The 57,671-nt window shown below is 29.7% G+C and carries 55 protein-coding genes, 1 riboswitch and 1 other annotated feature (2 of these 57 only partly in view); of the genes, 11 read left to right on the forward strand and 44 right to left on the reverse strand.

The window, feature by feature from the left end; all coding sequences use genetic code 11:
* The 3 genes from PTZ02_RS11735 to PTZ02_RS11745 all read right to left on the reverse strand — a co-directional run.
* Positions 1-67, reverse strand: partial view of an ATP-binding protein gene (locus tag PTZ02_RS11735; protein ID WP_274227965.1) — the 5' portion only. It extends 1,052 nt beyond the left edge of the window; only the first 67 of its 1,119 coding nucleotides appear in the window; the start codon lies at positions 65-67; the stop codon falls past the left edge of the window.
* Between the two features lie 121 nt (positions 68-188).
* Positions 189-959 carry a hypothetical protein gene (locus PTZ02_RS11740; protein WP_274227966.1) on the reverse strand — a complete coding sequence of 257 codons (771 nt, stop codon included), beginning with the start codon at positions 957-959 and terminating at the stop codon, positions 189-191.
* Between the two features lie 166 nt (positions 960-1,125).
* Positions 1,126-1,920: a GTP pyrophosphokinase gene (locus tag PTZ02_RS11745; protein ID WP_274227967.1), complete on the reverse strand. Its 795-nt coding sequence runs from the start codon at positions 1,918-1,920 to the stop codon at positions 1,126-1,128.
* A gap of 116 nt (positions 1,921-2,036) precedes the next feature.
* On the opposite strand from PTZ02_RS11745, the gene PTZ02_RS11750 reads away from it, so the two are divergent.
* Together PTZ02_RS11750 and PTZ02_RS11755 are read left to right on the forward strand one after the other, a co-directional pair.
* Positions 2,037-2,831 carry a DUF2225 domain-containing protein gene (locus tag PTZ02_RS11750; protein WP_274227968.1) on the forward strand — a complete coding sequence of 265 codons (795 nt, stop codon included), beginning with the start codon at positions 2,037-2,039 and terminating at the stop codon, positions 2,829-2,831.
* Between the two features lie 24 nt (positions 2,832-2,855).
* On the forward strand, positions 2,856-3,836 hold the full coding sequence (locus tag PTZ02_RS11755) for a methyl-accepting chemotaxis protein (protein WP_274227969.1): 981 nt from the start codon (positions 2,856-2,858) through the stop codon (positions 3,834-3,836).
* A 94-nt stretch (positions 3,837-3,930) separates the two neighbouring features.
* Here the strand turns inward: PTZ02_RS11755 and PTZ02_RS11760 are convergent, their stop codons facing one another.
* The 10 genes from PTZ02_RS11760 to PTZ02_RS11805 all read right to left on the reverse strand — a co-directional run bounded on the left by PTZ02_RS11760 (position 3,931) and on the right by PTZ02_RS11805 (position 13,567).
* Positions 3,931-4,212 carry an ArsR/SmtB family transcription factor gene (locus tag PTZ02_RS11760; protein WP_202769407.1) on the reverse strand — a complete coding sequence of 94 codons (282 nt, stop codon included), beginning with the start codon at positions 4,210-4,212 and terminating at the stop codon, positions 3,931-3,933.
* A 103-nt stretch (positions 4,213-4,315) separates the two neighbouring features.
* Positions 4,316-5,002, reverse strand: coding sequence for a metallophosphoesterase (locus PTZ02_RS11765; RefSeq protein ID WP_274227971.1), 687 nt, complete (start codon positions 5,000-5,002; stop codon positions 4,316-4,318).
* 26 nt (positions 5,003-5,028) lie between these two features.
* Positions 5,029-5,292 (reverse strand): EscU/YscU/HrcU family type III secretion system export apparatus switch protein, encoded by a 264-nt coding sequence (locus tag PTZ02_RS11770; protein ID WP_238882177.1) that lies wholly within the window; start codon positions 5,290-5,292, stop codon positions 5,029-5,031.
* Between the two features lie 7 nt (positions 5,293-5,299).
* The gene (locus PTZ02_RS11775; protein ID WP_274227972.1) at positions 5,300-7,135 is read right to left on the reverse strand and encodes a hypothetical protein; all 1,836 of its coding nucleotides are present in this window, start codon (positions 7,133-7,135) and stop codon (positions 5,300-5,302) included.
* A 136-nt stretch (positions 7,136-7,271) separates the two neighbouring features.
* On the reverse strand, positions 7,272-8,492 hold the full coding sequence (gene tyrS / locus PTZ02_RS11780) for a tyrosine--tRNA ligase (RefSeq protein ID WP_274227973.1): 1,221 nt from the start codon (positions 8,490-8,492) through the stop codon (positions 7,272-7,274).
* Positions 8,493-8,716: 224 nt separating this feature from the next.
* Positions 8,717-9,139: a hypothetical protein gene (locus PTZ02_RS11785; protein WP_274227974.1), complete on the reverse strand. Its 423-nt coding sequence runs from the start codon at positions 9,137-9,139 to the stop codon at positions 8,717-8,719.
* Between the two features lie 51 nt (positions 9,140-9,190).
* Positions 9,191-10,345, reverse strand: a complete 1,155-nt coding sequence (locus PTZ02_RS11790) for an AlbA family DNA-binding domain-containing protein (RefSeq protein ID WP_274227975.1) — start codon at positions 10,343-10,345, stop codon at positions 9,191-9,193.
* 138 nt (positions 10,346-10,483) lie between these two features.
* Positions 10,484-10,975 carry a YajQ family cyclic di-GMP-binding protein gene (locus PTZ02_RS11795; RefSeq protein WP_274227976.1) on the reverse strand — a complete coding sequence of 164 codons (492 nt, stop codon included), beginning with the start codon at positions 10,973-10,975 and terminating at the stop codon, positions 10,484-10,486.
* Between the two features lie 72 nt (positions 10,976-11,047).
* Positions 11,048-12,166, reverse strand: coding sequence for a Ger(x)C family spore germination protein (locus PTZ02_RS11800; protein ID WP_274227977.1), 1,119 nt, complete (start codon positions 12,164-12,166; stop codon positions 11,048-11,050).
* Between the two features lie 3 nt (positions 12,167-12,169).
* The gene (locus tag PTZ02_RS11805; protein WP_274227978.1) at positions 12,170-13,567 is read right to left on the reverse strand and encodes a spore germination protein; all 1,398 of its coding nucleotides are present in this window, start codon (positions 13,565-13,567) and stop codon (positions 12,170-12,172) included.
* 99 nt (positions 13,568-13,666) lie between these two features.
* Between PTZ02_RS11805 and PTZ02_RS11810 the strand changes: the two genes are divergently transcribed.
* From PTZ02_RS11810 to trpS, 4 genes are all read left to right on the forward strand, one after another.
* Entirely contained in the window at positions 13,667-14,737 is a 1,071-nt protein-coding gene (locus PTZ02_RS11810; protein ID WP_274227979.1) for an endospore germination permease, read from the forward strand.
* Between the two features lie 166 nt (positions 14,738-14,903).
* Positions 14,904-15,068 carry a zinc-ribbon domain-containing protein gene (locus tag PTZ02_RS11815; RefSeq protein ID WP_274227980.1) on the forward strand — a complete coding sequence of 55 codons (165 nt, stop codon included), beginning with the start codon at positions 14,904-14,906 and terminating at the stop codon, positions 15,066-15,068.
* A 214-nt stretch (positions 15,069-15,282) separates the two neighbouring features.
* Positions 15,283-15,438: a DUF5670 family protein gene (locus PTZ02_RS11820; RefSeq protein ID WP_274227981.1), complete on the forward strand. Its 156-nt coding sequence runs from the start codon at positions 15,283-15,285 to the stop codon at positions 15,436-15,438.
* A gap of 60 nt (positions 15,439-15,498) precedes the next feature.
* Positions 15,499-15,728 (forward strand) — a binding site (T-box leader).
* Positions 15,729-15,772: 44 nt separating this feature from the next.
* Positions 15,773-16,771 carry a tryptophan--tRNA ligase gene (gene trpS, locus PTZ02_RS11825; RefSeq protein ID WP_274227982.1) on the forward strand — a complete coding sequence of 333 codons (999 nt, stop codon included), beginning with the start codon at positions 15,773-15,775 and terminating at the stop codon, positions 16,769-16,771.
* Positions 16,772-16,802: 31 nt separating this feature from the next.
* On the opposite strand, the gene galU is transcribed toward trpS, so the two are convergent.
* Complete coding sequence (gene galU / locus PTZ02_RS11830) at positions 16,803-17,675, reverse strand: UTP--glucose-1-phosphate uridylyltransferase GalU (RefSeq protein ID WP_274227983.1); 873 nt, start codon at positions 17,673-17,675, stop codon at positions 16,803-16,805.
* Positions 17,676-17,858: 183 nt separating this feature from the next.
* On the opposite strand from galU, the gene PTZ02_RS11835 reads away from it, so the two are divergent.
* Positions 17,859-19,316, forward strand: coding sequence for a cell wall-binding repeat-containing protein (locus PTZ02_RS11835; RefSeq protein ID WP_274227984.1), 1,458 nt, complete (start codon positions 17,859-17,861; stop codon positions 19,314-19,316).
* Between the two features lie 83 nt (positions 19,317-19,399).
* Here PTZ02_RS11835 and PTZ02_RS11840 read toward each other — a convergent pair whose 3' ends face one another.
* From PTZ02_RS11840 to PTZ02_RS11875, 8 genes are all read right to left on the reverse strand, one after another.
* Positions 19,400-20,482: a glycosyltransferase family 4 protein gene (locus PTZ02_RS11840; RefSeq protein ID WP_274227985.1), complete on the reverse strand. Its 1,083-nt coding sequence runs from the start codon at positions 20,480-20,482 to the stop codon at positions 19,400-19,402.
* A 28-nt stretch (positions 20,483-20,510) separates the two neighbouring features.
* A complete protein-coding gene (gene murJ, locus PTZ02_RS11845) occupies positions 20,511-22,040 on the reverse strand; it encodes a murein biosynthesis integral membrane protein MurJ (protein WP_274227986.1) in 1,530 nt (509 codons plus the stop codon).
* Positions 22,041-22,201: 161 nt separating this feature from the next.
* The gene (locus tag PTZ02_RS11850) at positions 22,202-23,284 is read right to left on the reverse strand and encodes a Gfo/Idh/MocA family protein (RefSeq protein ID WP_274227987.1); all 1,083 of its coding nucleotides are present in this window, start codon (positions 23,282-23,284) and stop codon (positions 22,202-22,204) included.
* Positions 23,285-23,304: 20 nt separating this feature from the next.
* A complete protein-coding gene (locus PTZ02_RS11855; protein ID WP_274227988.1) occupies positions 23,305-23,910 on the reverse strand; it encodes a sugar transferase in 606 nt (201 codons plus the stop codon).
* Between the two features lie 19 nt (positions 23,911-23,929).
* Positions 23,930-25,150: a glycosyltransferase family 4 protein gene (locus tag PTZ02_RS11860; protein WP_274227989.1), complete on the reverse strand. Its 1,221-nt coding sequence runs from the start codon at positions 25,148-25,150 to the stop codon at positions 23,930-23,932.
* Between the two features lie 17 nt (positions 25,151-25,167).
* Positions 25,168-26,220, reverse strand: coding sequence for a non-hydrolyzing UDP-N-acetylglucosamine 2-epimerase (gene wecB / locus PTZ02_RS11865; protein WP_274227990.1), 1,053 nt, complete (start codon positions 26,218-26,220; stop codon positions 25,168-25,170).
* 21 nt (positions 26,221-26,241) lie between these two features.
* Complete coding sequence (locus PTZ02_RS11870) at positions 26,242-27,210, reverse strand: O-antigen ligase family protein (protein ID WP_274227991.1); 969 nt, start codon at positions 27,208-27,210, stop codon at positions 26,242-26,244.
* Between the two features lie 568 nt (positions 27,211-27,778).
* Positions 27,779-29,635: a polysaccharide biosynthesis protein gene (locus PTZ02_RS11875; RefSeq protein ID WP_274227992.1), complete on the reverse strand. Its 1,857-nt coding sequence runs from the start codon at positions 29,633-29,635 to the stop codon at positions 27,779-27,781.
* 207 nt (positions 29,636-29,842) lie between these two features.
* Here PTZ02_RS11875 and PTZ02_RS11880 point away from each other — a divergent pair, with 207 nt between their 5' ends.
* Positions 29,843-30,823 (forward strand): LCP family protein, encoded by a 981-nt coding sequence (locus PTZ02_RS11880; RefSeq protein WP_274227993.1) that lies wholly within the window; start codon positions 29,843-29,845, stop codon positions 30,821-30,823.
* Between the two features lie 26 nt (positions 30,824-30,849).
* On the opposite strand, the gene yidA is transcribed toward PTZ02_RS11880, so the two are convergent.
* The 14 genes from yidA to PTZ02_RS11950 all read right to left on the reverse strand — a co-directional run bounded on the left by yidA (position 30,850) and on the right by PTZ02_RS11950 (position 44,839).
* A complete protein-coding gene (gene yidA, locus PTZ02_RS11885) occupies positions 30,850-31,656 on the reverse strand; it encodes a sugar-phosphatase (RefSeq protein WP_274227994.1) in 807 nt (268 codons plus the stop codon).
* 105 nt (positions 31,657-31,761) lie between these two features.
* A complete protein-coding gene (locus tag PTZ02_RS11890; RefSeq protein WP_274227995.1) occupies positions 31,762-33,393 on the reverse strand; it encodes a cell wall-binding repeat-containing protein in 1,632 nt (543 codons plus the stop codon).
* Between the two features lie 176 nt (positions 33,394-33,569).
* Positions 33,570-34,340, reverse strand: a complete 771-nt coding sequence (locus PTZ02_RS11895) for an ABC transporter ATP-binding protein (RefSeq protein WP_274227996.1) — start codon at positions 34,338-34,340, stop codon at positions 33,570-33,572.
* 2 nt (positions 34,341-34,342) lie between these two features.
* Positions 34,343-35,341, reverse strand: coding sequence for a FecCD family ABC transporter permease (locus tag PTZ02_RS11900; RefSeq protein ID WP_274227997.1), 999 nt, complete (start codon positions 35,339-35,341; stop codon positions 34,343-34,345).
* Positions 35,342-35,353: 12 nt separating this feature from the next.
* Complete coding sequence (locus PTZ02_RS11905; RefSeq protein WP_274227998.1) at positions 35,354-36,262, reverse strand: ABC transporter substrate-binding protein; 909 nt, start codon at positions 36,260-36,262, stop codon at positions 35,354-35,356.
* Between the two features lie 11 nt (positions 36,263-36,273).
* Positions 36,274-37,227 carry an adenosylcobinamide-phosphate synthase CbiB gene (gene cbiB / locus PTZ02_RS11910; protein WP_274227999.1) on the reverse strand — a complete coding sequence of 318 codons (954 nt, stop codon included), beginning with the start codon at positions 37,225-37,227 and terminating at the stop codon, positions 36,274-36,276.
* A gap of 2 nt (positions 37,228-37,229) precedes the next feature.
* The gene (locus tag PTZ02_RS11915) at positions 37,230-38,714 is read right to left on the reverse strand and encodes a cobyric acid synthase (protein ID WP_274228000.1); all 1,485 of its coding nucleotides are present in this window, start codon (positions 38,712-38,714) and stop codon (positions 37,230-37,232) included.
* Positions 38,715-38,728: 14 nt separating this feature from the next.
* Entirely contained in the window at positions 38,729-39,319 is a 591-nt protein-coding gene (gene cobC / locus PTZ02_RS11920) for an alpha-ribazole phosphatase (RefSeq protein WP_274228001.1), read from the reverse strand.
* Between the two features lie 8 nt (positions 39,320-39,327).
* Positions 39,328-40,068, reverse strand: coding sequence for an adenosylcobinamide-GDP ribazoletransferase (gene cobS / locus PTZ02_RS11925; protein ID WP_274228002.1), 741 nt, complete (start codon positions 40,066-40,068; stop codon positions 39,328-39,330).
* Between the two features lie 2 nt (positions 40,069-40,070).
* Positions 40,071-40,631: a bifunctional adenosylcobinamide kinase/adenosylcobinamide-phosphate guanylyltransferase gene (gene cobU, locus PTZ02_RS11930; protein ID WP_274228003.1), complete on the reverse strand. Its 561-nt coding sequence runs from the start codon at positions 40,629-40,631 to the stop codon at positions 40,071-40,073.
* Positions 40,628-41,668: a nicotinate-nucleotide--dimethylbenzimidazole phosphoribosyltransferase gene (gene cobT, locus PTZ02_RS11935; RefSeq protein ID WP_274228004.1), complete on the reverse strand. Its 1,041-nt coding sequence runs from the start codon at positions 41,666-41,668 to the stop codon at positions 40,628-40,630. The genes cobU and cobT overlap by 4 nt, the downstream gene beginning before the upstream one ends.
* Positions 41,669-41,823: 155 nt before the next feature.
* Positions 41,824-41,992: riboswitch (cobalamin riboswitch) on the reverse strand.
* Between the two features lie 98 nt (positions 41,993-42,090).
* Positions 42,091-43,164, reverse strand: coding sequence for a pyridoxal phosphate-dependent aminotransferase (locus tag PTZ02_RS11940; RefSeq protein WP_274228005.1), 1,074 nt, complete (start codon positions 43,162-43,164; stop codon positions 42,091-42,093).
* Between the two features lies 1 nt (position 43,165).
* Entirely contained in the window at positions 43,166-43,993 is an 828-nt protein-coding gene (locus tag PTZ02_RS11945) for a Cof-type HAD-IIB family hydrolase (protein WP_274228006.1), read from the reverse strand.
* Positions 43,994-44,023: 30 nt separating this feature from the next.
* Complete coding sequence (locus PTZ02_RS11950) at positions 44,024-44,839, reverse strand: Cof-type HAD-IIB family hydrolase (protein WP_274228007.1); 816 nt, start codon at positions 44,837-44,839, stop codon at positions 44,024-44,026.
* 282 nt (positions 44,840-45,121) lie between these two features.
* On the opposite strand from PTZ02_RS11950, the gene PTZ02_RS11955 reads away from it, so the two are divergent.
* Positions 45,122-46,714, forward strand: coding sequence for a peptide chain release factor 3 (locus tag PTZ02_RS11955; protein ID WP_274228008.1), 1,593 nt, complete (start codon positions 45,122-45,124; stop codon positions 46,712-46,714).
* A gap of 45 nt (positions 46,715-46,759) precedes the next feature.
* Here the strand turns inward: PTZ02_RS11955 and PTZ02_RS11960 are convergent, their stop codons facing one another.
* Both PTZ02_RS11960 and PTZ02_RS11965 read right to left on the reverse strand, forming a co-directional pair.
* Positions 46,760-47,518 carry a hypothetical protein gene (locus PTZ02_RS11960; RefSeq protein ID WP_274228009.1) on the reverse strand — a complete coding sequence of 253 codons (759 nt, stop codon included), beginning with the start codon at positions 47,516-47,518 and terminating at the stop codon, positions 46,760-46,762.
* A complete protein-coding gene (locus PTZ02_RS11965; protein WP_274228010.1) occupies positions 47,512-48,057 on the reverse strand; it encodes a sigma-70 family RNA polymerase sigma factor in 546 nt (181 codons plus the stop codon). The genes PTZ02_RS11960 and PTZ02_RS11965 overlap by 7 nt, the downstream gene beginning before the upstream one ends.
* A 467-nt stretch (positions 48,058-48,524) precedes the next feature.
* Here PTZ02_RS11965 and PTZ02_RS11970 point away from each other — a divergent pair, with 467 nt between their 5' ends.
* Positions 48,525-50,264 (forward strand): ABC transporter ATP-binding protein, encoded by a 1,740-nt coding sequence (locus PTZ02_RS11970; RefSeq protein WP_274228011.1) that lies wholly within the window; start codon positions 48,525-48,527, stop codon positions 50,262-50,264.
* Positions 50,261-52,048 (forward strand): ABC transporter ATP-binding protein, encoded by a 1,788-nt coding sequence (locus PTZ02_RS11975; protein WP_274228012.1) that lies wholly within the window; start codon positions 50,261-50,263, stop codon positions 52,046-52,048. Before PTZ02_RS11970 ends, PTZ02_RS11975 begins: the two co-directional genes overlap by 4 nt.
* A gap of 42 nt (positions 52,049-52,090) precedes the next feature.
* Here PTZ02_RS11975 and PTZ02_RS11980 read toward each other — a convergent pair whose 3' ends face one another.
* The 6 genes from PTZ02_RS11980 to PTZ02_RS12005 form a co-directional block, all read right to left on the reverse strand.
* Entirely contained in the window at positions 52,091-52,879 is a 789-nt protein-coding gene (locus tag PTZ02_RS11980) for a site-2 protease family protein (RefSeq protein ID WP_274228013.1), read from the reverse strand.
* A gap of 218 nt (positions 52,880-53,097) precedes the next feature.
* Positions 53,098-53,409: a PTS fructose transporter subunit IIB gene (locus PTZ02_RS11985; RefSeq protein WP_202765615.1), complete on the reverse strand. Its 312-nt coding sequence runs from the start codon at positions 53,407-53,409 to the stop codon at positions 53,098-53,100.
* A gap of 51 nt (positions 53,410-53,460) precedes the next feature.
* Positions 53,461-54,507 (reverse strand): PTS fructose transporter subunit IIC, encoded by a 1,047-nt coding sequence (locus PTZ02_RS11990; protein ID WP_274228014.1) that lies wholly within the window; start codon positions 54,505-54,507, stop codon positions 53,461-53,463.
* Between the two features lie 55 nt (positions 54,508-54,562).
* Positions 54,563-55,018, reverse strand: coding sequence for a PTS sugar transporter subunit IIA (locus tag PTZ02_RS11995; protein WP_274228015.1), 456 nt, complete (start codon positions 55,016-55,018; stop codon positions 54,563-54,565).
* Positions 55,019-55,249: 231 nt separating this feature from the next.
* Positions 55,250-57,223 (reverse strand): BglG family transcription antiterminator, encoded by a 1,974-nt coding sequence (locus PTZ02_RS12000; protein ID WP_274228016.1) that lies wholly within the window; start codon positions 57,221-57,223, stop codon positions 55,250-55,252.
* Positions 57,224-57,321: 98 nt separating this feature from the next.
* Positions 57,322-57,671, reverse strand: the 3' portion of a protein-coding gene (locus PTZ02_RS12005; protein ID WP_274228017.1) for a glycoside hydrolase family 38 C-terminal domain-containing protein. 5,470 nt of this gene lie beyond the right edge of the window; 350 of the gene's 5,820 nt are visible here — the last part of the coding sequence; its start codon lies off the right edge, out of view; the stop codon is at positions 57,322-57,324.

Below are 57,671 nucleotides of genomic sequence, written 5' to 3' on the forward strand. Positions count from 1 at the left end.
TTAACAAAGGTACGTCTCCAGCTTCAATAACTAATTCAACTGTACTTAATGCATCTTTAAAATTCACTTCTCTCTTCCTCTCCATAACTATAGGTTTTTTATAGGAAACTTAATTTATCCATACATAAATAAATTATTAGTTGAACTTAAAACCCTATAGTTATTCAACATGATATTCAAACTTAATTCTAAACTGATAACTTATAATCTACCAAAAGCATTTTTGCTTTTTTACTTCCATAGTTATTGATAAAATTAATCTTATCCATTTCAATAATTTCTAGATTTAGAAAATCAATTAAATACTTTTCATCAATTACTTCATCTTTAAGCTTTTTAGTTAACACCTCTATAACTAAATCTATTTCAATGTCGTTATACACATACTTAACTACATTTATATTATCTTCTATAAAGCATTTAAGTTCCTCGTAGGTATAACTTATGTAATTTATTGCCTCTTCACTTATTTTTATTGCCTTTCTCCTGCATTCTAAGCTAGGATTATCCACAAACCTAATGGCTCCCCAGTATGTATCAAGTGCCTTTAGTATAACTTTCTCTGATGGATTTTTTATATATTTAATTGCATCATAATCTTTTTCTACCGAAATCAATTGAATTTCTTCTGAAGGATCTTTTACAAATTGAATTGCCCATCCCTTAGTTTTAACTGCTTCTTTAATAACCACCTCAGAAGGATTCTTTATTAACTTTAATGAATTCCATAAACTCTTTACCCCTAATATTTGTACTTCTTCAGCTGAATCCTCAATATATTCAATACTCAGTGGGTTATTCCTCACTGCTTTTAACTGAACTGCCACTGATGGATTCTTTATATATCTAATTGCTGTACCATTTTTCCCGACAGCTAATAATTGAAGTTCTTCAGATGGATTTTCAATTTCTCTTATATATATTGGATTATCTTTTATTTTAATTTCATAACTGTTCATATTAAATTTCCTTTCATAAATTCACTTTAATACTTTATTTGTATTCCTTATTACTTAATATTAATTATTAAGAATATTATATATAATAAAGGCTTCTCAATCTATAGGGTTTTAAGTTAAGTTTCCTATAAAAATCCCTATATAATCATGAGTTGCCTTTATATATCTAACCTTCTTTATACTTATCAATATCTCTATGTATAGAAAATAATAAACTATTTAATTCCCATACCTCACCATCTTCAATAAGTTTATTTAATGAAATCTGATACCTACTAGCATCGGCAATTCTTCCTAAACTGGTTAATGTAAGTATACTACTCATTATGCTTGATATTATATCTGATTTTACTTCAAAAAGTTTTTGTGCATCCTTTATTTCATCCTTTATAAATAGCATTTCCTCATCTAACCTAAAAGCTGCATCAGCTGCACTCTTCAATTTTTCACTTATTTCTATTGGTTTTTGATGCTTATATTTATAATTAAGTGAATGTTCAATTGTAGCCCAAAAGTTCATTGCTAATGTTCTTATCTGAAGTTCAATTAATAATTCCTTTTGTCCATCAATCATATTTACTGGATACTTAATTATCATATGATAGCTTCTATATCCCGAAGGCTTAACATTTTTGACATAATCTTTTTCATATAATATCTGCATATCTGTTCTTTTTCTAAGAAGCTTTACAACTGTGTCAATATCATCAACAAATTGACACATTATTCTTATTCCACCTATATCCTCAAGCTCATATTCTAATCTATTTAAAGGTATACCAAATTTATTTGCTTTTTCTAACATTGAGGATACTTCTTTTACTCTACCAGTTATAAACTCAATTGGTGAATATTCATTTTTTCTTCTATATTCTTTTCTAATACTTTTTAGTTTAACCTTAATTTCTTCGACTGCCTGTTCATAAGGCATCAAGAATTTTTTCCAATCACTTATTGCCATATTATATCACCTATTCTCAAATTCTACATTTATTATATCAAAATATTCCTCTTATGATAATTAAATTTTGAACGATAATATAATATATGTTAATATATACTTAGAGGTGTATTGCGATGAATGATATTTTTTCTGGATTAGAAAACCTAGGTTTTGATGACCTAAAGAATTTAAAAGTTTATGATGAAGCAAAAAAACAAGAATCAGTACAAAATAAGGTAAAACAAGTTTCACAAGAAGATTTTTTATTTGACAAGCAAGTTTCTTGTCCAGTATGTGGTACCTCTTTCAAAACCCCTACTTATAAAGTGAATGGGCCTAGAAAAAAGGGACAAGATACTGATTTATTTATTCATTATGATGTTGTTAACCCCTATTTTTATGATGTCTGGGTTTGCAACAGTTGTGGATATGCAGCAATGAAAGCTGATTTTCCCAAAATAAAATCATTTCAAAAGGATATTATACTCTCTTCAATAACTCCTAAATGGAAAGGGAGAGAATATCCTAACGTCATAGATGAAAAGTTAGCTATAGAAAAATATAAACTAGCGCTTGTTAATGCAATATATATTCAAGCTAAAAATAGTACAAAAGCTATGATTTGCTTAAAAATAGCTTGGATGCACAGAATGCTTAATGATAAAGAAAATGAGTTATCATTTCTGTCTCAGGCCTTAAAAGGATTTAATGATGCTTATAGCACTGAAGATTTTCCAATCTATGGCATGCAAAGATATACTGTTATGTTTTTGATTGGTGAATTAAGCAGAAGAACTAAAAATTATGACGATGCAATGCGATGGTTCTCTCAGGTAATTACTACTCCTGGAGTTCCTGAAAAGGTTAAGAACTTATGTAGGGATTGTAGGGATCTTATACGAGAAGAATTATCTGATTCTCAAAAATAATATTTTTACTTAGGAGGCTTTATTATGGGATTTTTTAACAACTCAAAGAAACAGAATATCGAAGAAGTTTATCAAACAACTAATGAAAATGTAGAGGTTACTCCAGTGGTGGAGAAAAAAGCTGACTCACAAGTTTTAACATCAATAAAAAGTGAAATCCAGTCACTTCAAGGGAATTCAGATACTTTTAATTCATCTATAAACAATATAGATAATACATTAAGTTCTCTAGCAGATTCTTCAGTAAAACAAAGTCAAAACATATCAGAAGTTACTTCTTTTGTTGAGAACCTACGCTCATCAATGGAAGAATTAGCATATAACGTTACAAATGTTCACATAAAAGTTCTAGATACTGATGATGCTGCTGGAAAAGGTATCAGCACAATCACAACTCTAGACGGCTCACTTGAAGAATTAAAAAATGCATTCAATGTAAGTTCTTCTACTGTAAATGATTTAGTTGGCAAGCTAGAATATGTTAACTCAATTACAGATTCTATAAGTCAAATAGCAAATCAAACCAACCTTTTAGCTCTTAATGCTGCTATAGAAGCTGCTAGAGCAGGAGAAGCTGGAAGAGGTTTCTCAGTTGTTGCAGGAGAAGTTAGAAAACTAGCAGAAAATTCAAAACAAGCTGTTCAAAGTATAACTAAATTACTTGAGGAAATAAAGGTTGACATAATAAGTGCATCTAATGCTATAAACGGAGGAAATGATGCTCTAGTTTCTCAGGAAGAAGCTATTTCATCTACTAAAGATTCATTTAATAGCATAAAATCTTCTATTAATGATGCAACTCAAGAAATAGAGGTATTCGTAGAAAACCTTACTACTGTTGCTGCAAAAACTTCAGAAGCTACTGATCAAGTTAAAGACTTAGAAACATTAACTTTAGAAAATGCAGCTTTGACTCAAGAAATAGCAGCTACATTAAAAGAGGAAGCTCAATCTTCTTCAAGCATAAATGATGGTTTAAAGAGAATTGCTAATTTAATTGATTAGCATATAAACAATATATATTATTTTATATAATTAAATTTTCCTTGGCAAAAAATAAAAAGAGAAAGGTAACCCTTTCTCTTTTTTATTTTAATTTTTAAGTCTCACAAATAGATTTTACAATTTTAATAATCTTTTCATTTTTTACCTTATAAATTATTTCTAGACCTTTTCTTTCTCCATGAATTATACCAGCTGCTCTTAGTTTTCCAAGGTGTTGAGAAACTGTTGATTGTGGCATATTTAAGCACTCTTGCATTTTGGACACATTACATCCACCGTGTTCTGCTAAGCCCTTTACTATGCATAACCTTACTGGGTGTGCTAAAACCTTTAATATCTCACATAGATCTTCCAATTCTTTATAATTTAATTCCATAATATCACCCCAACTAATCTCCATGTTTTTTTCTCATTGTAATCTAGTATATTCTTATACTATGATATACTAATTTAACAGACAAGAAAAAAATCAAATAAAATCAAAGTATTTTTATTGGATTAAAATCAATATAATCGCATGAAGTCATAATATATTCAATTCCATCTTTTTCTCCACTTAGTACATTCCCTAATGAAGGTCCATGAAGATGTCCATATACAACTTTTTTAACTCCATACTCTTTGAAAAGACTAACAAATCCAGATTCATTAAATTTCTCATTAGTTGGCGGGTAATGAATCATACAAATTATATTTTCAAAGCCTTTACTTTTAGCACTATCTAAAGACAATTTTAATCTTATAAGTTCTCTGTTATATATTTTTTCATCTTTTTGAGAGAATTTTTCACTACCTGGGCATATCCATCCTCTTGATCCACAAATAGCCCATCCATCATATTCAAAAAAGTTATTCTGTATAAAATTCATATTATCATATAATGAATTTAATTTTTTTATTCCACCCCACCAATAATCATGATTACCTTTAATTATCACTTTTCTTCCAGGTAATTCGTTTATCCAATTTAAATCCTCTAAGCTTTCGTCAGTTTTCATTGACCAAGATATATCACCTGCGATTAAAACTGTATCTTCATTACTTACATTCTTAATCCAATTTTGTTTTATCTTTTCTTCATGCTTTATCCACTTATCTCCGAATATATCCATCGGCTTATCTGAATTAAATGATAGGTGTAAGTCTGATATTGCGTATAATGCCATGTTAAGTCACCCTTTACCTATTTAATTTACTTTCGATTTTTATTATCTAAGTCTGTAATAAAAGCAATTACATGGGCTACAGCTTCATATAAATCATCAGGTATTTCATTACCTACATCAACATTGCAAAGTAAATCTGCTAATTCTTTATTAACTACTACTGGGACGTCATTTTCATGAGCTTTTTCAAGTATTTTCTCTGCTACATATCCCATTCCAGCTGCAGTAACCACTGGAGCATCATAATTCTCTTCATATTTTAAGGCAGCTACTTTTCTTTTATGATTCATGGTTAGTCTACACCTTTCTATCTAAAATAACTAAATTTGTTGAATTGAAAAATTCCCTTGAATTTGTAAGATTAACCTCTTCAATGGATTGAGATACTACTACCTCACTATTATATCCTAGTGAATTCAATGCATTCATTAGATTCTTACTCTGTTTTTCAAAACTTTTAATATATTCTTCATTACATTTTAAATCAATATATAAGTTTTTGCCTTTTAAATTTAAGAAAGCATCTACCTTGCCCAAGTTAACTGTATTAACGGATACTACCATTTTAATATTAGTAGAGTCTATTTTCTTACCTTTACCTCTCTCATCTTTGATAATTAGCTTACAATCATATTCTCTTTCCTTAAGCTTTAATGGAACATCCATATAATAATAGTTATTGCTAATTGAGTTAAATGTTTTAAATTCATTCAAATTATTTTTTATGAAGTCTAAAGCTTTTGTAAATACTTCCTTCTCGCTATCACCTGACTTAGTTGCTACAATTAATTCTCTTATTAAATTTTTAACTTCAATACTTTTTTCCCTAATTGAATCCTTAACTAGTTCATTTGTTGCCTTAATATTATTTTTTATCACTTCTTCATTTTTATCTGTGTCTAAAGAAAATATATCTTTTATTTCTTTAAATTCATCACTATCTACATTATAACCTTTATGTTTAAGTTCATTTGCAATTTGTTTTAAATCTTTGGTATTTAAGTTTTCGATACTTTTATTATTGCCTTTTAAAAATGTTTCTACTTCTTCTTTAAAAATATCTTTTGTTAAAACCTTTTGAGAACCATCCTTCAGGTTCCCTTGTGAAACTTCTTCATCATCCGTAGCTATGGCTGCTTGCGTATCACTTTTATTTAATAATGATTCACCTTTAATTATTTCTTGTTTTATTCCATCTATTATTTCTTCTTTTATTCTTACTTCTGCTGCAGTACTTTCCCCTATTTCACCAGACATCTTTTTAAGGACATCAAGCATGCTGACTTTCTTTTCTTGAACATTATTTGCATAAATCTCTTTAGGTAAAATAGTTCGATTATTTTTTGGTTCCCCAGTATCACTATTACTTTTATCAATATTCACAGAATTATTATTGACACTTTCATCTAGTGTCTCAAAATTCGAATTCTTTTCTATTTGTCCATTAAGGAGCATTTTTTCGATTGATTTTCCATTCTTAAATAAGTTATTATAACTTTTTATATTTTCTTCAGTTAACTCAATGTTATTTTCTACCATTGTTAATATATCACTATGATCTATATTCTTAAATTCTTTAAAAAATCCTTCCAACGCGGTTCTTACTTCCAAAGCTTTTGGAGTACCATCTGAAATATTTTTACTAGCCAAAAAATTATTAATAAATTCATTAATCTCATCACTATTAACTTTTGATTGGTCATTAAAATAAAATATTGAAGAAAATTTTAATATATTCTCCCTCGTTAATGGTATATTAAATTTCACTAAATTCTTTAAAACGTCAATATCATTTTTAGCCAATCCTTCAGATTTAATTAAAGCTTGCAATGGATCCTGTTCATGGCTTGTACCTTTATTTTCATCTGCTACTAATTTCAGCTTAAGTTTTCCCTGGTCAAACCCCAAAACTTGAAATTTCAAGAGCCTGTCTAATTGCTCTGGAGTTAGTTCTCCATCTAACTGCGCAAGGAACTGCCAACCATCTAATAATTTAATTGTAAATTCACCTTTACCATCACTATTCTTAATTATTCTACCAGAAAATTTTTCTCCTACTTCAAAAGTTAACTTCGAAGATAGTCTTTTAGCTCCTACAGAATAAACAGAATTTATATTCCAAACTCCAGGCATAGTAATCCTCTCCTAAAAAATTAATATACAATATATATCGTATAAAATTATAAAAAATTGAAAGAGGATACACTTAAGATTTTAATATAAAGACGTTATATATTCCTAAAGTGATCCTCTAATATTTGAATAAATTTTATTCTACAACTATCCTATTGTAATTCTTTTTACCTCTTTTAATTAATGCAGAACCTTCTTTCACATCCTCTTCAGAAAATTCTCTTTTAAAGTCTAAAACTTTTTCTCCATTAAGGGTTAATCCACCTTGTTCAACTAATCTTCTTCCCTCTTTCTTTGAAGGTATAATCGCAGTTTCTACAAGTAAATCTAAAAGAACTTTTCCAAAAGCATCTTTTCCTACTGTCACTGTTGGAACATTACTTAAGTTATTTCCTGATCCAAATAATGCTTCTGATGCTTCTTTAGCCTTCTGAGCCTCTGTTTCACCGTGTACCAACTTTGTAATTTCATAAGCTAATACTTTTTTAGCTTCATTAATTTCTGCATCTTTTAAACTACCTAAACGTCTTACTTCTTCCATAGGTAAAAATGTAAGAAGTGCTAAGCACTTTTGAACATCAGAGTCCCCAACATTTCTCCAGTACTGATAAAAGTCATATGGAGAAGTTTTTTCTGGATCTAACCATAACGCACCATTTACTGTTTTACCCATCTTTTGGCCTTCACTGTTAGTTAATAGGGTGCATGTCATTGCAAAAGCATCTTTAGCTGATTTTCTTCTTATAAGTTCAACTCCAGCTATCATATTTGACCACTGGTCATCTCCACCTAATTGCATTTTGCAATCATATTCTTTATTTAATACATAAAAATCATATCCTTGCATAAGCATATAATTAAATTCAAGAAACGACAACCCTTTTTCTAGTCTTTGTTTAAAACACTCTGCAGTAAGCATTCTATTTACAGAAAAATGAGTTCCTACTTCTCTTAAGAAGTCTACATAATTTAAGTTAAGTAGCCAATCAGCATTATTTACTATTAAAGCTTTTCCATCTTCAAAGTCAATAAACTTTTCCATTTGTTTCTTTATAGATGTTACGTTATGCTCTATTTGTTCTTTAGTAAGCATCTTTCTCATATCTGTTTTCCCACTTGGGTCACCAACCATTGCTGTACCACCACCCAAAAGTGCTATAGGTCTATGTCCAGCCTTTTGCATGTGTGCCATAAACATCATGGCTATAAAATGCCCAACATGTAATGAATCTGCTGTAGGGTCGAATCCTATATAAAAAGTTATTTTTTCCTTCTCTAATAATTCTCTTGTTTCTTGTTCATGAGTAAATTGTTTTATATACCCACGATCCATAAGTTCGTCTAAAATCATTGCCATTATACTTCCTCCTAATAAATGCGCATATATACCTAGTATATAAATAATTCAATATTTTATCAACAAATTCTGATACTAAAAAATGGTCAAGGCGATTATTTCTTTGTGAGTAAAATAAAAAAGCCCTCTTACAGGCTTTCTACTAAGTTACATCCATTTTCTTTGATTGATAATATTTAAAATAGATGTAACCTAGTTTTATATTAAAGAAATTGTTTTCAAATCTAACTATAGCTATAACTATATTGCCTTATAAATTCAGGCACGTCATTACAATTATGATTTAAGTTTACAAAAAACTTAACTCCAAACCTCCTACTTAAATTTCTCATCTTTTCGAATAATAACTCAGCTCCATTAAGTTCATTACCTCTAACAATGTTTGAAAGACCATCTACATAAATATATTCGATGTCATAGTTTTCGGAAATTAGACCGCATAAAAAACCATAAAAGCTTTCGTAATCCTTTAAAGTAAAATCTTCAGTTGATATAAACCGTATTTTTCTATTTAGTGATAACATTGTCCTGTTATCATCATCAATAAATACCGAATCTCCTTTAGCATCTTCTAAATTGTCATTTGCTAAGTTTATAAGTTTTTTGGTTTTTCCTGATCCTCTTTCGCTGCAAAATACTTGAATCATTCTTACCACCCCTTATATTTATTTAATTGGTATAGGGGTAAAGCCCTACACCTAATTTTCACAAATTGACCATCCTGGAAAAATGACTTTAAAAACTTCTTCAATCCTAGAGTTAACAAACTTTACTCTACCCTTACCATAAAAGGCTTTTTTCATTATATTAAATCCATCCACGCCTTGTGAGAAGCGCTTATGTTCATCTAAAGTAATCATTTTTTCATATAACCATATATTCCTTTTTAAGTAGCTAAAATTATCTTGATAAACTTTTGGATATAGGAGGTTTCCTGGACTCATTACCTCAATAGATTTATGACCTATAACTACATCTATTCCTCTATTTATATGAGTATAATCTCTATATAATACCGCGTTTTTTAAAGCCTCAAGTATTGGCTGTTTAGGATATTCGTTTGGTAAAACCTCATTAATCTTCTTTTCACTTTCATCTATTATATTCATAAGGTTACCTGAAATAACTACTGTTTCTTCCTTATTTTCTTTGCTTAATACCCTAATTGTAACAATATTATTTGGTATGTATAAATAATTTATATCTGAGAAAACTAATAATCCACCTAGTGAGCAAAAATAATTATCGGAATCACCATCTCTTACTATTATTGATGCACTTTCCAAAAGGAATTCTCTATTTTCATCATTTATGATTATTCCCTTCTTTTGAAAATATTTATCTACTAATTTCATATTTAAAGCACTAATATTACTACGTATAAGAGGAAATGCCTCTAAAACTATGTTCAAGTTCTCTTGAAAAGCTGATAATAATTCCTCTTTTCTCATGACATCTGTTGTAGACCCTCTCCTTATATAAAATGCTCCATTTTCTCTTATTTGATATGGTTTTTGCTGCCCATCATATATAGTTATTACTCCTATATTCTTTTTTTCAACCTCAAAAAAATCTACTTTTATAGGAATTGGAGTTTCACATCTAGATGCTACTATTTGCTGAATTTGCTCTTCACTAAAAATATATTCTTTCTCAATACCAATAATATTTTTAGTTTTATCCTCAACTCCAACAATTAAGTATCCTCTTCCCCCTTTAGAGTTTGCAATAGCGCAAATATCCTTAGCAAGCTCCTTTTTGCCGCTATCTGTGCCTATATCTATCTTTTGCTTAAAGTCTAACTTTATTCCCTCTTCTTGTTTAATAAGGGTCATTAATTTTCTTCTATCCATAACTTTTCCCCTTATATCCTTCTTATATTCATTATATTATATAATATAAATAATTTATATAAAAAGTCTACTAATATAAAATAAAAAGTGATTAAAAGTAATTTAAATTACTATTAATCACAATTTTAATAAACTCTTTTATCTAAAATTTACAAACTGAACTGCTATGCCAAAATCCTTCTGTTTTACTAGTCCAATCACTTCCTGTAAATCATCCTTATTCTTTCCTGTTACTCTTAGCTGATCTTCCATTACTTGTGTTTGAACTTTAATTTTAGATTCCTTAATTGAACTTTGAATCTCTTTTGCTTTTTCTTTAGAAATTCCATTTATAATATTAGCTGTAACTTTTACTGTTCCTAAACTAGCATTATCAATTTTGCCAATATCAATGGCTTTAGGAGAAACTCCTCTCTTAACAAATTTAGCTTTTAATATTTCTATAACTGTTTTCAACTTATATTCATCTTCTGAATGTATTTTTATTTCATCCTTTAATAACTCAATAGAAGTTTTGCTTCCTTTAAAATCATATCTTTGACTTATTTCCTTTAATGATTGATTTACAGCATTATCTACTTCTTGCATATCAACCTGTGAAACAATATCGAAAGAATAACTACTTGCCATATTTCTTCCCCCTTGGTAAATTATTGATGTTATATTAAATAGTTTAAAATATTTATTATGTATATTCAATAGTTATAGAGAATTCTTTGTTTTTGAGGTTCCTTCAATATTTAAATCTACATCAACTATTAAATCTGTTAATCTAATAGGATCTTCAATTTCTACTTTAGAGTATTTTTTACTTAATTTACTCTCTACTTGGAATATATCAATATTTTGGTTTTTGTATACACTAAATACTTGTGAAAGATGCTTTCTTATATTTTCTGCTTCCCAAGTTTTAATATAATTAATAACATTTTCATCTACTATGAGTTTTCCTTGAGCTTCTGCTATAGATGCATTTATTATTATTTTTTTTAAAAGTCTTACCCTTTGGCCATCATACTGAATATCAGTTTTAGTTTTACTTTTTAAAATTTCTAAAGTTACAAAAGTATCTCTATCTTGTGGATTTCTTACTTCAAGAGTGCCAGACTTTACATTATCTCTTAAAAAATTGAAGCTCAGACCTTCATCTTCATTAATATTTTGTACAAGTCTATCCCCTTTAAATACACCTCCACCAGAAAGTTCTAGCTTTTTCCCTACAATATCTTCTTTAAACCTTAAGCCTCCTATTACAGTTGTTCCGTTACCTGCCATCCGCTCAGTTAAATAATCACTTGTATTCATGTACAATACTGTAGGAGTTGTTTTCATTTTCTGTGTTAATTCATTTAAATATAGCCCTAGATATTCATCATTATCTCCAAACTTAATTAATGGGTCTAGTGATCCATAATACACAAACATATCTGGTTTTACTAATAGTTCTTGGTCTTTTTCTATTAAATCTATGTGTCTTTTTAAGCCCTTTCTTGCAGCATTTTCTGTAAATATATATGCTCTATTTTGGGTAAAATTAATTTTGTATGAGGAACTTCTCCCAACATCCCGAATTGCCTCAAGAAAAGTCTTTCCTGTACCCGCATAGACTATTCTCTTACCTTTATCAGAACTTTCATTTGTGTTTCTGTAAGGATTTATACATTCCAAATATATTACAACATTATCAAACGGATCCAAGTCTAAAATTGCCGAAGTCACAAATGTAACCTTATTTATATCTCTATAGTTATAGCATCCTGTAGATGCTGCCATAAGAATCAATGTCATTACTAATCCTATTATCTTCTTTAGTTTTCTCACTATTTATTCCCCCTTACTAAATATTCTTCCAGATATCTTTCTTAAATCACCTCTAAAGATAATATCCTTAAATTCATGACTTTTAGTCGTACCTAGCGGAAATAAATAACTATATCCAGTTGTTTTTAGTGAAGCCAAGTGAGCAATCAATACCATTTCTCCAATAGTAAATCCTATTAATCCATAAGCTGCAGATAAAATCACAATAATAATGGACCATATAGACACTGCTCCATATACTTTTGGTATCAAGAAATAACTAACGGTACTTATTGCTACAACTAAAATAGTTGTTCTCGACGCTAATCCTGCTCCTACTGCTGCATCACCAAGTATCAATGCAGATACTATACTCATGGCCCCTCCAATTGGTTGAGGCAATCTTAAGCCCGCTTCTTTTATTAATTGAAAAAATACCATCATTAGAATGACTTCTAAAAATGTTGGGAATGGAACTCCCGCCCTTGCTACTGCCAATCTAAATACAAACAAGGTTGGAATCATTCCATAATGGTATGTTATTATAGCAACATATATACCAGGCAAAAATGTTGATATAAAAAATGCAATCCATCTAAGGCACCTGGTAAAATTTACGAAGTATTTATTTAGATAATAATCATCTGGAGCTTGAAAATTTTCCAAAAAGAAATAAGGAACTGTAATAACAAAAGGTGTTCCATCAACAATTACTGATACCCGTCCCTCCATGATCTTCGAACATACTTCATCTGGCTTTTCTGTATATCCTACAGTATCAAAAACACTCTTCTTTTCCTTAAGTTCATTTTCTATGTAGTTTGTATCTAATATAAAATTATATTTTATTTTCTTTACCTTACGTTTTACCTCTTCAACTAAATTACTTGGGGCAATGCCATCCATATAGCATACGCAAATGGTTGTTTGAGATTCTGTTCCCGCAAACATTACTTCAAATTTCAAGCTAGGATTTTTTATTCTTCTTCTGATTAATGCTACATTATCAACAAGTGCTTCTGCAAACCCCTCTCTAGGACCTTTAAGCACTGACTCTGTAACAGGTATTCCTACACTTCTCCTAACAAAACCTTTAACTTCACAATAAAGCATTTTTTCATTTTGACTAAATATAAGTACTACGTCACCCATTAATATATGTAATTCAGCATCACTAATATCTTTAACGTCCCCAGCTAAATTAATATCCAAAACTTTAGTTAAAAGGTCTTCAGTATTACTAATATTATTTCTTTTAGCTATTAGTGGTTTAATAATATACTGGCTTATGAAATCAGATGAGCACAAATCATCTATAAATACCAGTGTAGCTTTTCCAATTGGTGTCTCAATTTCTCTATACTTTACATCAAAAGCATTATTAAACTTCTCCTTAATAATATCTAAATTATTCTTGCTCATTTCCCTCACCTACTCTTTATTATTTTCTTCCATAGGGTTTAATATTCCCCAAAATAGTAAATACTATTTCAGAATAAAATTAAGAAGAGGTGGACTAATTTGGATAAAATAACAAGTAAACATTTTATGTTTTTTATTATATGTTTGACTATGCTCTCAATAAAATTATATCCTGGTCTAGTTATTGAGTGGGGGGGAAGAGATGCCTGGTTGTATACACTTATTGCCGGGTTAATACTTATTACTGTTGGTTATATAATAATAAATACATTTGTCAAATACAATATTCCAGATTTAAACTTTCTTTATATTAAGTCCTTTGGGAAATCCTTTGGAACTATTTTTTTATTGCTCTTTTCAGCAGTTTTATTTCTGAATTGCTGTGAAAGTATAACAGCTTTATCTAGTGCTATTCATACAAATTTATTTATAGAGACCCCTTTGTTTTTTTCTTATTTATTTTTAATAATACCTTGTATTTATATGGCTTCAAAAGGCTTCGACAGTATTTTTAAACTTGCATTGGTTTCAATAACATTTATGCTTATATGTACATTTCTGCTAATAATACTTGGACTTCCATATAATAAATATTTAAATGTGACTCCTATACTAGAAAATAAATTAAATCTAAATTCATTTTTTAGCATACTCTATGCTTTGGGACTTATGTCAACCCTTGGAATTTCTTTGCCATATATAAAGAATATTTCAAAGAAAAATAATTTAAAATCCCACTATTTTATAGCTATTATTATCGCATTAATAATTATTGTCTACTCAGTCTTTAATATTATTTGCTCCTTGGGACCAATAAGAGCTAATAACTTATTTTACCCAGAATTCATTCAAGCACAAAGGATTTCTTACGGCGGATATGTTGAAAGTGGTGAATTATTTGTTTTAATGCAATATATGCTTGGATTTATTATTAAATATTTATTATGCATATATGGAATATTCTATATTAATGAAAGTAAACTCACTAATAAATTTAAATTTTTCACCATCATATCAATATTCATATTCTTGTTTTGCTTTTATTTTAGTAAAAATACATATAATTTTATTGTAGAATTAAACTATCTATCCTTGGCTAATTTAGTCGTAATTTTGATAATTCCACTAATAGCATGTATGCTTTTTAAATTTAGCCATAAAGCCAATTAGTAGAAATTTTTTCCTTAAAAAATATTGTTTTTAAACACTGATATGATATAATATTTTTGTACAATATATGGGAAATTTTTAATGATAAATTTTTACTTTCTTAATATCTGGAAGGTTAAAATTATATCTAAAATGACCCTACAGATTTTTAAGGAGGTCCATAGATATGGAAGATAAAACTTTAGTATGCAAAGATTGTGGAAAGGAATTTGTTTTCACTGTTGGTGAACAAGAATTCTATAAAGAAAAAGGATTCGAAAATGATCCTGTAAGATGCCCTGAATGCAGAAAAGCTAGAAAAGCTCAAAAATTCAACAGAGACAGATTCTAATTCTTTTAAGAGCCCCTTGCCTAATTAGGTAAGGGGCTTGTATTTTAATAATAAATTACTTTAATCCATCTCTTTTTAACTATAGAAACTATTTGAATAGCTAGCTCCACTCCTATGGCCCCTGTTATATATCTTGAATTATTTCTGACACAGTTTGAATTATTATTTTATATGATGGAATACTAAATACATAATGCTTTAGGAGGTGTTGTGTATGGTTTTTTTTAGATGGATTGGTGGATTCGTATTATTCTTTTGGATTTTAGGACTTATTTTCAGAATTGGTGGCTATGCTATTAATTTTTTATTAGTTTTAGCTGCTATCGTTTTTATACTCGATGCCTTATTCGGAAGAAGAAAAAACTATTAATTCCTTTCGTTGACAGTCTTCTTTCATAATCATATAATATATAGTATAATATAATACTAGTTGATTCCTATGAAAAGAAGTAGTAAGCTTAATAACTTCTTTAAAGAGAACTGTAGATGGTGAGATTACAGTATGTAAGATTAAGCTGAATGGATCTTTGAGGTTTTTAGCTGAATTATAAGTAGGCTAGAACGATTGTTCTACGTTAAAAGAACAAGATATATTTGTATCTTATTAAGAAGAGTTCTACTCTAAAAGATAGGTGGCACCGCGTTTTATACGCCCTATGGATAAAATCCATAGGGCTTATTTTAATTTCGAGAGGAGAAATACAATGGATGATAGAAAAAAAGTTATCTTTAGTGGTATACAACCATCTGGTGATTTAACTTTAGGAAACTACTTAGGAGCATTAAAAAATTGGGTAAAGTTACAAGAAGAATATGATTGTTATTTTTGTGTGGTTGATTTACATGCAATTACTGTTCGCCAAACTCCAGCTAACCTAAGAAAAAAGACCTTAGAAATGTTAGCTATTTATATAGGTGCTGGTATTGATCCTGAAAAAAATACTTTATTTATTCAGTCTCATGTTTCAGCTCATAGTGAACTCTCTTGGTTATTAACTTGTAATACTTACATGGGTGAACTTGGAAGAATGACTCAATATAAGGACAAATCTCAAAAGTTAGGTGATTCTATAGGTTCTGGTTTATTCAACTACCCTGTTTTAATGGCTGCTGATATATTATTATATAATGCTGACTTAGTCCCTGTTGGGAAGGATCAAAAACAACACTTGGAACTATGCAGAGATATTGCAAATAGATTTAATAATACCTATAGTGATACATTTATTATACCTGACCCATATATTCCAACAACAGGCGCTAAAATAATGAATTTACAAGACCCATTAAAGAAAATGTCTAAATCAGATGAAAATCCAAATACTTATATCTTAATAATGGACCCCCCAGAGGTTATACGTAAGAAAATAAGTAGAGCTGTTACTGATACTTTAGGCAAAATTAATTACTCAGATGAGCAACCTGGAATTAAAAACCTAATAAATATCCTTTGTTCTATTAAAGGGATAACTCCAGAAGATGTAGTTGCTAATTATACTGATAAAGGTTATGCTGAATTTAAGAAAGACGTTGGTGATGCGATTGTAGATGAATTGACTCCTTTACAAGAAAAAATCAACAATCTCTTATTAAATAAATCGTATTTAGAAGAAATTTATAAAAATGGTGCTGTTAAAGCATCCTACGTAGCAAATAAAACTTTAAGAAAAGTTCAAAAGAAAATTGGATTAATTCCTAGATAAATAAAAAAAGAGAGTGTTACTCTCTTTTTTATTATACTCTTTCCCATGGCTTGGACGCTAGGTACTCTATAAATTCATCTCTTAAGTCTTCTTTTCTTAATGCATACTCTACTGTAGCTTGTAAAAATCCTAATTTATCTCCAACATCATATCTTCTACCTTCAAAATTAAAAGCATACATTGCTTCTTGAGATACTAATTCCTTTAGTGCATCAGTTAATTGGATTTCTCCTCCCTTTCCAGGCTCAGTATTCTTTAAAATATCAAATATTTGAGGAGTTATAATATATCTCCCTAATATAGCTACATCACTTGGTGTTTCCTCAACGTTTGGTTTTTCAACAAGATTTTTAACTTTATATACTCTATCTTCTATATGTTTTCCATCAACAATTCCGTATTTACTTACATCACTTCTAGGCACTGTTTGTACGCCTAAAATTGAAGTTTTATATTCATCGAAGCATTCTATCAATTGCTTTAAACAAGGTTTTTCACTATAAACTACGTCATCTCCTAAAAGAACTGCAAATGGCTCATTCCCAACAAAAGTTTTAGCACATAGTATAGCATGTCCTAATCCTTTAGGTTCTTTTTGCCTAATGTAATGGATATCAACCATGTCCGAAATATCTCTAACTATTTCTAATAGTTCTTCCTTACCATTCTTCTCTAATTCCATTTCTAATTCAACAGATTTGTCAAAATGATCTTCAATACACTTCTTATTTCTTCCAGTAATTATTAATATCTCCTCTATACCAGAAGCAATTGCCTCTTCAATAATATACTGTATTGTTGGCTTATCAACTATAGGTAACATTTCCTTTGGTTGAGCCTTTGTTGCTGGTAAAAATCTAGTTCCTAAACCAGCTGCTGGAATTATAGCTTTTTTAACCTTCATATCTTCATCCTTACCTTTCTAATTCTTTATCCTATATTAAAGTTTAACATAATAAGGATATTACATCAATATTAGCTAGTTATTCTTATTTAATTCTCTCTTCTTCACAACTGTATTATTCTTATTGTATAATAAAGATAAATAAATTAATGCTTTACAATATCAACGAATGGAGAATAGTTTATGTATAATCTTTCTAACAAAAAGCTTTTTAAAATTTTATGTTTCTCTCTTATTACTTTTTTAATTTCTGCATCTTTCATTTTACCAGCCAAAGCAATAAGCACTCCATCAATATATTATTCTATTGAGCAATCGCCTATTCATGTTGGTGATAACTTTGTAATTAATGTAAATGCAAAAAATATTGCAAACTTATTTGGTGCATCTATAGATTTATATTACGATAAATCATATATTCAAATTTCTAATATCATGGTTGGAGACATATTCAATAATAGTAATTCTACATACGGAAATCCAGTAATCGATTCTGCTAATGGAAAGATATCATTCTATTCAACTTTAATAGGTAATATTCCTGGTTTAAATATAACAGATGGAACTTTATTTAGAATTTATGGTAAAGCATTAAAAAATGGTACTATAAATTTATCTACAATTAATGGTGGAAGTTCCTCTCAAAGTATAAATACTATGCAAATTAAGCTATCAGATAGTAATGGTTCAAAAGTTAGTTTTAGTTCAACATCACTTAACTTAGGTATATTACCTCCAACAGGAGTTTCTAGATTAGGTGGAACAGATAGGTATGGTACTTCTACTGCTATCAGTCGTGAAGGTTGGCCAACTGGTGCTGACAATGTTGTTCTTGCATACGCATATAACTTTCCAGATGCATTATCAGCTGTACCTCTAGCTTACTCCTTAAATGCACCTATTTTGCTTATTGATCCTAATTCCATACCGAGCACTGTTCAGTATGAAATACAAAGATTACATCCAAAAAATATTTACATACTTGGAGGCGCTGGGGTAATTTCTTCTAATATTGAAACCTCATTAAAGTCGAGCTATAGTGTGTTTCGCTTAGGAGGCAACGATAGGTTTGAAACTTCAACAAAAATTGCCAAGCAAGTTATAAATAGTACTTCAAGTAAGACAGCTGTACTAACCACTGCATTAGATTTTCCAGATGCTCTATCTATTAGTCCAACTGCAGCATTACTTGGATATCCTATACTATTTACTACTCCAACTACTCTAGATCCTTCTACTCAATCATTTATTTTGAATAATGGCATTAATAAAATAGTAATTGCAGGTGGCTCTGGAGTTGTATCCTTAAATGTTGAAAATCAATTAAAAAATCTTGGTATAACTATCGACAGACTTGCTGGTCAAGATAGATTTAGTACTAGTTTAGAGATTTTAAAGGCCTATAGAAGTACATTTTCTGTTGGAAATGTGATTACAACTGGACTTGATTTTCCTGATGCATTAACTGGCGGTGTGCTTGCTGCCAAGAAGAGACTTCCTATTATATTGACAAATGGCAACTCTATTGATAGTAATATTATGAATTTTGTAAAGAGAGATGGTCCATCAAATTTATATGTTCTTGGAGGAACTGGATTACTTTCTGATGATTTTATAAATAGCATTAAATTGAATCAATAATACAGTTCATGTACTTTAAAATAAAAAGATGATTCCATAATTATGGAATCATCTTTTTGATTATAGAATATAATATATACTTTCTATTTCATATTAACTTGCTTATATATTTCTTCAACATAATTAAAGTTATTAATTATATTATAGTTATTTTCCACATATTCTCTTCCTGCTCTACCCATATTTTCTCTTAGTGATGCATCATTAATCAACTTAATAATAGCTTCTGCTAGTTCTTCTATATTTGACTTTTTGACAACTAAGCTTGATTTATTAGGATTAGTTGCCTCCATTAATCCCTCTTCATTTGATATAACTGTTGGAATTCCACAAGCTTCTGCCTCAATAGCAGCCACCCCAAAACTTTCTGAAATTGATGGAAACACTGCAATGTCCAGCGATTGAAATGTACTAATTACATCATCTTCTGATAAAAACCCTAAGAACTCAACTTCATTACTTAAATTTAAACTAGCTACTAATTCTTTTAATTCTTTTTCTAAAGTACCTTTTCCTGCAATTTTCAATTTAATATTCTTATCATTTACCTTACTCTTTACTATTGAAAAAGCTTTAATAAGAATATCTATACCATAAATTTTTTCCAAACTTTTAACTGTTCCTATAACAATTTCATTTTCATTTCTTTCTTTTAATTTAACTTTAAACTTATTTATGTCGACTCCAAATGGTGTTACAAATATATCCTTATCAGTATACTTACTAACTTCTTTTGCCATACAATTACTTGTAGACATTACGACATCAGCCTTAGCTAAATTATATTTTAAAAGTTTTCTGTGTATAGGACTCTTATTCGGAAAATCATACACGTCACTTCCCCATACTGATAGAACTAATGGAGAATATGATGCTAAACTTCCTAATAGTCCATAACTTGTTGCATAATGAGCATGAAGAATATCTGGCTTTATTTCACGAACAAGCTTCCTAACCATTGCTATTTTTTTTAAATAGTTCAACTTGAATAAATCATTTTTTTTAGTAATGTTATTACTATCAATATCTAAACTGTACACTCTAACATTATCTATAACTCCATCACTTAATGAAATAACACTTACTTCATAACCCTTCTTAACAAAACTTTCACACCACTTTTTTGTATGTGAACTATTAGCATTAGCCAAATAACAAATCTTCATAATTTCACCCCTATTACAAATTAATTATTTATCTTTTAACTAACTTTTTGAATAATTCATCAGCTTCTTCAACTTTAAAAATATAAATAAGAATAGCATATATGATCATCCCAAATACACCACAAATAAGTATCAGAATCATATTTCCAGTATTTCCTGCAGGAAGTCTATTTGTTAGTATTTGTTTAACCAAAAATATACCTATGCCCATAATTGCTGACGCAAAAACTATCTTACTTGATGCTCTTAAAATATCTCCACCATTAATACCATTGATTTTTTTCCTTAAATTATTTGCTAAAATTATTACTGTTACTATTGCCGCAATTGATGTAGATAAAGCAATTCCTCCAATATCTAGAACATGAACCAAAACTAAGTTACATGCTATATTTACAATAACACCTATAATTCCATTTTTCATTGGTGTTTTGGTATCTTTTAGGGCATAAAAGGCTCTACTTAGCACATCCCTAATACCAACAAAGGTAATTCCAATTGCATAATATATCAACGCCGTAGATGTCATCTTAGATGCAACTTCATCAAAAGCTCCTCTTTTAAAAATAACATCAACTATAGGCTTACTTAATATAATTGTAGCCACAGTAGTTGGAATCATAATTATATTAATATAATTAATTCCTTTGCTTAAATACTTCTTAAAATTCGCTTTATTCTCACTTTCTTGAGCAAATAGTGGATAAATAATAGTTATTACTGTCATAGCAAAAATTGAGTATAATATTGTATCTACTTTATTTCCATAGTCTAAAGATGATATACTCCCACTACTTAGTCCTGAGCCAACGCCTTTATCAACAATAGTATTTAATTGGTTAACTCCGGCTCCAATTATTACAGGTCCGATTAAATTTAATATTCTATGTATCCTCTTATCTTTTAAATTGATATAAAATTCATACTTATACTTATGCTTTAAAAGCCAAGGTATTTGTATTACTACCTCACCCAATTTTCCTATACAAGTTGCAATTGTTAGCCCCATTATGGTATGATCCCCAGAAAATAATATATATACGATAACTGGAATATTCATTGCAACCCCTACAAGTGCAGGCGCTGAAAAATCTTCTAGTGTTTGTAGTATTGCAGTAAATCCACTATTCATACTCATAAAAATTATATTCATCACACTAATTTTTGTTAATAAGACCGTTAAATTATAAGTTTCTCCACTAAAATTTGGAGCCATAATCTTTACAATAATCGGAGATCCAACCCAAGAAAGTATTCCTACCAAAATTGATATTACTAATACAACATTCATAAGATTATTTGCTAATCTAAACATGTTGTTTTTTCCTTCGATATTCTTTGTTTCTGTTAGTATAGGGATAAAAGTTGTAGAGATTGCTAAAGCAAATATAGTAAACAATACAGTGGGTATTGTAATTGCCATATTGAAAGCATCTGTTTGATATGTAGCTCCAAATTGCTTTGCTATAAGTGCATCTCTTAAAAAACCAATTACCTTACTAAATAATGTTATAATCATAACTATACTAGCTGATTTTAAAAACTTATTATTTTTCATTTTTTCCTCCAGTAATATAAAAATCCCTATATATAATAAATATAAATTTTCTTTTAAACAAATTCAAAGCTAATTATAACACCTGAAAAATCCTTTGTCCATAAATTGAATTCAATAAAAAAAGCAAGAAAATACTTTATCCCCTTGCTTTTTTAAATAGTCTATTTCATATCTGATGTAGAAAAATCAGTTAATGGAAATTCTACCGGAAGACCTGTTTTTCTAGACTTATATGCAGCTAATATTATTGACATAGCTTTTTTTCCCTCTTCACCATCAATTAATGGAGTTTCGTTATTATTAATTGAAGTAATTAAGTTTTCAAATAATGGTGTATGTCCCATACCATATACATTATCTATTTCTACCTTTAAATCTCTTTTTACTGCATCTTCATCTTCATTCTCAAATCTCCAAGTTTCTAGTTCATTTACTGCTAACCCACCAATAACAACTGTTCCTTTCTCACCAAAAACGCTAAGTGTTTCTTCAAGATTTTTTGGGAAAACACATGCACTACCTTCCACAATTCCTATAGCTCCATTTTTGAACCTTATTATTATAGCTCCAAAATCCTCTGCTTCTATACTTCTCATGAAAGTATCACATTGTGAGTAAACTGTTTGAATTTCTCCTCCTAACATCCATTGAAGTAAATCAATATTATGTATACATTGATTCATTAACGTTCCACCATCTAAATCCCATGTACCTCTCCAAGGAGCTTGTTCATAATATCCCATATTTCTATTCCAAAGAATCCTTGCAGTTCCATTGAATATCTTAGCAAACTTATCTTTTTCAATAGCTTCTCTCAATTTTTGAATTGGCTTATTAAATCTATTTTGATGACATATAGATAACTTAACGTTGTTCTCCTTAGCTGCTTTTATCATGTTATCCGCATCTTCAATTGAAAGTGCCATAGGCTTCTCTACTAGTACATGTTTCTTCTTATTCATTGAATAAATTGCAATTTCAGCGTGATATCCACTTTCTGTTGCGATAGTTACTACATCTATATCCTCATTGTCCAGCATTTCTTTATAATCTGCATATGCCTTAACATTTGTATACTCACTATTTAAATTTTTAATATATTCATTTTTTTTATCTTCAGCTTTAGATATATCAATATCACATGTTGCTACTAGCACTGCTTCTGCATGATTATTTACTAATGCCTCTACATGTTTATAAGAAATTCTGCCACAACCTATTATTGCAAATTTTAACTTTTTCATAAAGTTACCTCCAAATCACTTTAAAAACATTTTGCTATAGTTTTTAATATAATAAATAAATCTAAAAATACATTGCTCTTCTCTATATACTTTAAATTTAGCTCTAACTTATCTGGCATAATAGTATCAATGTAATATTGTTCTGGATTTTCCATTTCACCAAGAATATCATTTTCATCCTTATACCTTATTGATGCTAAATCAGTAATTCCAGGCTTAACAAGTAATACTTTCTTTTGCTCTTCTGAATATAAATTGACGTATCTAGGAACTTCTGGTCTAGGACCAACTAAACTCATCTCTCCAATTAATACATTTATTAATTGAGGTAACTCATCCAATTTATATTTTCTTAGAAATGCTCCAATCTTGGTTATCCTATTATCCTTACCAACAGTTATTTGTTTACCTAAACTTTCGGCATTTGGAACCATTGTTCTAAATTTATATATATAAAATTCTTTAGAATTCTTTCCTACTCTTTTTTGCTTAAAAAAAACATTCCCTTTAGAATCTTTTTTAATTATAATTGCTATTAAAATCAAAAATGGAGATATTATTATCAATCCCATCAATGATAAAATAAAGTCAAAGATTCTCTTAAAAAGGTTATTTATAGTTCTCATAACTCACTTCCTACTAATATTATTTTATAGCTATTAATAGATTTTCTAATTTTTTAACTATAGCTTCTCTCGAATAATTTTCTTTTACATATTCTCTACCATTTTTTCCAAGTTTATTCTTAAGCTCATTGTCATTATATAACTTTAATATAGCCTCTGCTATTTCTTTTGGATTTTCTGGTTCAACAACAATTCCTGCATTAGCATTATTAATTAATTTTTCTGCTTCACCTTCTACTGCTAAAATTATAGGTAATTCAGATGCAAGAGCTTCAAACATTTTTGATGGTAAGGCACCTTTAAATAAATCTAATCTCTTTAATGGCACAACTGTTGCATCCATAGAAGCAATTATTCTAGGCATTTGCGGTTTCATTTGCACTGGGAAAAACTTAATATTTTTTAAGTTCTTTTCTTGAGCTAAATCAATTAAGCCACTTTTTTCTGGACCATCTCCAAAAAACAAAAATTGTATTTTTTCATGTTCCTTTAGAATCTCTGCTGCTTCTATAACAACTTCGAGTCCCTGGGCAATTCCGTGTATTCCAGCATAACACACGCAGAATTTATTCTCCACACCTAATTCTTTTCTATATTCCTCGTCTCTTTTTTCTTTACTAAAGAATGTAATATCAACACCATTTGTTATTAATTGAACCTTATCTTTATTAAAGCCTCTAGCGACAATATTATCTACAATTCCTTGAGTTTGGCCAGTAACAAGAGCCGCTTTTCTATAACAAAACTCCTCTAGCCATGTAGACATTTTTATAAAAAGCTTATTATTTAGTACACCTAGTTTTACTGCTGATTCTGGCCATAAGTCTGATACATTAAACACAAACTTAGCCTTTTTTCTTTTCGCTATTATATACCCAGACCACCCTAAAAATAATGGAGGCGATTCTGTTATTACAACATCTTGATTTTCAATATGTCTACTACCATCAAAAACCGAAGAAAAAGTAAATGATAAATAGTTTCTTAACCTTTTAGTAAAGCTTTTGCTCTTAGTTGCATATATCCCTGTTCTAACTATCTTTATATCATCTATTTCTTCCTTAACTATCTTTTTCCCCTTATATTCTTCAAATATTTCTCCCTTAGGATAATTAGGCATTGCTGTTAATATTGTAACATCGTGGCCCAATTTCTTTAATCCTTTAGCAAATTCAAATATTCTATTTTGAGGTGCTCCAACTTCTGGAGGACAATACTGCGTCAAAAACAATATTTTCATCGGTATAATCTCCTTCGTTATCTTCTTAAAATATCTGAAATAATTTCTGAAGCTTTTCCATCCCCAAAAACATTCAATTTTTCATTTACTGGATTAAAATTAATAATTGCATCTAGTATTTTATTTTTCTCAGTGCCTACCACAGTATTCCATCCCTGTTCAACTGTTTCAACCCATTCTGTTTCATCTCTCATTGTAATACATGGCTTATCCATAAAATAAGCTTCTTTTTGGACTCCGCCACTATCAGTTACTATCTTTTTTGCCAGCATTTCTAAACCTAACATATCCAAATATCCTATTGGTTCAATAATCTCAATATTATTACTTAATTTTAAGCCATATTCACTAATATATTTTTGAGTTCTAGGATGTAATGGTAAAATGATTTTTTCACCTGATTCATTTAAGGCCTCAATTATGTTACTAAGTCTTTGTATACTATTAGTATTTTCTGCTCTATGAATTGTAGTTAAAATAAAGTTATCTTTTGTATCTATTAACTTTTTATAAAGAACAGATTTTTCTTTAGCTATTTCTTTAAAATGTTTTACTGCATCAAACATTACATCGCCTACATTATAGGTATTATTGGTTAATCCTTCGTTTTTCAAATTTTTCATGGCAGTTTCTGTAGGAGCAAATAGATATTTAGAAATATGGTCTGTCAATATTCTATTTTGTTCTTCGGGCATTGCCATATTAAAGCTTCTTAATCCCGCCTCTACATGTGCTACTGGTATAAGCATTTTACTTGCACACAACGCTCCTGCCAAGGTTGAATTAGTATCTCCATATACAAGAATCATATCTGGTTTTTCATTTAAATATATTTCTTCAAGATTAATTAACATATTTCCTGTCTGGAACCCATGTCCCCCTGAACCTATATGTAAATTAAAATCTGGTCTAGGTATATTCAGCTCATCAAAAAAGACTTCTGACATATTCTTATCATAGTGCTGACCAGTATGAATTATTTTTTCCTCACAAGTTTCTCTTAAAACTTTTGATACTGCAGCAGCCTTTATAAATTGAGGTCTAGCTCCTACAACGGTTAATATTTTCATATTATTCCTCCAATTATATACTTAATTAAGTTCCTTGCTATTAAAGTATGAATATAATATTGCTATATATAGCCAAAATGGTGTAAATGCTATTACACTACTCGGTCCAAAAACTAAAAGTGACGATGCTACCATATATAGGATTAGCATATGAGTTATTCCATTATCAGGGTCGAATCTTTTACTATCATTTCTGATCAATTTTAAAAATGCTACAATATTTATTATAAGGTAACACGCAAAACCTATTATCCCAAAATCCCCCAATAATTGAAACCATAAATTATGAGGATCTGATATTCCATTTGTATTGTGTTGGTCTTTTATATATTGATTTACGTTTCCAACTCCAAAACCTAGAAGATGCTTTTCTTTGAATACCCCATTAATAACATTATAAATTAATGTTATTCTTTCACTAGTAGATCCAGCTTCTCCAATTCCTACACTTTCATCATACTTTTTATTTTTTCCATCCTTATTATTATCTAATCCAACTTTATTTAAACCTGGAGTTCCATTAAATTTTCCATAGTATGGTGCTGTTTGTGGTACAAATGATAGAGTAAAAAACATTCCTCCTAGAACTACAAAAACAATAGTTGCTCTTTTAAATAAAATCCAGTTCCTTCTAATCAATAAATACACTATAAAGAAAATTAAAGTCATAAATACTGAAATCCAAGCTGTTCTAGACATTGTGAAAATTAGATTTAATGCTGAAAAAATCACCATAATTATTGAATATATTCTTTCATTTTTATCATTATCATATATTAATTTCACAAAGAAACCCAATATTATTAATGACACAACTAAAGCATAATCATTAGGATTATAGAAGAAAACAGTTGGAACTCTTGTAAGATGTGGTAATAAACTAAAATCCACATCACTTTTTATAAAGCTATTAGTTGGTTCTATCATTAATCCTGTTATCATTTTTAATAAACCAACTACTGTTATTCCAGTAGCTACAAACTGTAACAAACGCAATGTCCTCTTTAATTGAATTCTTTCCATGTTCTCACTAACTACCATTATTATAAATGCCAGCATCATAAAATATATTATTAAAGTCTTAATTGCTAATGATTTGTTATGCGTGATAAAAAAACTTATAACAACGTAACTAAAAAATATACTTCCTACTAAATTTAGAGGTCTTTTAAAAAAATCTAATATATTTCTTTTTCTAAATAAATTAATACTCCAAATAACGATATATATAAATAGATATATATAATATAAATGTATATCATTATCTATTCCTATCAAATTTTTTAAAGGAATACTGATTGTAAAACCCATAATAGAAAAAAGTAATGTTATATAATAAAATAACTTTTTTATTCCGTAGTTAAAAAATTTATATATTATCGTCAAAAAAATTAATGAAAAAATTTCTGCAACATAAAATTCTCTATTAATTACAAGTAAGAAAACAATAAAAATCATTGAGATTATATATAATAGTCTAGTTAAATTCTTTTCATTATTTTTCGTATTTTGCAAATGCATATCTTTTCCTTTCTCATATCTCTTCTGTAATATTTAATTAATTATCTAAATCCAATGCTGTTTCACTATAATTAGTATCATTATAAGTTGGTACAACATTTTTCATTTTTTCCCTTATCATATCTAAATCATTTTCTAATAACATTTTATTGAGCTCATCTAACTTTTTTATTAAACTATTCAAATCTTCAAAAGTAGGTTTTCCAATATAAATCTTATTATGAGTAGTATTAGTTAATCCTTCTTCACTCATTAGAAGCTCTTCATATAATTTTTCTCCTGGTCTTAATCCTGTAACCTTGATTTTTATATCTCTATTAGGCTCTAATCCTGATAATCTAATTAAATCACATGCTAAATCGTATATTTTAACTGGTTTGCCCATATCAAGTACAAATATTTCTCCACCTTTTGCAAATGCTCCTGCTTGAAGTACAAGTTGTGCAGCCTCTGGAATTAGCATGAAAAATCTTGTTATATTTTTATGTGTTACTGTAATTGGACCACCTTGTGAGATTTGTTTTTTAAAAAGTGGTATTACAGAACCATTACTTCCTAATACATTTCCGAATCTTACTGCAACAAATTCAGTGTTACTTTTCTTATCCATAGCTTGAATAACCATTTCACATAATCTTTTTGTTGCCCCCATTATATTAGTTGGATTAACTGCCTTATCTGTTGATATAAGTACGAATCTACTTGATTTATATTTATCTGCTGCTAATGCAACATTATATGTTCCAAACACATTATTTTTAATCGCTTCCTTTGGACTGTCTTCCATTAATGGTACATGTTTATGAGCTGCAGCGTGGAAAACTACGTCTGGTTTATATTCTCCAAATATTTCATCAATTCTATCCTTATCTCTTACTGATCCAATTAACACTTTTAAATCTAATTTTGGATAATTATATTTAAGTTCGTTCTGAATATCATATGCATTATTCTCATAGATATCAAATATTATAAGCAATTTAGGTTTGAATGTAGCTATTTGTCTGCATAGCTCTGAACCTATTGAACCGCCTCCGCCAGTAACTATAACAGTTTTATTAGTTATATAATCACTTATACCTTTATTATCTAAATTAATAGGATCTCTTCCCAGTAAATCTTCAACGTCTACATCCTTTATTTTGCTAATTGCTGCATCACCTTTTAATATTTCATAAATTCCTGGTATTATCTGAATCTTACATCCAGTGTTTTTACACAAATTTATAATCTCCATTTTATTTTTCTCATCAATTGATGGGATAGCAATGATTATTAAATCAATTTCTTTTTCTTTTACAAGTCTTGGAATATCCTCTCTATCTCCTTCAACTGTAACTCCAGAAATCCTTTTTCCTATTTTACTTTTATCATCATCTACTATTACTGTAGGATTATATTTCAATTCTCTTCTAGATAGTATTTCATTAATTATCATTGCCCCAGCAGAACCAGCCCCAACTATCATAACCCTCTTCTGACCAGATGCGTATTTATATGGTGCATATATCATATATCTTCTATATACTCTATATAATATTCTATACCCTAAAACAAAACAGATAGCAAATACAACTCCAATAACTGATACATTTAATGGTATAGTATTACCTAAAAATCTTGTATATAATATAGAAATTAATCCAGCAAAAACACTTCCACCTACTGCCATTAAAAATTCATCTGTTCCAGTTAAATACCATAATGAATCGTATAATTTAAACAATGTAAAGAAAACTATAAATATACAATTTATTGCTAGTGCATCTTGTTTGTATATTGTTGCTATCTCAGTAAATGAATTGTAGAATGTCAAATCTATCGCTAATAAATATGCAAGATTTACAAAAAACAAATCAATACATATAACTAACAGCCTTTTGAAGTTTTTCATTTTATACCTCCAAAACATATTTTTCATAGTCTAATTTTTTTTACAAAATACCGAAATTAATTATACTACTATTAGCTGTAAAAGTCTATTGATAGAGATTTTTTATATTTTTTTAACTTTTTACCTAATTTTGAAATATATTTGTAATTTACTTAAATTTATTAATATGTTAAAATACTAAGGATAAAGAAGGGGGTTGCTCTTATTATGGACAATAACAAAAAAAGAAGTAATAGATCTTCGAAAAAACCTAAGAAGAAAAAGATAATTATACTCTCAGTTTTAGCGTTTATATTAATAATCGCTGCTATAGGCATTGGGTATGCTTATGCACTGCTCCACAAAGTGGATACAGTTAAAATAGACAAGCAAGACTTAGGTGTATCTCAAACGGTAGACGAACAATATAAAGATGTTACTAACATTGCTCTATTTGGTATCGATGCTACTGATAATGAGGCTGGTCGTTCCGATGCTATAATGATTCTTACTATTGATAATAAAAGGAATAACGTAAGATTATCATCAATTATGAGAGATTCTTATGTTAATATTAAAGGTCATGGAGAAGATAAAATAACTCATGCTTATGCTTTTGGCGGACCAGAATTAGCAATAAGTACATTAAACACTAACTTCGATTTAAATATTAAAGATTTTGCCACAGTAAATTTTTCAAGTTTACCTAAGGTTATAAATGATTTGAATGGTATAGACATTAACTTAACTTCTGGTGATTTAAAATACATTAATGGATATATTGATAGTCTTAATAAAGTAAATAACACTTCTTCACCTCATAATCTTACAGGTACAGGAGTTCATCACTTAGATGGAACTCAAGCACTTGCATATTGTAGAATAAGATATGACGGTGGAGATCAAGAAAGAACTCAAAGACAAAGGACAGTTTTGGATGCTTTATTCCAAAAGATAAAAGCTACTAATAAAACAAAATATCCTTCTATATTAAATGAATTACTGCCATTGGTACAGACAAGCCTTTCAAGTACTGACTTATTAAAGCTTGCAACTAATGCCACATCATTATCTACACTAGAGCAAGATAGATTTCCTAGAGATGATAATGGAAAGGGCGCAACAATCAAAGGTGTTTTCTATGAAACTTTTGATAAGGACTTAACAACTAAACAAATGCATGATTTTATTTTTGAAGATAAAAAATAAAAGAAGATGGTTTAAGCCATCTTCTTTTATTTTACTATGAATTTTTCAATAACTTCTGCTACTCCATCCTCTTCATTGCTCTTGGTGACATAATTAGCAATATCTTTTATTTCATTTGTGGCGTTACCCATTGCAACCCCTAATCCTGCATACTCTATCATATGGTGATCATTTCCTGCATCTCCTACGCATATAACTTCTTCCTTGCTGATACCTAAATGTGCTGCCAATGCCTCTATACCAGTTCCTTTGTTACTAGTTTTATTCAAAAATTCTAAAAAATATGGTGTACTTTGTACAACTGTATAATTTTCATATAACTCTTTTGGTAATTTCTCAATAGCATCACTTAATATATCTGGTTCATCTATCATCATAATTTTTACTATCTCTTCATCATTCGCTACATTTTCAAATGGCATTACATTTATTTCTATTCCATTAATCTTTGCTTCTACCTCTGTATATGTGCTGTTTTTAGGAGTAATAAGGCCATTTGCTCTTGAAAAAGCATGTATATTAACCCCTAACTTCTTACTTATATCATATAGTTTATGTACATCTCTACCATATAATAAACTACTGCTTATTACATCTCTAGTTTCAGTGTTTAACACTAATGCTCCATTATAGCTTAAAACATAATCTTTTTCTGAGATAAGGTTTAATTCCTTTAAATATTTGTCAATTCCTTCAATTGGTCTTCCAGAGGCCAATACAACTTTTACACCTAATTCTTTTGCTTTTTTTATTGCTTCTTTTGTTCTATCTGATACGGTTTTATCTTCTCTTAACAGAGTTCCATCCATATCGATAGCTATAATCTTATACATGTCTTTCCTCCAAACATTAATATTCTATCTTTAAATTAAAAGGAGGAGATACTTCATAATTATAATTTACATCAATTATAATATGTTGATCTTCTCCTTACTTTATTAATGTAACACTTCTTTTACTGCTTGTGCAATATTTTGTCCTAAAAGAGCTTGATTTTGAGGGTCAGCTGATCTCTTAGCTTCACTTGGATTAGATAAGAATCCACATTCTATTAATACTGCTCCCATGTTTGTATTTTTAGTTACATACAACCCATGGTCATGGGCTTTTAAATTGTTATACCCCATGTTTTTACCTAACTTATTAACAATTTCATTTGCAAGATCTCTTCCTAAAATAGCTTGTTTACTTGGAGTTGAATCGATTTTCAAATCGTCATAAGGCCATCCACCAGGATCTTTCCCGTCAACTATATCAGAGTTATCAATATTAGGCTTATAACTGCTATAGTGTGTGCTTACTCCGCTAGTTCGTGTATCATCCTTATCACTATCATGATGTATACTTATAAACAAATCAGCATTTGCATTATTAGCAATATTTACTCTATTTTGTAGTGAGTCATTCAAAGTCATAGATGCAGGTTTTTCCCATGCTTGTCTAGTTAATATAACCTTATAACCTTGTGACTCTAGACTTTGGGCTACCTTTAACCCTACTTGCATATCTAAATCTGTTTCTGCATATCCATTTCCTACCGCTCCTGCATCTTTTCCATAATCATGTCCTGGATCAACAACCACCACTTTTCTAAATAATGACTTTATATCATCAGGTATAACTCCAGTACCACCCAATATTGACATATTAAAACTTGGTTTTTCATCTAAATAATCTTGTACAGATCTTTCAATCTCAGTTTTTGTTACTAATAAGATTGGTCTTTTAGTTTTAGCTGCTAATACTCCACCAGTTAATGCATCTGGGAAGTCCTCCCCTGTTGCAAGCATCACATCATTGCTAAAACTTGATGCAAATGTCTTAACAATGTTCAAGTTTGTTAAATATCTGTTGTCTCCTGAAATTCTTTGCACATTTATCCCAAGGCTTTTTAATTCATTTTCTGTACTAGCAGATACCACTCCTATACCACCAGGGATAATAACATTCTGAATTCCATTGTTTATTACCCAATTCTTAGTATCACTTGTAAATGAATTTGCCTCTGTAAATAAAATAGGAATGTTCTTCATAGCTGCATATGGAGCTATTGCAAGGGCATCCGGAAAATCATTTGCTGTTGCTATAACTGCAGTGTGAGTTAAATTATCAATGTTCTTTGTTATTTCAATTGATGTTTTAAATCTATCTTGTCCACCAAGTCTTATCACCTTTTTTCCTGATGAGACCAATGTATTTTCTACATTTTTAGAAATAACACCTATACCCCCTAATATATATACATTTTTAACACCTAATCTATTCATTTCATCTGATGTAGCCTTTGGTATTGACTGAGTCTCTGTTAATAATATCGGACAATTTAACTTATACGCAAGTGAAACCCCTGCCAGGGCATCAGGAAAATCGTACGCATAGGCTAAAACTACATTTTGAGAAGTACTCCAACCTTCTTTACTTACAGCTACTCCCGTCTCTATTCTTGTTGAGCCGCTATACCTAACTTGACTGCTAATTGATAAAGCTTTTGCATCCAGACTTATTCCAGTAGAAATAAGAGCAAAAGCTACCAAGAAAACTAATATTTTTATTGCTTTGTATTTTTTCAAAACTTTCCTCCCTTAGCCATAGTTATTTATATGAGATTAATTAGAAAATAGCTACCTCTGTAACAGAATACTAGTTATGCAATCAGCTGCTTTCTAACAAATTCATATATTTTTTTAATTATATTATACATTCCTTCCCAACTTTTTACAACTTAAGTTAGACAATATAAGCAATTCTAATAGAAGTTTATTAATAGCTCATTTCTATTTAAATTTTCTTCTTTTAAATTTAATCCATATACCTTATTTAATAAGTTTGTATCTAAAAATTCCTTTGGGGAATATTCTCCCTCTATCTTTCCTCCATGAAAAACTATCAGCTTCTTGGAAAACTTTAGAGCAAGATTTATATCATGATTAACAACAATAATTATTTTGTTTTCTTTTTCATTTATTTCTCTTAGTAATCTCATTACTGATAACTGATGTTTTATATCAAGGTGTGCTAGCGGTTCATCTAATATAATGCACTTAGCATCCTGGCATAAAGCCCTTGCTAAAAAGACCCTGCTTCTCTCACCACCACTTATTTCTCTTATATTTCTATCTTTCAAATCAAATATACCAGCAATCTTCATAGCTTCGTTAACTTTATTTATATCTTCTAAACTTTCACTGGAAAAACCTTTTTGCAAGTAATTTCTTCCCATCATTACAGTATCATAACAACTAAAATCCATATCAAAAGAAACTATTTGTGGTACATAGCTTATTCTTCCTGCGAACTCTTTTGCTTTGTATTTATCGATATTTTCACCTTCAAGTAATATTTCTCCCGCTTGTGCTCTAAGTGCTCTAATTAAATGCTTTATAAATGTAGTCTTTCCACTTCCATTGGGTCCTATTATTGAATAGAATCCTCCATATGAAAATTCTACAGATAAATTTTTTAATATTAAATTATTCCTAGACTTGTAACTTAAATCCTTAACATTTAAAAAATTCATTACTAACCTCTTTTCTTTTGCACTAATAAATACATGAAGTATGGCGCTCCTATTAGAGCTGTAATGGCACCTACAGGAAGTTCTGTCGGAGGGATTACAGTTCTTGCTATTGTATCGCAAATAACTAAAAATATTCCGCCAAACAACGCAGAAAATGGTATTACTTCTCTATTATTACTCCCTACTATAATTCTAACTATATGTGGAATTACCAAACCTACAAATCCAATTATTCCACTAAAAGAAACTAAAGTTGCCACTATTAATGATGATAAGATAACTAGAAATTTCTTAATATTTTCCCCTTGAACACCCAAGCTATAGGCACTCTCTTCGCCTAGTGATAGTATATTAATATCTTTATATTTCGAATATATTAAAATTCCCCCAATAAATACTATTGGCAGAACTATTAATACTTGCGAATAACTTGAGCTATTAAAACTACCCAAAGTCCAAAATATTATTTTATCCATTGCTTCCTTTTTAAGAATCATAAGAAGTGATATTAATGAACTAAATAAAAAATTTACTGCTATTCCTGATAATAGTAGTGTTTCTGTAGGTATTCTTCCTCCTACTTTAGCTATATTGTACACAAGTAACATAGTAGTTATAGCTCCTATAAAAGCTAAGAGTGTTATGTATATATAATTACTGCTTTCTAGATTAAAAACTAATCCAACTGCTGCACCTAATGCTGCACCTGATGATACGCCTAAAACATAGGGATCCCCCATAGAGTTTTTAAATATACCTTGAAAAGCGGCTCCGCTAACAGCCAATCCTATTCCTGTTAGCATTGCCATAAGTATTCGTGGCCCCCTAATATTCACTATAATTTTTGACATTATATCTCCGTTATATTTGCCTAGTATGGTATCTTTAATAATTGCTAGTACCTTAGTAAACGAAATATCTGCTGCTCCCAATGTAAGAGAATACACTGACAATATAACTAATAAAATTAAAACTATAAAAAACAACTTTCTATGCTTCACTTTTTTCACCTATTATTTAAAAGCTTCTGGGTGAAGTATTTTAGCTAATACTTCTAATCCATCTGCCTGTCTTGGTCCCTGTCTAGATAACATATTATCATCTATCTCATATACTTTTCCTTCTTTAACAGCATTTAATTCCTTATATCCTTCTCCAGTTGTAAAACCTTCTTTAGAATTATATTTATCTGACAAAACTATAACTTGTGGATTTTTCTCTATAATCTTTTCTTTTGAATAATTCCATCCATTTACGTCTTTTGCTATATTATCCCCACCAGCTTTTGCTATGATTTGACCTATAAAAGTATCCCCTCCTGCTGTAAAATCCGATTTTCCAAACCCTACAACATAATAAACACTAGGTTGTTGCAATCCATTAATCTTCTTCTCTACATCTGCTACCTTTTTCTTCATCCCGTCTATTATTTCTTGTCCTTTTTTCTCTTTACCTAATATCTTTGAAATATCTTGAATATTTTTATAAGCTCCATCAAAGGAATCTTCTCCATATAGTACTGCTACATTAATTCCTAATGATTCAAGCTTATTTACTAATTCCTTACTAAAATGAGCCCCTGCTATTACTAAATCTGGCTTTAATTCTGTTATTTTTTCTATATTAGGCTCAGTAATTTCCCCAACTGATTCAATCTCTTTTGCCTTTTCTGGATAATCACAATAATTTGATCTACCCACTAATACTTTTTCAGAGCCAAGGGCAAATATAGTTTCTGTTGCTCCTGGTGATACTGATATAACCCTCCCGGGAACTTTATCTAACGTTATTTCCCTATTATATGAATCAGTTATCTTTATAGCTGTATCCTTTTTTTCTTCATTTTTATCTGAACATGATACTAATACAAACATTGATATTAAAGTTATAATTACTGATATTACTTTCTTATTAATTCTCATTGAATTTCCTCCTAAATTAAATTGTTCAATTTTATCATAAGTAAGATATATATGACCATAATTAATATGGTTGAGGTGTAAAGAAGTTTAATTGATTTAATTATGTCATATGCTTCTAGTTCTTTTTTCTTATCTCCTATATATGGTTTCTCTAGTTTTTTCCCAAAATAACTAGTAGGTCCACCTAGCCTTATTCCTAATGCACCTGCTCCAGCTGCCTCTGGATGAGCAGAGTTTGGACTTTTGTGATTTTTTCTATCTCTAATAAAAATATGAAATGCTCCTTTAGTGTCATATCTAAGAAAAAATGATGAAATAACAATTAAAATCCCACTTATTCTAGCTGGTATCAAGTTAAATAAATCATCAACTTTAGCTGAAAAAAATCCTAGGTCCATATATTTTTCATTTTTATAACCAACCATAGAATCCAGTGTGTTTACAGCCTTATATGCCATAGCTAAGGGAGCCCCCCCTATAATTGCAAAGAATAATGGAGCAATTACTCCATCCGAAGTATTTTCAAGTATTGTCTCGATTGTAGCTTTGCATATTCCTTCCTTATCTAATTCTTTTGTATCTCTAGAAACTAAATATGATATTCTTTCTCTTGCTTTACTTATATCTTCCTCTTTCAATGGCTTATATACCTTATATCCCTCATCACTCAAACACTTAGGCGCAATTGTAGTCCATAAAATTAAAATGTTAATTAAGTGAAATAGATATATGTTCACATTATAAGCTAATTTTAAAATTCCATATGTGACCAAAAACACAATTAAAATTGTTGAAATGCATAATAATGGTCCCCAGAAATATCTTAACTTCTTATTACTAGGATTTTTACTTCTTGCAAACTTCTCAAATGTTTTTATATATTTTCCAATAAATTTTACTGGATGAGGAAAGCTGTATGGATCTCCTATTGCAGTATCTAGTAAAAAACTTAAAAATAAATCCATTATTACACCCCCTCATTTAAAATCTTATATATCTTCTCCATATCTAAAGATTTTCTAACTATTAATGCTAGTTCATCATATTGAGTATTCTTATAATCATAATAGTTAAATACTTTGTTTTGAAGTTCTATATTAAATGTTTTTCTAATTTTATTTAACAATTGTAATGTAAATTCTCCATTATCAAAAATACCGTGAAAATAAGTTCCTATCACCTTCTCGTCTTGTGATATAACTCCATCTTCACCATCAGTTGAAGTTAATTTTATGAAATCTTTAATATCAGATGTTTCAGTTAAATATGTTTTCCCCATATGAATCTCATATCCTTTAACCTTATTTCCTGATAAGTTTTCATATCCTTCCGAAAGTACAGTGTTCTTGTCTTTCTGAAATTCTGTGTATATTGGAAGTAAGCCTAAACCGGTTTCCCTCGACAAATTGCTTTCTACACCAGAAACATCACTTACTTCTTTTCCTAGCATTTGATATCCGCCACAAATACCAAAGATGAACTTCCCTCTTTCTCTCTCTTTAATTATCTTGTCATCCATACCACTTTCCTTAAGAGCCTTTAAATCTCCAATGGTACTTTTGCTTCCAGGAAGTATTATTAAATGATATTTTTCTATTTCCTGATTTAATTCAACAAACTCAACCCTAACCCCAGTATTTAAAGCTAATGAATTAAAATCTGTGAAATTAGACATATACGGTACTTTTATTACCGCAATCTTTAATTCACCATCTCTATTAAACTTACTAAAATCTGTGACGCTATCTTCATCTTCCAAGTCTAGCTTAAAATGTGGAATTACTCCTACAACCGGTACTCCCGTAAGATCCTCTATCTGCTTAAGCCCAGGTTCTAAAAGTTCTATACTACCCCTAAACTTATTTATTATAATCCCTTTAATTAATTTTCTCTCCTCTTCAGGCAATAGCATAATAGTCCCATATAAGGATGCAAAAACCCCACCCTTATCTATATCTCCTACTAATAAAACTGGGCTTTCTGCAATTTTTGCCATACCCATATTTACAAATTCATCTGAAAGATTTATTTCTGCTGGACTACCTGCCCCTTCAATAACTATAACTTCATGTCTAGAACTAATATCTCCATAAACATCCTGAATTTTTTCTTTTAATTCCTTTTTCTTTTTAAAATAATCAACAGCATCTAAGTTATTCCATACTTCACCCAATAAAACCACTTGAGATTTTCTGTCAGAAGTAGGCTTTAGCAAAATAGGATTCATTTTGGAACTTGGAACTTTATAACATGCTTCAGCTTGCATTATTTGTGCTCTTCCCATCTCATGTCCATCAGGTGTAACTCCAGAATTTAAAGACATATTTTGCGCCTTGAAAGGGAAAACATCATAATTATCTTCTGTAAATATTCTGCATAGTGCTGTACACAAAATACTTTTCCCAACAGTAGATGCAGTTCCTTGTAACATTATACTTTTTGCTTTTTTCATAGTTTTTCCCTCCCCTAATTATCCTTATTAACGTACTTTATCTCTACTTCACTACCGAAGATATTTATTTCACTGTAAGCTCCCTGCATAGGGTTTACTATATAAAATCCTTTTAATCCTAAAGACAAAATACCACTAAATAAAGCTCTTATTACCCCTCCATGGGTGACTATTAATATAACTTCATTATCTTTTTCATTTTTAAGTTTATCTAAAAAACTATTACATCTATAATAAAAGTCTTTAAAGGAATCCCCTTTTGGGAAAGTAAAGCTACTATAATCTGCTATGAAGTTTTTCCATTCCCCAGGAAATAACTTTTCTATCTCTTTATAATTTAAGCCTTCCCATTTTCCAAAATCGATTTCTCGAAGTTCTTCACTGAATACTATATCTCTAAACTTTTTATTCATTAATTCTAAGGTTTCTATACATCTTTTTTGAGGTGAACAATATACTTTTGAAATATTATAATCCTTAAGTAATTCTCCTAGCTTAATTGCTTGTTTCTTTCCTTCTTCATTTAAGCCATATTCACTTCTCCCTTGATATAAACCTTTGTAATTTCCCTCTGTTTCACCGTGCCTAATTAATAATATCTTCATTTTATCTCCTAAAATAAATAGCTACTGTATATTAAAAATACTAATAACTCATTTAATTCTACTGACGCACCTAATATGTCTCCAGTTATCCCGCCTATTCTTTTCTCTATATAATTTCTAAATAGTATTGTGAAAAAAAAGCAAATACTTAATAAAACTACTCCTTGTATTCTTCCTATAATAGAAATCAGCATAATCCCCGTCAATAATGCAATAATAAAATTCTTTTTCTCTAATACTCCAATAAATAAATCTCCCATGCCTTCTTTTTCTCTTGCATATTTTCTTTTATACATAAGAAGAGTAATCAAAGTTCTTGAAATTATAGGTGCTAAAATAATCCCCTTATATATCTCTATAGAGTTTATTGAAGAAAGGGTAATAATCTTACCTGCTATTAAAAATATTATTCCTAAAGCTCCAAAGGTTCCCACTCTAGAATCTTTCATTATCTCAAGTATTTTCTCTTTACTTCTACCTGAAAAAATCCCATCTATGGTATCACCTAAACCATCTATATGAATAGCACCAGTAATAACTACATGTGAAATTACTGTTACAAAAATAGAAGTATTAAAAGGAACTATTCTACTACTTATATAAAATATAGATGCTTCAAACGCACCAACTATAAGTCCTACTAATGGGAAAAAAGCTACTCCTTTTTGAAAGTTTTCTCTTTCAACTTTTAAATTAATATTTATAGGTATTCTAGTCATAAATTGAAGTATCAATATAAAATTTTTCAAGGTTATTCCCCCTTAATCTTAACTGGTATGCCGCTTACAACTAAAAATACCTTATCAGCTTCTCTCGCAATATATTGATTAACTCTTCCTGCAATATCTCTAAATTCTCTTCCTAATTTATGTTCTGGAACAAGCCCTGCTCCAACTTCATTGGTGACAATGACTATCTCTGTTCCATAGTTATCCTCAATATTTTTAAATTCCTCTATCATAAAAGAAATTTCTTTTAAAATATCCTCTTCTTTTTTCCTATAATCAACTTTAATTAAATCTTTCTCTTCAAAGGATTCCATATTCATAAAAAGTAGGTTTGTAATCATAACAGTAATGCAATCTAAAATAATTCCATCATATACATTTTTAATTTTTGTTGCTATATTTTCATAAGCTTCTAATGTATCCCAACTTGGATTTCTACTACTTCTATGCTTTTGTACTCTTTCCTTCATTTCACCATCTAAAGGTATTGATGTTGCAATATATAGTACTTTTTCTTTATCCTTAAGCAACTCTTCTCCAAAAGAAGACTTTCCACTTCTAGCCCCTCCAGTTACTAAGATCATATTTCTTCCCTCCATAGGTCTTTATAATCTTTTATATCTACATTTCCTTCCTCAAAAGTTCCCATTTCATTTATTATCTTTAATGAATTTTCTATAATATTTATTGCAAGGGGGCATCCTGACCCCTCACCAAGTCTCATTGAAAGATTTAACATTGGATTTAATCCTAGTTCATTCATTGCAATATTATATCCTTGCTCCTTTGAGATATGAGATGGGAACATATAATCCTTTGTTTCAGGATCTATTCTATATGCAATTAATGCTGCCACTGCTGAAATATACCCATCTATAACTATTGGCAATTCATACTTTTTAGCTCCTAGATACAATCCAACCATTCCAGCTATATCAAAGCCTCCGACCTTATGTAATACATCCATAGGATCTTCTTTAATTGGCGAATTAATCTGTATCACTTTCTCGATTACTTGCTTTTTCAAGGTAAGCTGGTCGTCTTTAAGTCCTGCACCTCTTCCTACTGCTTCATCAATACTACAATTTGTTAGTGCAATAAGTACTGAAGATGAGCTAGTAGTGTTACCTATCCCCATTTCTCCTGTTCCGATAATGTCATACCCTTGCTTTTTTAGGTCATAAGCTATTTCTATTCCAGTATTAATAGCCTCATTTGCTTCTTCAATAGTCATAGCTTCACCTCTTGCTATATTAGAAGTTCCTTTTCTTATCTTTTTTATTATTAAACCAGGATAATTAATCTCTTCCTTTATGCCAATATCTATGACTTTAAGATCACAATTATTAACTCTTGCAAGAACACCTATGCCCGTAATTCCTCTTAAGAAGTTTATTGTCTGCATAGCAGTAACGCTTTGAGGTGCTGATGCTACCCCCTCTTCGCATACCCCATTATCACTGGAAAAAATAACAATTGCTTTTTTATTTATTTGATTTTCTACCTTGCCAGTTATTCCTGCAAATTTAATTGCTATATTCTCTAGTTCTCCAAGGCTACCTATAGGCTTAATTAAGTTATCTAATTTTTCCTTAGCTTGAAGCATTGCATTTTTGTTCATTTCCTTCACCCCAATTTTTTATAATAAAAAAACCAGCGGAATATCCACTGGAAACATTAATCTAATATTTTAGCAATATAAAATAAATCTACATGTTCATTTAATTATTAATAATGCTAATCACTTAATGGTTTCCTTTCTCCCTCCGAAAAATTTACCCTATCACATCTTAGGCAGGTCTTCTGGCTTTGATTCATCCTACTCCCTATCCTTCCCAAGGGTTTTCCCTCAGTGGTTTAATATAGGTTTCATCCTCATTACAGTAGCGGGGGCTGCCTGGGCGTTTAACCCAATTCCCTTTTAACCTGTAAAATAACTTTTCTCAATCTATTGATTCAAAAATTGTTATCTTTACTAGGCACCTTAAGATATACTATTCAGTTTTTTAAATAATATCACACTAATAATTCTTTGTAAATGCGCTATAAATCCTTCAAATTATCAATTAGCAATTCATTTAGATTTCTAGACTTTATTGCAAACCTTACATAGGTATCATCAAGATTTTTGAAATTTGAACAATTTCTTATGAGTATTCCTTTATTTAATAGCCTTTCATATAATTCACTAGTTTTCATTGTATCTAACTTACATAAAATGAAGTTACAATTTGTATCATAAACTTTTTTAAATACTGATAGATTAGATAGTTCATTTTTCATATAACCAACTTCATTAGCTATCCACTCTCTACTTTTACTTATGTAATTTTCATCTTTGTAGGATTTTTTCAACGCTATTTCTGCAAAAGAGTTTATATTCCAAGGAAGCTGATATTTCTTTAATTCTTCTATAAATTCCTTATCACTGGTTATTCCATATCCTAGTCTAGCTCCTGGCATTCCAAAGAATTTAGTAAATGCTCTAATTATTACTAAACATTTATAACTAGCTATTTTATCTACTAATGAACTACCTTCTCTTGAAAACTCTACAAATGCCTCATCTACTATAATCTTTTTATTCTCTTTTTCTGCAAAATCTAATACCTCTTGAAATCTCTCTTTATCGATTATATTTCCAGTTGGATTATTAGGATTCCCTAGAATTATTCCATCTAAATTCTTTAAAGAACTTAATATTTCACTATAATCATACTGAAAATCCTCAGTTAAATTTATATACTCAATTTCCGCACTATACTTTAAAGCAAAATCTTCGTATTCGACGAAAGAAGGCACAACTATTCCCAATTTACTAATCTTACTTATAGATAAGTCTAATATCTCTGACGCACCATTCCCAAGAATCATTTCCTCACTAGATATATTTATATTTTCATATCTTAATAGGTATTCACTAATACTTGCCTTTAATTCTCTATATTGATAATCAGGATATCTTACTACCTCATTAAATAATTCCCCTATGGAATCTTTAAGCATGTCAGTGACACCTAAAGGATTTATATTAGAGCTAAAATCTACAAGTTCTTTTCCTTTGAATAAACCATTAGTGTATATATCTCCACCATGCTTCCATCTTTCATCCTTCAAATTATTTCTCTCCTTTAGCTGTATCTACTATGAATTTTTCTATTACAAATGTTACTCCGTCTTCTTCATTACTCTTCGTTATAAAATTCGCAATACTTTTAATCTCTTCCTTTGCGTTTCCCATTGCAACACCTAGTCCTGCATATTCTATCATTTCTATATCATTCTCTGCGTCTCCAATTGCAATTATTTCCTCTTTAGAAATCCCTAGGTATTCAACTAACTTTTGTAATCCTGAAGCCTTATTACACCCTCTATTCATAAATTCTAACATAAAATCAACACTTCTAATAACATTGTACTCTTCAAATAATTCCTTAGGAACTTTTGCTGTAATTTTATCTAATACTTCCTTCTCTTCTTCTAAAACCACTTTAAGTATTTCATCATTATCTAACACATCTTTAAGAAAATCTACTTGCTTTATCTTTAAGTTTAATCTCTTTTCTTCATTGTCAGAAAACTTACTTGTTTTATTAACTAAGTCACCATTATTAGTAAATGCATGTATATATGTGTTAAGTCCTTTTACCTTATTATAAATATATTTTAGGTCTTTCCCAGTTAATGTTGCATTACTACTTACAACTGAATAATCACTTGTTTTACAAATTAAAGCTCCATTTAAACCAATAACATAATCTTCTTCTCCTGTAAGATCTAATTCATCTAGGTATTTCTTTATTCCCTGAATGGGTCTTCCTGAAGTAAGAACTATCTTTACACCTAATTCTTGGGCACTTTTTAAACCCATCTTTGTTATATCAGAAATACTCTTATCATCTTTTAACAAAGTTCCATCCATATCTATAGCAATTAGTTTGTACATAATTAGTCCTCCTGCATTAAATATCTTAAGTTATCTAGTATTAATTATAAACTTTTCTAGTGCATATGCTACTCCGTCTTCATCATTACTTTTAGTTATATAGTTTGCAATGTTCTTAATCTCATCTCTAGCATTCCCCATTGCTACTCCGAGTCCTGCATACTCAATCATTTCAAAATCATTAAGTTCATCGCCAATGGACATTATTTCATCTTGATTAATTCCTAAGTGTTTTCCTAGCTCCATTAACCCTGTTGCTTTATTACATCCCTTATACATAAACTCGCATAGATGATCAAAACTTCTAACAATGCTATATTCATTACTAAATTTTTTGTTTATATCTTCATATATATCATCTAACACATCAACCTTTGATATAATTAAAAACTTAATGACTTTTTCTTCATCATCTAACTCTTTATTAAGATCAATTATTTTTGTATCTGAAGAAGACAATCTCCAGTTGTTTGGCAATACATTTACAATATCTTTTTCTACTAATGATCCTCTATCCATATGAGCTTCAAAAGCTAATCCATCTCTTTTGAATACCTTATAAACTTTTTTTAGATCCTTTCCTCTTAAGTGCCTTTCATAAATAATAGATAAGTCCTTAGTGTTATGCACTGTAGATCCATTATTGGCTATGACATATTCTTCATCTTTGTCCAAACCAAGTTCTTTAACTAACTCAATAACTCTATTAATTGGTCTTCCAGATGTTATAACAATCTTTACTCCTAGTTCTGTAGCTTTTCTTATTGCTTCCTTTGTTTTTTCTGATACCAGTCTATTACTTCCAAGTAATGTTCCATCTATATCAATAGACACTAACTTATACACTTTATTCATTCCCCCAAACCTATCTCGACATATTGAATGTCCATATTTTATTATTACTTATATAATAATACTTCTATTTATGGCAGTGCAAATTTCTAAAAATGAAAATTGAAAGTATTTTTACACTTTATTTAAAATCGAATTCACTCTTATTTCTTCAATCTCTACACTTTTGCCCTTGTATTTTTAGTTGAATTTTCCCGCTTCAATTGATATAATGTAGTTTGTTTTAAAGATAATAATTCTATTTAATTAATATAATCACTTAAGGAGGAACTCAAGGTGGCAGATTTTATTAGAGAAATTGAGAAAAGAAGAACCTTTGCTATTATTTCTCACCCAGATGCCGGTAAGACTACCCTAACTGAAAAATTACTTTTATATGGTGGAGCTATAAGACTTGCTGGATCTGTTAAAGCAAGAAAAGCTTCAAAGCATGCAGTTTCTGACTGGATGGAAATAGAACAGCAAAGAGGAATATCTGTTACTTCCTCAGTTATGCAATTTAACTATCAAGGTTACTGTATAAATATACTAGATACCCCTGGACATCAGGACTTCTCTGAAGATACATATAGAACACTTATGGCTGCTGATTCTGCTGTTATGGTTATTGATGCTGCTAAAGGTGTAGAGGAACAAACAAAGAAATTATTCCATGTATGTTCATTAAGAGGAATTCCAATATTCACTTTCATAAATAAGATGGACAGAGAAGCTCAAGATCCATTCCAATTATTAGAAGATATTGAGAATGAACTTGGAATTAAGTCATATCCGCTTAACTGGCCTATAGGTTCAGGTAAGGACTTTAAGGGTGTTTATGAAAGAGATAAAGAAGCAATTGCAGTATTTAATGGTGGTAATCACGGTCAAACAGAAGTTGAAATGATTGAAGGAAACATCGAAGATCCTGCTTTTAGAGATCTTTTAGGAGCACCTCTTCATGATAAACTTAAAGAAGACATCGAATTATTAGATGTTGCTGGAGATGAATTTGACTTAGAAAAAGTTAAAGCAGGAGAATTATCACCTGTATTCTTTGGTTCTGCATTAACTAATTTTGGTGTTGAAATATTTTTACAACACTTTTTAGAACTTACTACAGCTCCATTACCTAGAAATTCTTCAATGGGAGAAATAGATCCATTTAACAAGGATTTTTCAGCTTTTGTATTTAAGATACAAGCGAATATGAATAAAGCTCATAGAGATAGAATTGCTTTTATGAGAATTTGTTCTGGTAAATTTGATAAAGGACTTGAGGTTCATCATATCCAAGGTGGAAAGAAGATAAAATTATCTCAACCTCAACAATTCCTTGCTCAAGATAGAGAAATTATTGAAGAAGCTTATGCTGGTGATATAATTGGAGTTTTTGATCCAGGTATTTTCTCTATTGGAGATACCTTATGTAGCGGTAAGAAATTTAAATTTGAAGGAATTCCAACCTTTGCTCCAGAACACTTTGCAAGAGTTAGACCTGTAGATACTATGAAGAGAAAACAATTTATTAAAGGTGTTACTCAAATTGCTCAAGAAGGTGCAATACAAGTATTTAAAGAAATTCATGTAGGAATGGAAGAAATAATTGTTGGTGTTGTTGGTGTACTTCAATTTGAAGTATTGGAATATAGACTTAAGAGTGAATATAACGTAGATATTAAGATGGATAGACTTTCTTATAGATACGTTAGGTGGATTGAGAATACTACTATTGATATTGACTCATTAAATTTAACTTCAGATACAAAGAAAGTTAAAGACTTAAAGGATAGAAACCTATTGATATTCCAAAATGACTGGGGTATTTCTTGGGCATTAGATCACAATAAAGGTTTAGTTCTTTCTGATGTAGGTAAAAGTGAAGATTAATAAATTAACCCCACTAGATTTATCTCTAGTGGGGTTTTGTATTAATTATTTATTCATATACTTCAAATAATTCTTAATCTCTCTATAGTTATAATTTCTAATAAAGAAATCAAATTTTTTCCCATCTTTCATCTCAATTATAACCTCACTTTCCCCTCTTGGTCTCATATATCTACCAATGTGATAGCCTAAAAACATACATGTTAACCCCACTATAGTTTCTACTATTCCATTATTAAATCCAGTAGCCTTTTTAAATAAATAATATGGATAGAATAATGCAACAAAAGATATTATAATTGGCATGACAGAGTTCATTAATTCCCATCTTGCATATTCACTTTTTTTCTTATTTTTTTCATTTCTATATAATGGGATACTCTTATCCATTCTTATATTTACTATTTCTTCCTTGTCATATATATATGTGATATACCTATTAGATGTAATATTATACCCGACCACAATAATTCTTCTATTGGTGAAGAAATTTATATGGCTATATTTTATATCTCCGCCTCCAATAAAGGCTACTGGCACAATTGCTGCAAATGTCATCATTGCTTCTAACATCTTAGGATCTGTAGCTTTTACTGTTTTCTCAATATACTCTCCTTCTAGTAAAAGTTCACTTACATATTGACCTATATCTTTAACCTTCTCTCTAGAATAACTAGTTTGAAGATCATAAGATATTTCACTTAATTTTTCATCACTTATTGTTCCCCAATCTTCATATTCTTTTAACTCATCTATACTAAAGCTAATGCCATTTAATTCGCTTATTATCTTATCTTCTAACATGGTTGCACCTCCAATTCTAATTTTATCTTTTTCCTTCCTCTTGATAATTTTTGATAAATATAATCATTGGATTTTCCTATATCTTTTGCAATCTTTTCTATTGGTTCTTCAAATAAATATCTTTTTATAAATATTTGCTTCTCTTCTTCCTTTAGATTTCTAATTAAGCTATAAAATCCTTCATCACCTTCATAATTAAATCCATTTTCTTGATACTCTTGTTCTAATAATATTTCTTCTTTAAGCTCTAACTGACTACTTTGCTTAACAAGTTTTCTTTTATAATCTATTGCCTTATATTTTGCAACTGCCACAAGAAAGTTTAATAAACTTCCCTTATCTTCCCTATAGAAAACTATCTTATTCCATATGGTCATCAATAAATCATTAAAGCATTCCTCTATTTCATTTCTTTCATAGGCTTCATGTAATACTTTATTTAAAACTCCAAATAATATTTTCCCATATCTATTATTCAATTCTTTAATTGCATCTTGATCTCCACACATAATCCCTCTCACTATATCAATATCTTCCATGATTTCCACCTCCTATACCATTAATACGTTAGTATCTTTTCTCTTTCTGACAAATTACAAATTATTATTTTATAAATTTTGGAATATTCATTATTTTAATTATATTATAAAAAGACTAAATTTTTTGCATTTTTTATTGACAAGCATTTCCAATGATGTTATTCTACTTGTATCATAAAAATAATTTAAGGAGGTAGGAAATATGTTAACCATGTTTAGATTTAATAATTTAACAAAATTAAATAAAATATTCAATAGTCCTGTCTCTTTTGTTATTAGTAATTAATAAAAAGGGTTTATTACACCATGGACTATTGTTCCATGGTTTTTTTATACACTTTTTTACGTTTTTTAGCCATGGTATGTCCATGGCTTTTTTCATTTTTGTTAATAAAAATGCTCTCCATTGCTAGCGCGGAGAATGTATTTTTTCAAATAAAATCATTTTAAAAGGAGGTTACACTTTTATGAAACGTATACTAAACTATATTTTTAAACACAAATGGTTACTCGCTATACCTACCTTTTCAATGCTTCTTGTTATTGTGGTATGTTTATTTGAACCTTATGTTCAAAAACTATTTATTGATAAAGTAATTACTGGTGGAGATAGAACTTTAATCCCTTATTTAATAGGTGGAATAATAGTTATTAATATAATTAAAGCTGTTTTTGGTTATATAAAAGAATATTTATTTGATCTTTTATCCGCTAAGGTAACTAAAGATTTAAAAGAAGAATTATTTGCTCATATTCAAAAACTTCCCTTTGGTTACTTTGACAAAATGAACACTGGTGAACTTATGTCTAGAATTGGTGAAGATATCGAAAATATCTGGAGAGCCATAGGCTTTGGTTTAAGATTATTCGTTGAAAATTCTCTATACTTTGTATTCAGCAGTGTTATATTACTTTATCTTGATTGGAAACTTGCTTTAGCTTGTATACTAATAATGCTTCCAATAGCTTATATTGCTATAAAGCTTGAATCAAAAATAGTAGATTCCTATGAAAAAATTAGTGACCAAAATGCCGTTATAAATACAACTGCTCAAGAAAATATTTCAGGGGTTAGACTTGTAAAAGCCTTTGGTAGAGAAAAACATGAAATTCTTAAATTTCTTAAAATGAATCGCAAGAACTATAAGCTTAATATGGACCAGGCAAAAATTACAGCAGATTACTTTCCTCCAATTGAACTCTTAACTAACATTTCTTTAGTAATTATGATTGCTTTAGGAGGAATTCTTGTAATAAATAAAGAGATTACTCTTGGAACGTTAGTCGCCTTCAGCGGATATATATGGAACTTAATCTGGCCTATGAGAATGCTTGGCTGGCTTATAAATATAATTGCTCAAAATAATGCTTCAGCTAATAAAATATTTAAGATAATGGATATAGAACCTTCTATAAAAGATTCTTCTGCTTCAGTTTCTCTATCTAAGATAAATGGAAATATTGATTTCAAAGATGTTTCTTTTAAATACGGAGAAGAGGAAGTATTAAATGATATTAATCTAAGAATTCCTGCTGGAAGTACAGTCGCAATAATGGGTACTACGGGTTCTGGAAAAACATCTATAATTAACCTACTTGGAAGATACTATGATGTATCAAAAGGAAAAGTATTAATTGATGGAATTGATGTCAAAAACATTAAACTTAATGACCTAAGAAGTAATATTGCCATAGTTCCTCAAGACGTTTTCTTATTTTCTGATACCATAGAAGAAAATATTCGCTTTGGTAATAGAAATGCGAGTGATGAACAAATTATTGAAGCTGCTAACCTAGCCTGCGCAAGTAGATTTATAACTAAGCTTCCAGAAGGCTATAATACAGTAATTGGTGAAAGAGGATTAGGTTTATCAGGCGGACAAAAACAGAGAATATCTATTGCTAGAGCACTAGTTAGAAGGGCTCCAATTATTATACTTGATGATGCTACCTCTGCCTTAGATATGGAAACTGAATTTCAACTTCTAAAGAACCTTAACTCTTTAAATGATAAATCTACTGTATTTATCATAGCTCATAGGATTTCTGCAGTTAAAAATGCTGATATAATACTATTCCTTGAAAATGGTGAAATAGTTGAAAAAGGTACTCACCATGAGCTAATAGAGCTTAAGGGAAAGTATTATGAAATTTACAAAGAACAATTTAAAGATTTTGAAACTATTACTCAGGAGGTGATTGCATGAGTATAAACTCCATAAAACAAGATGAGATGATACTGACCTTACCAAGAACTAGGGTTTTAAAAAGACTATTCTCTTATTTAAAACCCTATGGACTTAAGGTTTTTATAGTAATATTACTTTTAATATTTGTAATGGTTGTAGGACTTGTAAATCCATATTTCCTAAAGATTTCTATTGATAAATATATTGGTAACAGTGACTACAATGGATTGATGATTTTAGCACTATTATTTATTGTTTTAAATGTTGCTTCTATGATTGCTTCAAGATTTAGAATATTGATAATGTCTTCTGTTACAAATAATGCCCTTGTAAGTATACGTAATGACTTATATACTCATATACAAAAACTTGGCTTTGCGTTCTTTGACTCAAGGCCAGTTGGGAAAATTCTAGCAAGAGTTATAGGGGATGTAAATGCTCTTGGAGACTTATTCACTAACAGTGTTACAAGTCTTATCCCTGAATTACTAAGTTTGATTTGTGTAACCTTCATTATGTTTTTCATGAATGCTAAGTTAGCTTTAGCATCAATAGCTCTACTCCCTATACTATTTATTTTAATGTTTTCTATTGAAACAATTTCTAGAAAAAAGTGGGAGATTTATAGAAGTAAAAGATCCAATTTAAATGCTTATACTCATGAAAATTTTTCTGGAGTCAAAATAGTTCAAGGCTTCGCAAACGAAAACTTAACAAATAAGAACTTTTCAACACTTCTAACTGATATGTTAGATAGGTTTATGGATGCTGTTAGATACAATGATTTCTTTTGGCCTTTAGTTGAATTATCTTGGGGAATTGGAACCATAATTGTTTTCTTAAATGGTATAAAGCTAATTGATTCTAATGAAATAACCATAGGAACATTAATTGCATTTACTATGTATATAGGAATGTTTTGGAGACCAATTGTAAATATAAGCAACTTTTATAATACTCTAATAACTAATTTCGCTGCTGCCCAAAGAATATTTGAAATCATGGAAATTAAGCCAGATATATATTCGATAGATTCAGCTGAAGTTTTCCCTGAGATAAAAGGAACTGTAGAATTTAAAGATGTATCTTTTAGCTATGACTCCAAGAAAAAAGTTCTAAATAATGTTAGCTTTAAGGTTACCCCTGGAGAAAATATAGCTCTTGTTGGACCTACTGGTGCTGGAAAAACAACTATTGTTAATCTAATAAGTAGATTTTATGATGCAACTAGCGGTAAAGTTCTAATAGATAATAAGAACATTAAACACATGGACTTAGAATCTCTTCGTAGTCAAATGGGAATAATGCTTCAAGATACCTTCTTGTTTTCTTCTACTATTAAAGAAAATATACGTTATGGTAAGTTAAATGCTACAGATGAAGAAGTAATTGCAGCTGCTAAAGCTGTTAATGCTCATGATTTTATAATGAAGCTTGAAAAGGGCTATGATACAGAGGTAAGTGAAAGAGGTTCAAAATTATCAGTTGGTCAAAGACAGCTTCTTTCCTTTGCTAGAGCACTCCTAGCAAATCCAAGGATATTAATTCTAGATGAAGCTACCTCTAATATTGATACCCATACTGAAAAACTTGTTCAGCAAGGTATAGAAAAACTTCTTACTGGAAGAACATCTTTTGTTATAGCTCATAGACTTTCTACCATTAGGGATTGCGATAGAATCATGGTTATTGATGATGGTCAGATTATTGAAAATGGAAATCACGATGAATTAATTGAATTAAAAGGTTCCTATTATTCACTTTATATGTCTCAATATAAATTAATGAATGAAGGCGCTTAGCATATAAAAAATGAAAGGGAAACAATTATAAGTTGTTTCCCTTCATTTTTTAAATATTTTTCTAGATAAATATTCTGTTTTAACTTCTAATATAATCAAACAAATTAAAATTCCTATTATTACATAAAGAATAGTGGACAATTTCAAATTCTCTCTGATAAATTTTAAAATTATATTTGAGGTTATAGGTATAAACATCAATATAATCCCCAAAACTGAAAGTATATTGATAGTTTTTATTATTTTAACTTTATTAAAACCTAAGATAATAAAAAAAAGAGTTAGTGGTTCAGTTATAAGCTTGCTTCCATCCAGTGGAGGTATAGGTATTAAATTTAATAAGAAGAGTCCGAAATTTATTAAAACTATATGATTTAGTATTATTGAATCCACACTATTAACCTCATCAGTTAGTAATATTGAAAAACTATTGTCATAGAAAGTTAACTTATCAAAGCTTAGATAGTTTTTAATAAGTACTAATATATCATTTACAATTGAACTAACTATATTGATATCACCTTTAGCATATATAAATAATCCTAAAACTGCTATAGATAAATTTGCTAGAACTCCACTTAAACACACTACTAATTTATTACCTAATTTCATTTTTTCATAGTCACTCTCATCTGGCATAATCATTCCACCTATTGGAATAAGCTTTAAGTTAAATTCTATCCCTTTTATATAAAAGTTTAATATACTTGTACCTATTCCAACCTGATATTTTTTCACCTTTATTTCAAATATATTCAATGCTATAAGATGCCCTAATTCATGAATGGCTATGGAAATGTATAAAATTACAATAAATATTACTTCATTCACTTGTGCTCCTTTTACTTTATCTTACTTGTGTGGAGATATCTTTACTAATGCAGCTAGAATAATAACTAAAAGTATTGATGCATCCATAAAATAAACACCTCCATAAGTATATCTATACTAGATTGGAGGTGTTTATAACCAAAAAGTTTGTATTTTCTACACTGTATCTATAAACTATTACAACGTAAAATTAAATCAGCTATAATTAAAACTTGAAATTATTCCTTTATAAGCTCTACAGCCTTTTCAACTACATCCTTGGGATTTTTAATAGCTTTTTGAGCTTCAACCCTATAAATTACTTTCCCATTAAATCTTTTTTCTTCTTTTACTGCAACATCTGCTGCAAAAATTACTAAATCAGCCGCTTTAGCTTCCTTTTCAGTAATTCTATTCTCTATTCCTATTGATCCCTGAGTTTCTACTTTAATCTTGTGTCCTAACTTTTTTGCAGCTTTTTCTAAGGCTTCAGCAGCCATATAAGTATGTGCAATGCCAGTAGGACATGCTGTTATAGCAACAATATTCATAAATAATTCCCCTTTTCTTTTCACTTACCAAATAATAGTCTTAAACTGATACTAGTCTTCTACTTCCAAATCATCCAATTCCTCTTCAGGAACTTCCTTCTTCAATAAATTTACCATTATTGCAGCTACTGCTATTCCAACTAAAACTGCAATTATGAACATTACCCTATTGTCAACAACAGGAAGAACTATTGGTCCACCATGAGGTGCATGATCTCCAACCTTTCCTATTGCTGCTATTGCAGCTCCTACAGCTGAACCAGTTACTATTGATGGTATAACTTTTAAAGGATCACCAGCTGCGAATGGTATAGCTCCCTCTGTTATTCCTATGAGGCCCATAGCAAGTGCACCTTTACCAGCTTCTTTTTCTGCTCTCGTATATTTCTTAGGTGCTAGTAATGTTGCTACTCCCATAGCTAGTGGAGGAATACAAATCGCTACAGCAACTGGACCCATTACAGTATAGATACCTTCAGCAATCATAGCTGAACCAAACATAAATGCAACCTTGTTTACTGGTCCACCCATATCAAATGCTATCATAGCACCCATTACAATTGCTAATAAAACTGAGTTTCCTGAACTCATTGATTTTAAGCCTTCAGTCATAGATGCCATTAATGATGCTATTGGATTACCAATTACAAATAACATTAACAATCCTACAGCCAAAGAAGTTAATAATGGTATTACGAATATAGGCATTATTGGTCTTAAATTTTTATTTACCTTCCATCCTTTAATCCATCTAGCTATATATCCTGCGATTAAACCTGCTATAATTCCACCTAAAAAACCTGCCTTAATATTATTAGATAAAACACCACCAACTAATCCTGGTGCTAAACCTGGTCTATCAGCAATTGCATAAGCGATAAATCCTGCAAGTACTGGAACCATTAAAGAAAATGATGCACTTCCTATATCCATTAATTTTGTCAAAAATGGATTAGTTACAACCGCGCCCTGTCCTTCTTGAACTCCGCTAAGAGCAATAGATAATGCTATAAAAACTCCTCCGATTACTACTATTGGTATCATGTACGATACCCCTGTCATTAGATACTCCCTTAGTCGCTTTAATTCCTCTTTCATTTTCATTTCTCCCTTCATTTATTTATATCAATTATCCTCACAAGATAAAGATATTCTAGATATTTTTAACTTCAATTTCATTCAATATTTCAAGTACTGATTTTACTGTTTTACTTTCTTTTAAACGCCTCACAAAATCTTCATCCATAAGTTTTCTTGATAGATTTGACAATATCTTAAGATGTATATTATTAGCATTTTCTTCTGGTACCCCTAACATAAAAATTATCTCTACTGGATCTCCATCAAGAGAATCCCACTCTATACGATTCTTACATATTCCAAGTACTATCATAGCCTCATTTACTGACTTACTTTTACCATGAGGTATTGCAATACCATTTCCTACTCCTGTTGAAAATTCCTCCTCCCTCATTAAAACTGAATTTACGAATTCATCTACTGAAGATATCTTGTTAGCTTTAGCTGCCATTTCTGCTAATTTATATATTGCTTCATTTTTATCCTTAACGTTAAGTTCGAGTTCAATTAGTTTTTCATCTACTATCATAAAAACATCCTTTCCTTCTATATTAAATAGTTATAGCTATCTATTTTAACTTCTATATATTTAGTAATTACCACTTATTTCCATACCTTAATTATACTCCAAACCCCACTGATTTCAACGGTTTAACCGTTTACTATTATTCACAGAATGATGTGGTAAATTCCATACAATTAAGCAGTAAAAAAAATCACTAGGAATGTACATTCCTAGTGATTTTGAAATTATACTCTCTTAATTTTCATAAAATATATTCTCTAAGCATTCTCTAACTATACCCTTATCTGTATAATTTCCTAGCCTTCTAATTTCTTCTTCAGATTCAATAAGCTTATAAAAGTTTCTAAAGAATTTTATGAACTGTGTAGTATCTTTTTCTCTAGTACATACTAATAATACTATTTGAACCATATCTTCTTTCCACATAATAGGTTTTTTAAGCTTAATATATACAACTATAGGTACATTAACATACTTAAAGTTTCCATGGGGTATTGCTACTCCATTTCCCACTTCAGTAGTGTATTTCTCTTCCCTCTCTAAAATACTTTGTAGAAATCCATCATTTATATAACTTCGATTTCTTAATTTTTCACATATATTTTTTATTAGCTCTTCCTTGCTATTATATTGTTCATTAATATATATGAAATCCTCATTAATTACAGATTCCTTGTCTAAGATAGGAGTTTTGTTTTTTATTGAGTTTATGACAATCTCTAATTTTCTTACATCTTTTTCAGAAAGCAGAGGACTTATAAGTACTTGGGGGATCTTCACATTTGTTGCAACTGTTGATATTATAAGGTCTACTCCATTCAAATCCATCTTTTTAATTGATAATGCTGAAATTACATCTAACACTTGTATATCACTAAAATGTCTCTTTATTTTAAGCGCTAATAACTGCGAGGTTCCTATTCCACTCGAACACACTACTAAAACTTTTAATGGTTTTCTATTTCTTTCAATGGCTGCTGCAATATGGAGTGCTAAATATCCTATCTCTTCTCTTGAAATAATTTTCCCAAAATACTTTTTAAATATTGTATTACTAAGCCACGCTATCCCATATGCTTCAGGATAATTTTCCTCTATATCATCTGTTATTGGATTTCTTAGGGTTAATCCGTATTTAATTCTATTTATTGTTGGACTAAGATGCATTATAAGTGCATTCTTAAATTGCTTATCCTCTTGCAAATAAATTCCTAAATAATTTTCAATAATACCTATAATTTCATTAGCAATTGTAACTGACAGATCCTCTTTTCTATTTTCCATATTTGTGACTACAGATGAATCAATTTGTTCATATCTTTTGGATCCTAATATGTGGACAGTTATATAGTAAATTTCATATTCTGGAAGTTTAACTTTAAAATATACATTTATTTTTCTTATTATACTTTTAGCTGCTTCATATTCCTTTTTGCCTTCAATTGGATTAATTAAGCCTTTGGCTATATTTGAACTTCCTTTTGTCTCTTTTCTTTTAATACTCAAGGCTATATGAATCATCAAATTTATAAAAGCCTCATCAGAGAAATCATACTGCAACTCTTCTTCTGCTTCTGAAAGAATTTTTTCAATTATATAATAATCTAATTGACTTATAGAATTTAATTTATTTAAAACAGTCCCATCCAATCTACTATTAATATTTAAATTATCCTTAAATACATAATCTTTGCTTTCACGATTATTTAGTGATGACAATAACGTGATGAATGCATTTCTCCAATCTTGTTCTTTTCCTTCTATTTCTATTCCTAAATTGGGTTTCTTAATTAGCGTAAGGTCAAATGATGAAAGCCACTCTGAAACTAAAATTAAATCCTTATGAATTGTAGACTTACTTACATATAATTCAGTAGCTAATTGCCTTATTGTTAAATTGGTATTATCTTTAAAAAGTCTATTTAATATATAATTTCTTCTCTCCTCTGATGAATAAGGTACTATGTTTTTAATATGTTTTACTACTTCCTTTAAACTAATAATATCTAACTCATTTCCTATAATTGAAACTCCACTTCCTGGTTTTCTATCTAGTTCTAAATTATATTTATTTATTATCTCCTCAATTTTATTAAATTCATTTCTAATAGTTTTATTAGATACTTTAAGCCTGTCAGCAATCGCATTTGTTGTTAAATAATCATTTTCAGAAAGTAACATATTTATTATTTCATTTGCTCTTTCCATAATTATCACCCTTATAATCAATTAATTAAATTTGTTTTTGGAAAAGAGCCGCCCCAAAAGTAGTATAATTTTCTTTTGAAACAGCTCCTCCCTCCACATTATTTTCCTAAAATTGTCTTTGCAATTATAGCTATATCTTGAATGTCAATTGCTCCATCATAATTTAAATCATACTTTTCATTTTCACCTGTTACAGGTTGACCAAATCTTCTAGCTACTCTTGTCAAGTCATCTATCATAATCTTACCATCATTATTAGTATCTGCACTACGCATAGTATTAAGTGAAGTTTTTACATCTTCAGTAGAAGTGAAAATCTTACCGTTAACATCAGTGTAATTTGCTTCCTTATTCAAAACAAATTCCATATTTTTATCTGTCTTTTTAACTTTAAAAGTAAATGTTACCAAGTCTGTCTTTTCACTTATTCCTGGATTATTTCCTACAA

Source organism: Clostridium sp. 'White wine YQ' (assembly GCF_028728205.1).
GTDB lineage: Bacteria > Bacillota > Clostridia > Clostridiales > Clostridiaceae > Clostridium_T.

Bases quoted from the DNA above. Each gene is read 5' to 3' on its own strand.
- PTZ02_RS11855 (WP_274227988.1), bottom strand. From the start codon at position 23,910: ATGAGAACTATAAATAACCTTTTTAAGAGAATCTTTGACTTTATTTTA.
- PTZ02_RS11850 (WP_274227987.1), bottom strand. From the start codon at position 23,284: ATGAAAAAGTTAAAATTTGCAATAATAGGTTGTGGCAGAATTTCTTAT.
- PTZ02_RS11770 (WP_238882177.1), bottom strand. From the start codon at position 5,292: ATGAATCATAAAAGAAAAGTAGCTGCCTTAAAATATGAAGAGAATTAT.
- cobT (WP_274228004.1), bottom strand. From the start codon at position 41,668: ATGAACAAAAATGCAATGCTTCAAGCTAAGGAAAAATTAGATAACTTA.
- murJ (WP_274227986.1), bottom strand. From the start codon at position 22,040: ATGAAAAATAATAAGTTTTTAAAATCAGCTAGTATAGTTATGATTATA.
- PTZ02_RS11840 (WP_274227985.1), bottom strand. From the start codon at position 20,482: ATGAAGATTTGTTATTTGGCTAATGCTAATAGTTCACATACAAAAAAG.
- PTZ02_RS11820 (WP_274227981.1), top strand. From the start codon at position 15,283: ATGGTTTTTTTTAGATGGATTGGTGGATTCGTATTATTCTTTTGGATT.
- PTZ02_RS11965 (WP_274228010.1), bottom strand. From the start codon at position 48,057: ATGGAAGATATTGATATAGTGAGAGGGATTATGTGTGGAGATCAAGAT.
- wecB (WP_274227990.1), bottom strand. From the start codon at position 26,220: ATGAAAATATTAACCGTTGTAGGAGCTAGACCTCAATTTATAAAGGCT.
- cobU (WP_274228003.1), bottom strand. From the start codon at position 40,631: ATGATCTTAGTAACTGGAGGGGCTAGAAGTGGAAAGTCTTCTTTTGGA.
- PTZ02_RS12000 (WP_274228016.1), bottom strand. From the start codon at position 57,223: ATGGAAAGAGCAAATGAAATAATAAATATGTTACTTTCTGAAAATGAT.
- PTZ02_RS11945 (WP_274228006.1), bottom strand. From the start codon at position 43,993: ATGTACAAACTAATTGCTATAGATATGGATGGAACTTTGTTAAAAGAT.
- PTZ02_RS11795 (WP_274227976.1), bottom strand. From the start codon at position 10,975: ATGGCAAGTAGTTATTCTTTCGATATTGTTTCACAGGTTGATATGCAA.
- PTZ02_RS11835 (WP_274227984.1), top strand. From the start codon at position 17,859: ATGTATAATCTTTCTAACAAAAAGCTTTTTAAAATTTTATGTTTCTCT.
- PTZ02_RS11975 (WP_274228012.1), top strand. From the start codon at position 50,261: ATGAGTATAAACTCCATAAAACAAGATGAGATGATACTGACCTTACCA.
- PTZ02_RS11815 (WP_274227980.1), top strand. From the start codon at position 14,904: ATGGAAGATAAAACTTTAGTATGCAAAGATTGTGGAAAGGAATTTGTT.
- cbiB (WP_274227999.1), bottom strand. From the start codon at position 37,227: ATGGATTTATTTTTAAGTTTTTTACTAGATACTGCAATAGGAGATCCA.
- PTZ02_RS11970 (WP_274228011.1), top strand. From the start codon at position 48,525: ATGAAACGTATACTAAACTATATTTTTAAACACAAATGGTTACTCGCT.
- PTZ02_RS11875 (WP_274227992.1), bottom strand. From the start codon at position 29,635: ATGAAAAACTTCAAAAGGCTGTTAGTTATATGTATTGATTTGTTTTTT.
- PTZ02_RS11880 (WP_274227993.1), top strand. From the start codon at position 29,843: ATGGACAATAACAAAAAAAGAAGTAATAGATCTTCGAAAAAACCTAAG.
- yidA (WP_274227994.1), bottom strand. From the start codon at position 31,656: ATGTATAAGATTATAGCTATCGATATGGATGGAACTCTGTTAAGAGAA.
- PTZ02_RS11960 (WP_274228009.1), bottom strand. From the start codon at position 47,518: ATGTTAGAAGATAAGATAATAAGCGAATTAAATGGCATTAGCTTTAGT.
- PTZ02_RS11860 (WP_274227989.1), bottom strand. From the start codon at position 25,150: ATGAAAATATTGTTTTTGACGCAGTATTGTCCTCCAGAAGTTGGAGCA.
- PTZ02_RS11915 (WP_274228000.1), bottom strand. From the start codon at position 38,714: ATGAAAAAAGCAAAAAGTATAATGTTACAAGGAACTGCATCTACTGTT.
- PTZ02_RS11775 (WP_274227972.1), bottom strand. From the start codon at position 7,135: ATGCCTGGAGTTTGGAATATAAATTCTGTTTATTCTGTAGGAGCTAAA.
- PTZ02_RS11990 (WP_274228014.1), bottom strand. From the start codon at position 54,507: ATGAAAGAGGAATTAAAGCGACTAAGGGAGTATCTAATGACAGGGGTA.
- tyrS (WP_274227973.1), bottom strand. From the start codon at position 8,492: ATGGCAATGATTTTAGACGAACTTATGGATCGTGGGTATATAAAACAA.
- cobC (WP_274228001.1), bottom strand. From the start codon at position 39,319: ATGAAGATATTATTAATTAGGCACGGTGAAACAGAGGGAAATTACAAA.
- PTZ02_RS11760 (WP_202769407.1), bottom strand. From the start codon at position 4,212: ATGGAATTAAATTATAAAGAATTGGAAGATCTATGTGAGATATTAAAG.
- PTZ02_RS11905 (WP_274227998.1), bottom strand. From the start codon at position 36,262: ATGAGAATTAATAAGAAAGTAATATCAGTAATTATAACTTTAATATCA.
- PTZ02_RS11995 (WP_274228015.1), bottom strand. From the start codon at position 55,018: ATGATAGTAGATGAAAAACTAATTGAACTCGAACTTAACGTTAAGGAT.
- PTZ02_RS11785 (WP_274227974.1), bottom strand. From the start codon at position 9,139: ATGATTCAAGTATTTTGCAGCGAAAGAGGATCAGGAAAAACCAAAAAA.
- galU (WP_274227983.1), bottom strand. From the start codon at position 17,675: ATGAAGGTTAAAAAAGCTATAATTCCAGCAGCTGGTTTAGGAACTAGA.
- PTZ02_RS11895 (WP_274227996.1), bottom strand. From the start codon at position 34,340: ATGAATTTTTTAAATGTTAAGGATTTAAGTTACAAGTCTAGGAATAAT.
- PTZ02_RS11790 (WP_274227975.1), bottom strand. From the start codon at position 10,345: ATGGATAGAAGAAAATTAATGACCCTTATTAAACAAGAAGAGGGAATA.
- trpS (WP_274227982.1), top strand. From the start codon at position 15,773: ATGGATGATAGAAAAAAAGTTATCTTTAGTGGTATACAACCATCTGGT.
- PTZ02_RS11985 (WP_202765615.1), bottom strand. From the start codon at position 53,409: ATGAATATTGTTGCTATAACAGCATGTCCTACTGGCATTGCACATACT.
- PTZ02_RS11750 (WP_274227968.1), top strand. From the start codon at position 2,037: ATGAATGATATTTTTTCTGGATTAGAAAACCTAGGTTTTGATGACCTA.
- PTZ02_RS11765 (WP_274227971.1), bottom strand. From the start codon at position 5,002: ATGGCATTATACGCAATATCAGACTTACACCTATCATTTAATTCAGAT.
- PTZ02_RS11740 (WP_274227966.1), bottom strand. From the start codon at position 959: ATGAACAGTTATGAAATTAAAATAAAAGATAATCCAATATATATAAGA.
- PTZ02_RS11755 (WP_274227969.1), top strand. From the start codon at position 2,856: ATGGGATTTTTTAACAACTCAAAGAAACAGAATATCGAAGAAGTTTAT.
- PTZ02_RS11745 (WP_274227967.1), bottom strand. From the start codon at position 1,920: ATGGCAATAAGTGATTGGAAAAAATTCTTGATGCCTTATGAACAGGCA.
- PTZ02_RS11805 (WP_274227978.1), bottom strand. From the start codon at position 13,567: ATGAGCAAGAATAATTTAGATATTATTAAGGAGAAGTTTAATAATGCT.